Below are 55,785 nucleotides of genomic sequence, written 5' to 3'. Positions count from 1 at the left end.
CGACACGCTGGCGGCGATCATGGTCACCTACCCGTCGACCCACGGGGTCTACGAGGAGGACATCGCCGAGCTGTGCGAGATCGTCCACGAGCACGGCGGCCAGGTCTACATCGACGGCGCGAACTTCAACGCGCTGCTCGGGTACGCCAAGCCCGGCCAGTTCGGCGGCGACGTCTCCCACCTCAACCTGCACAAGACGTTCTGCATCCCGCACGGCGGCGGGGGCCCGGGCGTGGGACCGGTCGCGGTGCGCGCCCACCTCGCGCCGTACCTGCCCTCGCACCCGATGCACCCGGAGGAGGCGAAGCGCGACGGCGTGGGGGCGATCAGCGCGGCGCCGTACGGCTCCAGCGGCATCCTGCCCATCTCGTGGGCCTACGTGCGGCTGATGGGTGGCGAGGGCCTGACCCGTGCCACGGCGGTCGCGGTGCTGTCGGCCAACTACGTCGCGGCGCGGCTGGGGGAGCACTTCCCGGTCCTCTACCGCGGCGAGACCGGCCTGGTCGCCCACGAGTGCATCCTCGACCTGCGCGAGATCACCAAGCAGACGGGGGTCACCGTCGACGACGTCGCCAAGCGGCTCATCGACTACGGCTTCCACGCGCCGACGATGTCGTTCCCCGTGGCCGGGACGCTGATGGTCGAGCCGACGGAGTCCGAGGACCTCACCGAGATCGACCGGTTCTGCGACGCGATGGCCGCCATCAGGGGCGAGATCGACAGGGTCGCGTCGGGGGAGTGGGCCGTCGAGGACAGCCCGCTGCGCCAGGCGCCGCACACCGCCCGCCACCTGGTGGGGGTGTGGGACCGCGTCTACAGCCGGGAGGAGGCGGTGTTCCCGGCCGGCATCACCGGGTCGAACGACGCAGGTGACAAGTACTGGCCGCCGGTGGCGCGCATCGACCAGGCCTACGGCGACCGCAACCTGGTCTGCTCCTGCCCGCCGGTGGAGGCCTACGCCGACTGACGAGTGGATGGGCCGCCGGGGGCGGGGTATCTGCCGGGGGACAGCGCAGGAGATCGCGTACCTCGACGGAAAGCGGGTCCATCCATGAAGGCAGTGACGTGGCAGGGAGTCCACGACATGAGGGTCGAGGAGGTCCCGGACCCACGGATCGAGCAGCCGACGGACGCGATCATCAAGGTGACCTCGACCGGGCTGTGCGGGTCCGACCTGCACCTCTACGAGACGTTGGCGCCGTTCATGGAATCCGGCGACGTGGTCGGGCACGAACCCATGGGTATCGTCGAGGAGGTCGGCGCCGATGTCACCGACCTCGCCGTCGGTGACCGGGTCGTAGTGCCTTTCAACGTGTGCTGCGGCTCCTGCTGGATGTGCGAGCAGAACCTCTACAGCCAGTGCGAGACGACCCAGAACCACGAGCACGGCACCGGGGCCAGCTTCTTCGGCTACAGCAAGCTCTACGGCCAGGTCCCCGGCGGTCAGGCCGAGTACCTGCGGGTGCCCTATGCCGACTTCCTCCCGGTCAAGGTGCCGCACGAGCACGACGACGACCGGTTCCTGTTCCTCTCCGACGTTCTGCCCACCGCCTGGCAGGCGGTGAAGTATGCGGCCGTCCCCGACGGCGGGACGTTGCTCGTGCTCGGAGCCGGCCCGATCGGCGACATGGCCGCACGGATGGGGGTCGAGGCCGGCTACCGCGTGATCTCGGTCGACCGCATCCCCGAGCGACTCGCCAGGGTCGCAGCCTTCGGAGCAGAGCCGCTCGACCTCGACGAGGCGGAGCAGGTCGGCGGTGTCGCCGACGTCGTCCGGGAGTCCACCGACGGACGGGGCCCGGACTCGGTGATCGACGCGGTCGGCATGGAGGCGCACGGGTCGCCCGCTGCCGGCCTGGTCCAGAAGTTCGCCGGCATGCTCCCCGACGCCGTCGCCGAGCCGCTGATGAAGAACGCCGGCCTGGACCGGCTCGCGGCCCTCTACACCGCGATCGACGCCGTCCGCCGCGGCGGCACCATCTCGATCTCGGGTGTCTACGGCGGCGCCGCCGACCCGATGCCGATGATGCAGCTCTTCGACAAGCAGGTCCAGCTCCGGATGGGGCAGGCGAACGTCCGCGCGTGGACCGACGAGCTGCTCGCGAAGCTCGTCGACGACGACCCGTTCGGTGTCGACGGCTTCGCGACCCACCACCTCCCGCTGGAGGAGGCACCGAGCGCCTACAGCCACTTCCAGAAGAAGGAGGAGGGCATGGTCAAGGTGGTCTTCCGGCCGTGACGGAGGGGCGTCAGCCCGAGGCTGCTGCCTGCCTCACGTCGCTTGCGACACGCTCGACATGTTGAAGTCGGGGATCCGTAGGGCTGGGGTCACGGTCCGGGGGAAGTAGTCGCTCCACTCGCGGCTCAGGCTGCGGGTGGAGGCGGACGCGTGCGAGAACCGGCCGAGCAGGTCGACCGGGCTCTCGTTCCAGCGGAAGTTGTTGACCGCGCCGGTGATCTCGCCGTTCTCCACGAGGTAGACGCCGTCACGGGTCAGTCCGGTGAGCAGCAGGCTCTGGGCGTCGACCAGCCGGATGTACCAGAGGGACGTCACCAGCAGTCCGCGCTCGGTGCCGGCGACGAGGTCGTCGATGGTGCCGGTCGCGCCGTCGATCTCGAGCACCAGGTTGTCGACGTACGGCGTGGCCGGCTGGCCGGTCATCGCTGCGGTGTGGCGCGTCTGCACGAGGGCGGCGAGCTCGCCGTCGCGGATCCAGTCGGTGCGCTCCAACGGCAGCCCGTTGTCGAAGACGGAGTGGTCGGAGCTCGACGCGCCGACGGCGACGAACGGGGCGGACTCGGCGCCGGCGAGCATCGGGTCGGAGGCGAGGTTCACCCCGGCTGCGGCGATCCGCTCACCGATCCGGGTGCCGGTCGGGCGCTGGCTGTAGACGGACTGGCCTTCCCAGGCGTCGCGGGCGCCGGCGTACCAGTAGGTGTCGACCATGAGGTCGGCGAGCGAGGTGGGCGGCAGGATCGTGTCGTAGCGCCCGGCCGGGAGGTCGAGCCGCCGCTGGGCCCAACCGAGCCGACGGGCGAGCTCGTCGTCGAGCGCGAGCGGGTCGATGTCGGTGAAGTCGCTGGTGGCGGCGCCGACCCACGCGCTGGAGGTGAGGGCGGCGTCCTTGGCGGTGCAGGTGAACGTCCCGGTCGGCTGCACGTGCCGGAGACGGAGCCCGGTGCTGGACCCGAGGTAGGTCGTGGTCACGTCGTGGTCGACGAAGCCGTAGAGGATCCGCCCGGCGTCGGCGGCCCGCCCGAACGCCTCGCCCAGCGCCGGGGCGACGGTGTCGTAGACGGTGATGTCGGTGGGCACGGCCGGCTCGTCCCAGTCGGGCGAGGTGCGGTCGCGGACCAGGGGGTTGTCGTCCTCGGCCGGTGCGGCCGCTCGCGCGGCGGCGTCGGCGGCTGCGACGATGGCGTCGATCTCGTCGGTCGTGGTCGCGCTGCCGCTCGTCGAACCCGCGGCGATCCCGCCGTCCTTCGCGACGAACGAGACCACCGTGGCGCTGCGGCCCGTCATCTGGCCGTTGGTCGTGAGCGTGTTGCCGGCCCAGCGCAGGTTGGCGCTCGTGCTGTCGCGCACGATCACCAGGCAGTCGTCGGTCGTCGATGCGGCGAGCGCGCGCTCGACCAGCTCCTGCGGGGTCACTGGCCGCCCTCCTCGGTGGTGTTGAGGATCCTCACGTCGCGGAACAACGCGGTCGGGCAGCCGTGGCTCACCGCAGCCACCTGGCCGGGCTGGGCCTTCCCGCAGTTGAACGCGCCGCCGAGCATCCACGTGTCCGGGCCGCCGACGGCCTCCATCGATCCCCAGAAGTCGGTGGTCGTCGCCTGGTAGGCGACGTCGCGCACCTGGCCGGCCAGCCGGCCGTCGACGATCCGGAAGAACCGCTGCCCGGTGAACTGGAAGTTGAACCGCTGCATGTCGATCGACCACGACTTGTCGCCGACGACGTAGATCCCGCGCTCGACCCGGGCGATCAGGTCCTCGGTGGTGGGGCCGTCCGGGTCCGGTTGCAGCGACACGTTGGCCATCCGCTGGATCGGGATGTGACCGGGGGAGTCGGCGAAGGCGCAGCCGTTGGAGCGTCCGGCGTTCAGCTCGGGCATCAGCGCCGCCATCGACCGGTCCAGCTGGAACCCGACGAGGGTCCCGTCGCGCACGATGTCCCACTGCTGGGTCGCCACGCCCTCGTCGTCGTAGCCGATGGTCGCCAGGCCGTGCTCGACGGTGCGGTCCCCGGTGACGTGCATGACCGGGCTGCCGTAGCGCAGGGTGCCGATCTGGTCGGGGGTGGCGAAGCTGGTGCCGGCGTAGTTGGCCTCGTAGCCGAGCGCCCGGTCGAGCTCGGTGGCGTGGCCGATCGACTCGTGGATGGTCAGCCACAAGTTGGAGGGGTGGATCACCAGGTCGTAGCGGCCGGCCTCGACGCTCGGCGCCTTGAGCTTGTCGGCCAGCAGCCCAGGCACCTCGTCCAGCTCGGCGTCCCAGTCCCAGGCACCGTCGGACGGCCCACCCACGACGTACTCCCAGCCGCGGCCGACCGGGGGAGCGATGCTCGCCATCGAGTCGAAGACCTCCGAGGTGCCGCCCATGGCCTCGAAGCCGGGCTGCAGCCGGACCCGCTGCTGGGTGGTGCGGGTGCCGGAGACATCGGCGTAGTACTTGTTCTCCTGGACGGCGTAGAACGACGCGGTCGCGTGGTCGACCGCAGCGCCCCGGCACAGCCGCGCCGTCCAGTCGGCCAGCACAGCGGTCTTGTCGGCCGTGGGCACGCCGAACGGGTCGACGGCGTACGACGACACCCAGGTCACGTCGTCGTGGACCGGCTCGGGCGCCAGCTCGACCGGCGTGGTGGTCATCGTGGCCGCGACCTTCGCGACGGCCACCGCGGTGTCGGCGACCCGGGCCGCCTCGTCCTCGGTGAGGACGACACCGGACGCGAAGCCCCAGGCACCGCCGTGGACCACACGCACCGCGAAACCGATCGTGTCGACATCGGCCGCGCCTTGCAGCGCTCCGTCACGCACCAGGATCCGCTGCGAGCGGATCCGCTCGAACCGGAAGTCCGCGTGACCGGCGCCCAGCTCCGACGCGCGGGCCAGGGCGACGTCACCGAGCCTGCGGTAGGGGAGGGCGAGGAAGGAGGGGTCGACCTCGGGCATGAGGAGAACCTAGCCCGCGTCGTGCTCCGGATGCTCGACGACGTCGGTCTCGGGGATGTCGAAGTCGAAGGTCAGCTCTTCCCGCTCGATGTCGGCGATCGCCTCGAAGTCGCCGCTGGTGAGGGCGCGGGGTGCCTCCTCGATCACCGCCGGCGCGGTGATCTGCGCGGCCAGCGGCTCGGCTGCGTTGAGCTTGCGCGCCGCCGGGAGCACCGACCGCTCGAGCGACCCGGTGAAGGCGTTGTAGTCCTTGACGCTGCGCTGGATGGACCGGCCCAGCTTGTCGACGTGGTCGGCGAGCTTGACGATGCGCCGGTAGAGGACCTGGCCGAGCTCGAACAGCTGCTGGGCGTCCTCGGTGAGCGCCTCCTGCTTCCACGTGAACGCGACCGTCTTGAGCATGCTCCAGAGGTTGGTCGGCGTGGCCAGCACGATGCCCTGCTGGAACGCGTGCTCCATCAGCGAGGGGTCGACGTCGAGAGCCGCGTTGAGCAGCTGCTCGTTGGGGATGAACGCCACCGTGAACTCGGGGCTGACGGGCAGGCCGGTCCAGTAGCCCTTCTTGGCGAGGCTGTCGACGTGGCTGCGCACGCGCTTGGCGTGGTCGAGCAGCAGCCGCTGCCGGGCCTCGGGCTCGATGCCCTCGCGCTGGGCGTCCATGAACGAGTTGTAGGGCGCCTTGGCGTCGATCGCCATCTGCTTGCCGCCGGGCAGGTTGATGACCATGTCCGGACGCCGTTCGCCGGAGTCGGCGTCGACGGAGTGCTGGAGCTCGAAGTCGACCCGGTTGAGGAGGCCGGCCGTCTCCACCAAGGTGCGCAGCTGGGTCTCGCCCCAGGCGCCGCGGACCGAGTTGTTCTTGAGCACCGAGGCCAGCGTGTCGGCGGCCTTGCGGGACTCCTCGACGGACTGCTGGGTGTGCCGGATCTGGGTGGCGAGCTCCGCGTGCTGGGCGACCCGGGACTTCTCGAGGTCGTCGACCTTGCGCTGCATCGAGCGGAGGTGCTCCACCACCGGCGTGAGGGTCTTGAGGACCTGGGTCTGGCTCGTCTCGGAGCGCTCGCGCTCCTGCTGCTGGGCCCGGTGGTGGGCCATCAGCTCCTCCTGCTGCGCCCGGTGCTGGGAGACCGCCTCCCGGTGCTGCTCACGCGCCGCGGCGAGCGCGTCGCGCAGCTCGTCGAGGCTGGCCTGGGCGCCGGCGAGGTCGGACTGGACCTGCGCCCTCGCCTCGGCCGCCTCCCGGCGCACCTGCTCGAGCTCGGCCTCGTGTCGTGCCGCGAGCACGTCCAGGGACGGGCCGGCAGAGGCCGAGGAGGGAACCGCCCGAGCGCGGAGCACCCAGCCGCCGACGACGCCGAGCGCGCCGCCGACGAGGAGCCCGAGGAGCAAGAGACCGATCGTTTCCATGATGGGACCAGTCAATCAGCCGGGTCCGTCGAAACCGGGGACCTCGACTCCCTAGTCTTGGGCCATGCGCCCGTGGACCGCCGTGCCGCCCCAGCCCGGTCGCAGGTTCGTCGTCACGGGCGCCAACGGCGGCATCGGCTTCCAGGTCGCCCGGATCCTCGGGTCCCGCGGCGCCGAGGTGGTGCTGGCGTGCCGCAACCTCGAGAAGGGCGAGGCCGCGGCGCGCCAGGTGCCGGGGTACGACGCGGGGCGGGTCAGCGTCCGTGAGCTCGACGTGTCCGACCTCGGCTCCGTGCGCGCGTTCGTCGACGCGTTCCTGGACGAGCACGACGGGCTCGACGTGCTCGTGAACAACGCGGGCGTGCTGGGCGCGCCGTACGGCCTGACGGCGGACGGGGTGGAGACCCACTTCGCGACCAACCACCTCGGCCACTTCGCGCTCGCCAACCTGCTGCTGCCGCGGATCCGCGACCGGGTGGTGGTGACCAGCTCGCGGGAGCACCGCAGCGGGAGCGGCCTCGACGTCGACGACGTCAACTGGGAGCGGCGCCCCTACCGGGTCTTCGCCGCCTACGCGCAGTCCAAGCTGGCCGACCTGCTCTTCATGTCCGAGCTGCAGCGCCGGCTCACCGGCGCGGGATCGGAGGTCAGGGCGGTCGGCGCGCACCCGGGCGCGTCGTCGACGAACATCACCAGCGGCACCGGCAACCCGGTCATCACCTGGATCGGTTACCACGGGCAGAAGCTGGTCAGCATGCCCGCCTGGCGCGGCGCGCTCTGCACCGTCTACGCGGCCACGATGGACGTCCCGGGCGACACCTACATCGGGCCGCACGGCCGGCTCGAGCTGCACGGGTGGCCGGCGCCGGCGCGCCGCAGCAAGGCGGCCTCCGACCCGGTGCTGGCCCGCCGGTTGTGGGAGGTCTCGGAGAAGCTCAGCGGCGTGACGTTCCCGCTCTGAGCCCGCTGAGCTCGTCCAGAACCGTCAGTCGAGGGTGGCGGTCTCGAACGTGATCTCGGTGTTGGGCGTGCCGTCCTCGGGACCCATCACGGGCGTGACTCCGGCCTCCGCCGCCTCGGCGATCGCGTCGACGGTCTCCTGGTCGGCCGTGCCGAACACGGTGTACTCCGGGCCGAGCGCGGTGTCGCCGAAGCAGATGAAGAACTGCGAGCCACCACTGTCGGGGTCCTGCGCCCGGGCCATGGCCAAGGTTCCCGCGGGATAGGTCTCGGTGCCGTCGTACTCGGCGGGGATCGTGTAGCCCGGGCCGCCGGAGCCGGTGCCGGTCGGGTCGCCGCACTGCAGCACCTGGAAGCCCTGGCTGACCGTCATCCGGTGGCAGGTGGTGCCGTCGTAGAAGCCCTGCTCGACCAGCGACACCATCGAGTTCGTGGTGCACGGCGTCCGGTCGCCGTCCAGGGTCAGGTCGAACTGGCCGATCGTGGTCTCGATCGACACCTCCACCTCACCGGACGTCGTCGGCGTCGCGGGCGGGAGCTCGACGTCGCTGGCCGTGCCGTCAGAGACGTACTCGCACTCGGTGGCGCCGCCGGCGTCGGACTCGCTCTCGGTCCCGGTCGCCGTCGGGTCCTCGGTCGTCTCGCTCGCAGTCGAGGAGTTGTCGCTGGCCTCGTCCTCGGGGTCGTCGTCACCGCAGGCGGCGAGCCCGAGGGCGAGGACGAGGGCGGTGGCGGCGAGGGCCGGACGGGTGAAGGTGCGAGCACGCATGCGGGGCAGCGTAGACGCTGGCCGGTTGGGGCCCTGACTACGGTGTCCGTGTGGAGCTCGGAGTGCACTACGCGAACTTCTCCCATCCTGGTTGGGAGGAGCACCTCACCGACAAGCTGGTCGCGACGGCCCAGGCCGCCGAGGCCGGGGGAGCGGAGCTGTTCACCGTCATGGACCACTGGTTCCAGATGGAGAACATGGGCGGGCCGGCGGAGCCGATGCTTGAGGCCTACCTCAGCCTCGCGCACGTGGCCGCCGTCACCGACCGGATCCGGCTGAGCGCCCTGGTCACCGGAGCGACCTACCGGCACCCGGGGCTGCTGGCGAAGACCGTCACGACGCTCGACCGGCTCTCGGGCGGCCGGGCGTTGCTGGGCATCGGCGCGGGCTGGTACGAGCGGGAGCACGTCGGCCTCGGCGTACCCTTCCCCTCGACGTCCGAGCGGTTCGAGCGCCTCGAGGAGACCCTCCAGATCTGTCGGCAGCTGTGGAGCGACGACGACGGTCCGTACGACGGCGCGCACTTCCAGCTCGCCGAGACGATCTGCGTGCCGCCGCCGCTGGCGCAGCCGCACCCGCCGATCATGATCGGGGGAGCGGGGGAGAAGAAGACGCTCCGGTTCGTCGCGCAGTACGCCCAGTGGTGCAACATCTTCGGCTCCTCGCCGGAGGTGATGGAGCACAAGCTCGGCGTGCTCCGCGGTCACTGCGAGGCGGTCGGCACCGACTACGACGCGATCCGCAAGACGATGATCTTCGAGGCCACCGACCCGCTGGCCGACGTCGACGGTTTCGTCGCGACGATGGGGGAGTACGCCGCGCTCGGGATCGAGTTGGTCACGCTGATGCCGCAGGGCGAGGACCCGGTGGCGTGGACCGAGCGGATGTGCGCAGAGGTGCTTCCGCGGCTCCGAGCCCTGTGACTCGTTCCTGAGAACGATTCGGGCCCGAACCGCGGTTGGGCGGGGCCGACGGGTGGCAGCATCCGGAGGTCTCGATCCTTTACCTGGAGGTCTCCCGTGAAGAACGTCCCTGCCCGCCGCACTTTTGCGACGGCCGGCACCCTCGCCCTGGTCTCGCTGTTCGCCGTCGGCTGCGGTGACGACGGCGGCGACGCCGAGGCGACCGAGACCGAGACGGTCGTCGTCGATGCCGACGGCAACGTGATCGACGGGCCCACCGACGGTCAGGACGGTCAGGACGGGCAGGACGGGCAGGGCGACACCCCGGTCGACGACTCCGGTCCCGCGCTGACCCAGGAGCAGCTCGAGTCCGTCGTGCTGGCGCCCGAGAACCTCGGCGAGAACTGGACCGGCGGCCAGGTCGAGTCCGACGTCGAGAGCGGCTCGCCCGGCTGCTTCGGCGACATCGAGGTGATCAGCGACAGCCTCGACCCGATCGAGGTCGGCGAGCACGACGTCGAGTACACCTACTCCGAGGGCGACCCGTCGATCGCGAGCGGCGCCTCGTCGTACGAGGACGGCAACGCGGTCGCGGAGGCGTTCGACGGCCTGCACGAGGTGCTGGGGTCCTGCACCGAGGTGGTCGGCACCGACACCGAGGGCTTCGAGTGGGACCTCGACGTCACCTACGACGGCACCCTCTCCACCGACACCATCGACGACCAGGTCAACGTGACGGCGTCCGGCACCGTCGTCGACCCGGACGGCTCGGAGCTCGACATCACGCTCCGGCAGTCCTACATCCGGATCGGCAAGAACGTGATCACCGTCGGCGTGAACAGCCTCGGTGGCGACTACTCCGACCTGCAGACCGGCTACACCGAGATCGCGATCTACCGGTTCACCTCGGTGATCATCGACTCCGAGCCGACGACACAGCTGGGCCCGCAGCCGGCCTGAGCCGAGGTGCGTTCAAGCGACTGATTCGCCCAGCGTGGCGTTATGTCAGTCGCGCGGAGCCTGCTGGAACAGCTCGACCAGGTTGCCCGAGGGATCGGCGAGCAGGATCTGTTGACCGCCCGGTCCTGAGACGAGGTCGCTGACGAAGGTCAGGCCGGCTTCCCCGAGGCGTTCGATCTCGGACACGAGGTCGTCGTACTGCAGGTGGATGCGGTTGCGCCCGGCCACGGCGGCGACGTCAGGGGGAGTTGCGCGGGCGCCGGAGCTGGCGGCTCCCGACACGAGGAGTCGCAGCGCACCGCGCCGTACGTCGGCGAAGGCGGCGCCGGCGCTCATCTCGAGCGTGAACCCCAGGTGGGTCGTGTAGAACTCGACCGCCGCCTCGACGTCGTCGACGAGGTAGCGGACGCTGGCGAGCTCGCTGTCAGCCATGGCCATCACCGTACGCCGCGGGAGAGGGCCCTATCCGTTCTAACTGACATAATGTCACTTATCGGCGATTCGCCTACGCCTGCTGGAACTCGATCCGGTTCCCGAACGGGTCGAACGTGTGGAACCGGACGACACCGGGGATCTCGCCGTCCGCTCTCGTGCACTCGTGGCCGGCGTCGGCGAGCTGCGTCTGCAGCGCGTCGAGGTCCTCGACGAGGAACGCTGGGTGCGCCTTGCGGGCCGGTGCGAACGGCTCCTCGACGCCGAGGTGGATGACGGCCGACCCGGACTGGAACCAGCAGCCGCCGCGAGCCGCCAGCGCCGGCGGCTTCGGGATCTCCGCCATCGCCAGCAGCTCTCCGTAGAACGTGCGGGCGACGTCCTCCCCGTCCCGCGGGATGGTGACCTGCACGTGGTCGTAGCCGGTGATCATCAGAACGCCTCCTGGAGAATTATCTTGATGTCAAGATATCATTGGTCGATGCCGAGGAAGCGGCGAACGCGGTCGGCGCCCTCGATCGAGACCGGGTCGCCCGGACGGACGTAGCTCTCGGGCGTGACGACGACGCGTTGCTCGTCGACGCCGACCTTGCCGTCCTGGGTGAGCTGCGCCAGGCGGCGCCGGCCGTTCTCGCGGTACCCCACCTTGCGGCTGACGCCCGCGGATGCGGCGTTGCCCACGATGTAGCCGGACTCGCACCGCTCCGCGCCGAGCTCGTCGAACGCGAAGCCGACGACGAGCTGGCGCATCAACGTGCCGGTGCCGCTCCCCTGGTGCGCCCGACCCAGCCACGAGCCCGTCTGCACCTGGCGGGTCTGCGGGTAGTCCACGGCATGCATGTCCTGCATGCCGGCCAGCACACCGTCGCGCCTGACGACGAGAGCGAGACGCCACTCCTCGGGGGCGAACGTCGCCCGCTGCGTCCACCACCACCGCAGCGAGCTCGTGGGGAACCCCTGCGGAGAGCCGACCGCGAACGGCTCCTCGTGCCAGCCCCGGAGGAAGGGCATCGGTAGACCAGGGACCTGGATCCCGTCGCAGACGAGCTCGACCACCTCCGGTATGTCGTCGTCGCGCAGGACGCGCAGGGTCACGGGACCGCACGAGATCCGGAGGGCGAACGGCGGGAAGATCTCCTCCATCGAGAGCATGAGGGATTGTGGCTGATGCGCCAGCGAATCCTCCTGCCGTTTTCAACTTATAGCGCAGAGGGGGTCTTGCCGCAAGGCCCTGGTCGGCAGGCAGAATCCGCGGCTCCATGACTGCTTTCGCCCTTCCCCCGCACCTTTCCGCCAAGGCCGACCCGGCCCTGATTTCCACCGACGAGCAGCACTTCGCAGCCATCGCGGAGAGCCTCCAGCAATCCGTCACCACCCTCACCGACCGCCTCGACGCCGTACGACGCGCGCCGGGCGGTGCCGGCCAGCAGGCCCTGGACCGGGACCAGGAGGTGCACCGGCTGACCGCACGGTTGCGCACCCTGCGCCGCTTCAGCCTCGACCTCTGCCTCGGACGGATGGTCGCCGAGGACGACGCCGAGCCGGTCTACATCGGCCGGGTCGGGCTCACCGACGCCGCCGGGGACCGCGTGCTCGTCGACTGGCGCTCCCCTGCGGCCGCGCCGTTCTTCGGCGCGACCCATGCGAACCCGATGGGGCTGCGGAGCCGGCGGCGCTACCGCTGGGCCCGCGGCCGGATCACCGACTACTGGGACGAGGTCTTCGATCCCGACGCACTCACCGGGCACGTCGCGCTCGACGACCAGTCCGCGTTCATCGCCAGCCTCGGCGGCAGCCGGTCCGGGCAGATGCAGGACGTGCTGGCGACCATCCAGGCGGATCAGGACGCCATCGTCCGGGCCGGCTCGCGCGGCGCGCTCGTCGTCGACGGCGGCCCGGGCACCGGCAAGACGGTGGTGGCGCTGCACCGCTCGGCGTACCTCCTCTATGCCGACCCGCGGCTCGGCGAGGGCCGCGGCGGCATCCTGTTCGTGGGACCGCACCGTCCCTACCTGGCCTACGTCGCCGACGTGCTGCCGAGCCTCGGCGAGGAGGGCGTCCGCACCTGCACGTTGGCCGACCTGGTGCCGGAGGGTGCGGCCGCGGACGCCGAGACCGATCCCGAGGTGGCGCGCCTGAAGGCCGACGCCCGCATGGTGCGGGCGATCGAGCCCGCCGTGCGGCTCTACGAGGAAGCGCCGACCGAGGGCATCCTCGTGGAGACCGACTGGTCGGAGGTCTGGCTGAGTGCCGAGGACTGGGCGGAGGCGTTCGCGGCCCCTGACCCCGGCACGCCGCACAACGAGGCGCGCGACGAGGTGTGGGAGGCGTTGGTCGCCATCCTCGTGGACAAGCACGAGCTCGAGGAGGAGAGCGACCTCTCCCCCGCCCTCCTCAAGCGCTCCTTCGCGCGCAACCAGGTGCTCACCGACGCCTTCCACCGCGCTTGGCCGATCATCGATCCCGCGGACCTGGTGGGCGACCTGTGGACGGTTCCGGCCTACCTGCGGATGTGCGCGCCGTGGCTCTCCCCCGACGAGGTGGCCGCGCTCCGGCGTGCAGACGGACAGGCGTGGACCGCCTCCGACCTGCCGATCCTGGACGCGGCCCGCCGACGACTCGGCGACCCGGACGCACCCGCCCGGAAGCGGCGGCAGGAGGCGGCGCTCGCCGCGCGGCGGAAGGAGATGGCCGTGGTCGTCGACCACCTCGTCGCGTCCGACGACACCGAGATGAAGGTGATGTCGATGCTGCGGCGGCCGGACGCCCAGAACGACCTCGACGACGAGTCCTCCGTGCCCACCGCCGATCCGGACCTGCTGGCCGGGCCGTTCGGCCACGTCGTCGTGGACGAGGCCCAGGAGCTGACCGACGCCGAGTGGCAGATGCTGCTCCAGCGTTGCCCCTCGCGGAGCTTCACGATCGTGGGCGACCGCGCCCAGGCCCGGCACGGGTTCACGGAGTCGTGGGAGGAACGGTTGGCCCGGGTGGGGCTCGACCGCGTGCAGCTGGCGTCGCTGACCGTCAACTACCGCACGCCGGAGGAGGTCATGGCCGAGGCCGCACCGGTGATCCGTGAGGCGCTGCCGGACGCGAACGTCCCGACCTCGATCCGTCGTACCGGCGTTCCGGTGGCGCACGGTCCGGTCACCGACCTCCGGCAGGTGCTCGATGAGTGGCTCGAGGTCCACCCCGAGGGAGTCGCCTGCGTCATCGGCGACCCCACGTTCGAGCCGACCCGTCGGGTGCGTTCGCTCTCCCCCGAGCTCGTGAAGGGCCTGGAGTTCGACTTGGTCGTCCTGGTCGGACCGGCCGCGTTCGGGACCGGGATCGAGGGTGCGGTGGATCGCTACGTCGCGATGACCCGGGCGACCCAGCAGCTGGTGGTCCTGACGTGATCGTGCAGGTCAGACGGGGGTTCGGGGCGGATAGCCGGTGCGACGCGGGGTACCGGGGAGGCATGCGTCGACACCCCACGTCGACCGGACAAGGAGAAAGAAACATGGTGATCCTCGGAGTGATCCTCCTGGTGATCGGCCTGCTGGCCAGCATCTCGGTCCTCACCACGATCGGTGCGATCCTGATCGTGGTCGGCCTGATCCTCAACCTGGTGCCGATCCGCGGCGAGCGGCGCTTGTACTACTAGCGTCTGCTGATCAGTCGAGACAGAACTCGTTGCCCTCGGGGTCGCTCATCACGATGTGACCGTTGCCCATCGGGGGCGCCGGATCGAACCGGCGCACCCGGTGGGCGCCGAGGGCAACGAGTCGTTCACACTCCGCCTCCAGCACCGCCATCCGCTCCTCCCCCGTCAGCCCCGGTGCTGCCCGGACGTCGAGGTGGACCCGGTTCTTCGCGACCTTGTCCTCGGGGACCTGCTGGAAGAACACGCGTGGGCCGTCGCCGTCGGGGTCCTCGATCGCTGACGCGCTGTTGCGCCGGTCCTCGGGCACCCCGGAGCGCTCCAGGAAGTCGTCCCACGCGGTTAGCGGGTCCGCTCCCGCCGCCAGCTCCACCCCCGGTGGGGCGGGATGGACGTAGCCGAGCACGTCGCGCCAGAACGTCGACAGGGCGCGCGGGTCGTGGGCGTCGAAGGTGACCTGGATCGTGCGGCTCATGACACCAGCGTCGCCTCAGCCACCGACATAGTCCGCCAGGTGCTGCCCGGTGAGCGTCGAGCGGGACTTCACCAGCTCTGCCGGGGTGCCCTCGAAGACGACCGTCCCGCCGTCGTGGCCGGCACCGGGCCCCAGGTCGATGATCCAGTCGGCGTGCGCCATCACGGCCTGGTGGTGCTCGATCACGATGACCGACTTGCCCGAGTCGACCAGCCGGTCCAGCAGGCCCAGCAGGTTGTCGACATCGGCGAGGTGCAGGCCGGTGGTGGGCTCGTCGAGCACGAACGTGCCACCCTTGTCGGACAGGTGGGTCGCCAGCTTGAGGCGTTGCCGCTCTCCCCCGGACAGGGTGTTGAGCGGCTGGCCGAGCTTGACGTAACCGAGCCCCACGTCCTCCATCCGCGCCAGCAGCGTCGCCGCCGCGGGCGTCTTGGCCTCGCCCTCGGCGAAGAAGGCGTGCGCCTCGGCGACGGGCAGGTCGAGGACCTCGGCGATGTTGAGGCCGCCGAACCGCAGCTCGAGGACCTCGGCCTGGAACCGCTTGCCGCCGCAGTCCTCGCACACGGTCGCCACCGTCTCCATGAAGCCCAGCTCGGTGTAGATCATCCCGTTGCCGTTGCATGTCGGGCAGGCACCCTCGGAGTTGGACGAGAACAGGGCCGGCTTGACCCCGTTGGCCTTGGCGAAGGCCTTGCGGATCGGCTCGAGCAGACCGGTGTACGTCGCCGGGTTGCTGCGCCGTGACCCCTTGATCGCCGACTGGTCGACCAGGACCACGCCCGCGTCCGCGCCGGCCCTGCCGTCCACCAGCGACCCGTGGATCAGCGAGCTCTTCCCGGACCCGGCGACACCGGTGACGACGCAGAGCACGCCGAGCGGCACGTCGACGTCGACGTCCTGCAGGTTGTGGGTGTCGGCGCCCCGGATCTCGAGCTTGCCGGACGGCGTCCGCACCGACTCCTTGAGGCGGGCCTTGTAGTGCAGGTGCAGGCCGGTCAGGGTGCCGCTGTCGCGCAGGCCGTCGACCGTGCCCTCGAAGCAGACCGCGCCGCCCGCCGTACCGGCGCCCGGACCGAGGTCGACCACGTGGTCGGCGATCGCGATCGTCTCCGGCTTGTGCTCGACGACGAGCACCGTGTTGCCCTTGTCGCGCAGCTCGAGCAGCAGCTTGTTCATCCGCTCGATGTCGTGCGGGTGCAGGCCGACGGTCGGCTCGTCGAAGACGTAGGTCACGTCGGTCAGCGCGGAGCCGAGGTGCCGGATCATCTTGGTGCGCTGCGCCTCACCACCCGACAGGCTGCCGGAAGGCCGGTCGAGGGACAGGTAGCCGAGGCCGATCGCGACGAAGGAGTCGAGCAGGTGCAGCAAGTTGGCCACCAGCGGCGCGACCCCGGGGTCGTCGACGGCCCGCAGCCACTCAGCGGCGTCGGTGATCTGCATCGCGCAGACGTCGGCGATGTTCTTGCCCTCGATGGTCGAGGACCGTGCGGATTCGTTGAGCCGGGTGCCGTCGCAACCCGGGCACGGCCCGAACACCGCCGCCCGCTCGACGAATGCCCGGATGTGTGGCTGAAGCGAGTCGACGTCCTTGCTGAACATCGACTTCCGGATCTTCGGGATCAGGCCCTCGTAGGTGATGTTGATCTTCTCGACCTTGACCTTGCGGGGCTCGGCGTAGAGCAGGTCGTCGCGCTGCTTCTTGGTGAGCTTGGCGATCGGCTTGTCGGCCGGCACGACCTCCTTGTACGGCGCCACCATCCACCCGTCCGCGGTGTAGCCCGGCACCAGGATCGCGCCCTCGACCAGCGACTTCGACTCGTCGATGATCTGGGTCAGGTCGAGGTCGGACACGGTGCCGCGGCCCTCGCACTGGGCACACATGCCGCCGAGGTAGATGGCCTGCTTGACGACGTTCTTCTCGACCCGACCGCCTGACTTCTGAGTCTCCATCACGCCGCTGGCCTTGCGAGTCGGCACGTTGAAGGAGAACGCCGTCGGCGGACCGATGTACGGCGTGCCGAGGCGGCTGAACAGCACGCGCAGCATCGCGTTCGCGTCGGTCACGGTGCCGACCGTCGAGCGCGCGTTGGCGCCCATCCGCTCCTGGTCGACGACGATCGCGGGCGTGATGCCCTCGAGCACGTCGTAGTCAGCCCGGTTGAGAGTGGGCATGAAGCCCTGGACGAACGTGGAGTAGGTCTCGTTGATGAGCCGCTGCGACTCGGCGGCGATCGTGCTGAAGACCAGCGAGCTCTTGCCCGATCCGGACACGCCGGTGAAGACGGTGAGCCGGCGCTTCGGGATCTCGACGTCGACGTCCTTGAGGTTGTTCTCGCGGGCGCCCTGGACGCGGATCAGGTCGTGGCTGTCGGCCGTGGGGGTCGTGGGGCTGGTGGGGGTGGCCATGGACGTCAGTCTGCCTGCTGGACCTGCTGGATCCGGAGCTCGTTGCCGGCCGGGTCGCGGAAGGCGCAGTCGCGGGTGCCGTAGGGCTGGTCCATCGGCTCCTGGATCACCTCGGCGCCGCGCGCCTGGAGGGTGTCGAACGTGGCGTCCACGTCGTCCGTCGCCAGGTTGACCCCGAAGTAGATGCCCTTCGCCATCAGCTCGAGCAGCATGGTGCGCTCCTCGTCGGTCAGGCCCGGGGTGGCACCCGGCGGGTGCAGCACGATGCTGGTGTCCGGCTGGCCCGCCGGACCGACGGTGATCCAGCGCATCCCCTCGTAGCCGACGTCGTTGCGGACCTCGAAGCCCAGGACGTCACGGAAGAACGCGAGCGACTCGTCGGGGTTGCTGTGCGGCAGGAAGCTGGCGTTGATCTTGATCTCCATGGGCGCAACGCTATTGCGGCTCGCCGACGACGGCTTCTCGATTCCTGACCAGTTGCATGCCTCGTCGTACGGCATCATGCGCGGCATGGCCAACTTCGCCGACTTCCAGCTGGGCATCTACCTCGACGGGCTGACCGGGGCGAAGCCCGAGCTCCCCCTGACCTACTCCGACCTCGAGGCACGCGCCGGCGAGGTCATGGACCCCGAGCTGCTCGACTACGTCGCCGGTGGTGCTGGCGACGAGCACACCCAGCGCGCCAACGTCACGGCGTTCCACCGCTGGGGCATCGTCCCGCGGATGCTGGCGGGCGCGGCGGAACGGGACCTCTCGATCGAGCTGTTCGGGCGCCGCTACCCCACTCCCCTGTTCATGGCGCCGATCGGCGTCATCGGCGTGATGCACGAGAGCCAGCACGGCGACCTCGAGGTGGCCCGCGCGGCGGCCGCGTCCGGCGTCCCGGCGGTGATCTCGACCCTGGTGCAGGACCCGATGGAGACAGTCGCCGCGGAGCTCGGCGACACCCCGGGCTTCTACCAGCTCTACACGCCGAACGACCGCGAGCTGGCCGAGAGCTTCGTGCGCCGTGCCGAAGCGGCGGGGTACGCCGGCATCGTGGTCACGCTCGACACCTGGTCCCTCGGCTGGCGGCCGCGCGACCTGCGACACGCCACCTTCCCGCAGCTGCGCGGGCTGTGCCTCGCCAACTACTTCAGCGACCCGGTGTTCCGCAGCCGGCTCGAGAAGACGCCCGAGGAGGACCTGGGCGCCGCGGCGATCGCGTGGGCGATGACGTTCGGCAACCCCGGGCTCTCCTGGGACGACATCGAGTGGCTGCGCGGGCTCACGGCGCTGCCGGTGCTGCTCAAGGGGATCTGCCACCCCGACGACGTCCGGCGCGCCCGGGACGGCGGGATCGACGGGATCTACTGCTCCAACCACGGCGGCCGGCAGGCGGCGAGCGCACCGGCGATCGACTTCCTGCCCGCTGTCGTCGAGGCGGCCGAGGGGATGCCGGTGCTCTTCGACTCGGGCGTCCGTTCGGGGGTCGACGTCGTCAAGGCGCTCGCCCTCGGGGCGACCGCGGTCGGCATCGGCCGTCCCTACGGCTGGGGCATCAGCCTGGCCGGCGCAGCCGGCGCCCACCACGTCCTGCAGTGCCTGCTGGCCGAGGCGGACCTCACGATGGGCCTCAACGGCTACCGCTCGATCGCCGACCTCACCCCCGAGGTGCTGGTCCGGACCGTCTGACTCCCGCCGCGGCCGGGTTCCGCACCGGTCGGGTCACCTTCTTGGCGACGCAGGCGATCATGCCCTCCGTCGAGCGCTCGGGGTCGTCGCGGTAGACGCTCGGCGGGACCCCGACGAGCTCGGTGAACCGGGTGCTGAACGTGCCCAGCGACGAGCAGCCGACCGCGAAGCAGACCTCGGTGACGCTCAAGTCGCCGCGTCGGAGCAGGGTCATCGCCCGCTCGATGCGGCGCGTCATCAAGTAGGAGTAGGGCGGCTCGCCGTAGGCCTCGCGGAACTGGCGGCTGAGGTGGCCGGCGGACATGCCGACCCCGCGCGCGAGGGCGGCGACGTCGAGGGGCTGGTCGTACTCGCGGTCCATCCGGTCCTTGACCCTCCGCAGCAGAGCGAGGTCGCGGAGGCGCTGGTCGCCGGCCGGGCTGGTCACGGCGGGGAGCCTAGTCGACGAGGTACTGGTCGGCCCATGCCGAGATGATGCGTCCCGCCCGCTGCGCCTGGCCCGGCTTCGTCAGCAGGTGGTCGGAGCCTTCGAGCGAGACGAAGCTGCGGGGGTGACGGGCGGTGCGGAAGATCTCGCTCGCGTTGGCGATCCCGACGGTGTTGTCGGTCGGCGAGTGCATCACCAGAAGAGGCATGTGCAGGTCACGGATCGACTCGCGCAGGTCGGCGTTGCGCATGTCCTCGACGAACGAGCGACGCAGTGTCAGCGCGCGACCGCCGACGAGCCACTCCGCCTGCCCCTCGCTCAGCACCCGGTCGACGAGCGCGTCGTACTGGTTCTCGGCGTGGCCGGGGTCGATCGGCGCGCCGATGCTCACGACGGCGCGCACCTGTGCGGGGACCGCCGCCGCCAGCGCAGCAGCACCGCCCAGCGAGTGCCCGACCAGCACGTCGACCGACGTGCCGCGGTCCGCCATGAACCGGGCGGCCGCGATCGTGTCGGCCACCTTCTGGGTGAACGAGCCGTCCCCCCAGTCGCCCTCGGAGTCGGCCAGGCCGAGGTTGTCGTAGCGCAGCATCCCGATGCCGTCGCGCGCCAGCTGCTTGCAGATGCGCGCGGCCGCAGGGCAGTCCTTGCCGAGGGTCAGCCCGTGGACGAACAGGCCCCAGCCGCGGGCCGGCCCGTCGGGCTCGTCGACCAGCCCGGCGAGGAGCGGACCGGTGCTGCTCGGGAACCGGACGCGGGTCGCCATGTCCGGAGGCTACTGCGCTGCCGGGTCCCGGCGTCGGGATCGGTCAGCCCGCCTCGAGCCACGAACCGGTGCGCGAGACCGCCACCCGCTGGTGCACCTCGCACATGCCGCGCTCGGTGACCGGGTCGCCCTCGCACGCCGGGAACCCGCACCCGGCGACGGCGCCCTCACTGCCGCGGGCGGGTCCTGCGTCGACTGTCGGTCCTGCTCCCATGACGGCCCCCTCGTGTCGGTACTCTCATGCTCACCCAGCGCCCGACGAAACCTCGACGGGCCTTCGTCCACACCGTCCTGGTCACAACGGACCAGCCGATGGTCCGCGCGGGCATCAGGCGGCGTCGACCGCCTCCACCAGGCTGACGGTCGAGCGGTCCCTCCCGTCGCGCTTGGCGCGGTAGAGCGCCCGGTCCGCGGTGGTCAGCACCGAGACGAGCTCCGGCGCCGCGCCCGGCGGCACCGCGGCCCCGCCGATGCTGATCGTGACGGGATCTCCGGTCGGCACCGGTGCCGACGCGACCCGGGCGCGGATCCGCTCCGCGACCGCCGCCGCCTCGACGACCGAGACGCCGGGAAGGAAGACGCAGAACTCCTCCCCGCCGAACCGGCCCAGCAGGTCGCCGTCGCGCAGCTCCGTGGCGATGGCGTCGGCGACGGCCACGAGCGCGGCGTCGCCGACGAGGTGGCCCCACGTCTCGTTGTAGTCCCGGAAGTGGTCGATGTCGCCGAACAGCACGCTCCACGGCTGGTCCTGCCGGACGCACCGCTCGGCCCGGGCCGTGGCGAGCCGGCGCCAGGACTCGAACCGCAGGGCGCCGGTCTTGTCGTCGTGCTCGGCACGCTCGCGCAGCGGCTCGTGGAGGGCCGCGCGCTGGGTCAGCAGGTAGACCGGCGCCAGCAGTGCCACGAACCAGCCGCCGCCGGTCCAGATCGCGGCCGACAGACCGCCGACGAGCAGCACCCCGGTCTCGGTCAGGTAGAACGACGGGCTGGCCAGCGTCCGACGCAGCCACACCTCGTCGGCACGGTGGTTGAGGTAGGCGCTGCCGTGGAACAGGACAGTGGTCGTCACCAGGAAGGCCGCCACGGCAGCCAGCACGGCCACGACGCCGAGCCGGCCGTCGCCGACCATCAGGTTCGGCTCGGCGCCGAGGACGGCGCGCGCCGTGATCGCGGCCACCAGACCCGCGATCACGACGTACGCCGCCGAGCCGATCCACTTCCACGGCGTCACCCGCATCCCGCGCCACCAGCCGTGGGCGTAGGTGACGGCGACGACCGGGAGCAGCCACCAGGTCGGGAGGAGCAGTGCACTCGCGAGCGCCCAGGCCGTCAGCCCCTTGTGCGGGCGCTGCCCGCGGCTGACGCCACCCTCGAGCATCCGGCCGATCTCGACGTTCAGGACCGACAGCCCGATCAGGACCAGCCCGGTGAGCGCCTCGGGCATCGCCGTGCGCTCGCGCCCGAGGTCCGCGAGGACGACCGGACCGACCAGCGCCAGGCCGAGAGCGCCACCGATCCAGACCCGGCACGCCCACGGCGTGCGCAGGAAGGCCCAGTTCCCCACGCGCCTTCGTGGACGCGCGCCGACGCGGTCGACGACCACCATGGAGCTTCTCCCCGTCCCCGGAGCACGGCCCCCGATCCGTGCTCATCCTCTCCCGGCTCCGACCGTAGAGGGCGCCGCTCGCCGCCGTCCCCCGAACGCCCCAATCGCTATCAGATCCGGTCCTGGATCACCGACTCCACCCTCTCGACCAGGGGCGCTGGTCATTTCGGACCAGGCCCCCTGGGACGTGAGGACGGTTTCCCCGCATTCGGCCCACGGTGGCCGTATCACGTGCCTACCGTCGTTGCTCAGTCAGTAAAGGGAGACGCAGGAGAGGAGGTGCCGATCATGTGGGACACCCTGACGACGGGGCGCGTCGACCACCTGTCGCACGACCTGCCCTGCCAGTCGTGCGGACACGGGGTGCACACCTACCTGCCGTGCAGCGACAGCTGCAACTGCCCGCCGGTCCTGATGCCCGGCCAGGTCGCCTGACGTCGGTCGTCCCGTGTGGGAACCTGACGGCGTGACCCGACGTCCCATCGGCGTGAAGACGATCCTGACAGCGCTGGCCGCCGTGCTCGCCCTCTCGTTGCAGGCCTGCGGCGACGAGGAACCGACGCCGACGGCCACCGACGACGAGGCCGGCCTGTCGCTGGACGACCTGGACGGACGGGTCTTCGCCTCGGTCCGGGTCGAGGGTCGCCAGCTCGTCGACGGCACCCGGGTCCGCCTCGCCTTCGAGGGCACCGACGTGTCCGCCGACGCCGGCTGCAACCACCTGTTCGGCACCGCCGCGGCGGACGGGGACACGCTGTCGGTCACCGACATGGGCAGCACCGAGATGGGCTGCCCGGACGGGCGCAACGACCAGGACGCGTGGTTGACGACCTTCCTCGGCGCGGGCACGACCGCAGCGCTGAGCGAGGGCATGCTCACCCTCACCGGCGGGGGCGTCACCCTCGAGCTCGAGGAGCAGGACGGCCCGGAGGAGGACCGCCCGGACCAGGACGGCGAGGACCCCGACCAGCCGACGTCCGACGACGGCGCCGTCGTCGGGAACTAGGGCTGCAGCAGCACCTTGATCGCCCGGCGCTCGTCCATGGCGCGGTAGGCCTCGGGCGCCTCCTCGAGCGGCAGGGTCAGGTCGAAGACCCGGCCCGGGTCGATCCGGCCGCTGACGACGAGGTCGAGCAGCTCCGGGAGGTAGCGCCGGACCGGCGCCATGCCGCCGCGAAGGCCGACGTTCTTCTGGAACATCCGCCCCACCGGCAGCTCGACGCCGTGGGGCACGCCGACGAAGCCGACCATGGAGCCGGGGCGGGCGACGGCGAACGCGGTGCCCATCGAGTCGTCGGTGCCGACGCACTCGAGCACGGCGTCGGCGCCCACTCCCCCGGTGATCTCCTTGACCGCGGCCGCGCCCTCGCGGCCGCGCTCGGCCACGACGTGGGTGGCGCCGAAGGCCGTGGCCAGCTCCTGGCGGCTCTGGTGGCGCGACATCGCGATGATGGTCTCGGCACCCATGACCGACGCGGCCAGCACTCCACAGAGCCCGACGGCCCCGTCGCCGACCACGACCACCGAGCCCCCCTCGGTCACGCCTGCCGACACCGCGGCGTGCCAACCGGTCGGCATCACGTCGGTGAGCGCGAGCAGCGACGGGATCAGCGCCGGGTCGGGTGTGCCGTCGGTCGCGACCAGGCTGCCGTCGGCCTGGACCACCCGGGCGTACTCCGCCTGGCCGCTGTTGGTCATGCCGAGGTTGACGCACGCCGACTGGGCCCCGGCCTGGCAGTGGGCGCAGGTGTTGTCGCAGTGGCAGAACGGCACGACGACGAAGTCCCCGGGCCGGAACGCCTCGACGTCCGCGCCGACCTCCTCGACGACGCCGACGCACTCGTGGCCGATCGTCGATCCCTCCTGGATCGGGTTCTCCCCCCGGTACGGCCACAGGTCGGACCCGCACACGCACCCTGCGACCACCTTGACGATGGCGTCCGTCGGGCGCTGGATCTGCGGGTCGGGGAACTCCTCGACACGGATGTCGCGAGGGGCGTGGATGGTCGTGGCGCGCATGGCGGTCATCCTGCCGTACCGGACCTGACGGGCTCCCCCGGCCGCGTCGGTTTGCGATATCTCATATGTGAGTTACCGTCGTGAGCATGACGGTTTCTCCTTTCGTCGAGAACGAGACGGGTGAGCAGGGCTACAAGGGCCGCATCGGCAACTTGATCCGCGACGCCCGCAAGCACCGCGGACTCACCCAGAGCTCCCTCGCCGAGCTGCTCGGCACCAGCCAGAGCGCGATCAACCGGATCGAGAAGGGCCACCAGAACCTCTCGTTGGAGATGCTGGCCCGGATCGGCGCCGCGCTCGACTCCGAGATCGTCGCACTCGGCGCCGGCCCGACCCACCTGCGGGTCAAGGGCCCCACCACGCTCTCCGGCACGATCGACGTGAAGACGTCGAAGAACGCCGGCGTCGCGCTGCTGTGCGCCTCCCTCCTCAACCGCGGCCGCACCACGCTGCGCAAGGTGGCGCGGATCGAGGAGGTCAACCGGCTGCTCGAGGTGCTCGGCAGCCTGGGCGTGCAGACGCGCTGGATCAACGAGGAGAACGACCTCGAGATCGTCCCGCCGAAGGAGCTCGACCTCAGCCGCATCGACGAGATCGCCGCGCGCCGTACCCGGTCGGTGCTGATGTTCCTCGGCCCGCTCCTCCACCGTGCCGACACCTTCGAGCTCCCCTACGCCGGCGGCTGCAACCTCGGCACCCGCACGGTGGAGCCGCACATGTCGGCGCTGCGGCCGTTCGGGCTGGAGGTCAAGGCCACCGACGGCTGGTACCACGGTCAGGTCGACCGGGCGATCGTCCCGGGACGCCCGATCGTGCTCACCGAGCGGGGCGACACGGTCACCGAGAACGCGCTGATGGCGGCTGCGCTGCACCCCGGGACGACGGTGATCCGCAACGCGTCGTCCAACTACATGGTCCAGGACCTCTGCTTCTACCTGCAGGCGCTCGGCGTCGAGGTGGACGGCATCGGCACGACGACGCTGAAGGTGACCGGCAAGGAGGTCATCGACGTCGACGTCGACTACGCACCCAGCGAGGACCCGATCGAGGCGATGTCCCTGCTCGCGGCAGCGATCGTCACCAAGTCTGAGATCACCGTGCGACGGGCGCCGATCGAGTTCCTCGAGATCGAGCTCGCGGTGCTGGAGGAGATGGGCTTCCGCTACGAGCTCTCCGAGGAGTACCTCGCCGCCAACGGGCGCACCCGGCTCGTCGACATCCGCACGCTCCCCTCGAGGCTGGTGGCGCCGCGGGACAAGATCCACCCGATGCCGTTCCCCGGCCTCAACATCGACAACCTGCCGTTCTTCGCGGTCATCGCGGCCGTGGCCGAGGGGCAGACCTACATCCACGACTGGGTCTACGACAACCGGGCCATCTACCTCACCGACCTCAACAAGCTCGGCGGCCGGGTGAGCCTGCTCGACCCGCACCGGGTGATGATCGAGGGCCCGACCTCGTGGACCGGTGCCGAGCTGATGTGCCCGCCGGCGCTCCGGCCGGCGGTCGTCGTGCTGCTGGCGATGCTGGCCAGCAAGGGCACCTCGGTGCTGCGCGGCACCTACGTCATCCACCGTGGCTACGAGGACCTTGCCGAGCGGCTCGGCTCCCTCGGCGCCGAGATCGAGACCTTCAGGGACATCTAGGTCGGCCCTTGTACCTGGAGGAAGGCCGGGTCCTCGCCTTCGCGCACCGCGGCGGCGCCTACCACCCGGAGATCGAGGGGCTGGAGAACACCCTGGCCGCATTCCGGCACGCCGCCGCGCTCGGCTACACCTATCTCGAGACCGACGTGCACGTCACCAAGGACGGCGCGTTGCTGGCCTTCCACGACGACGTCCTGGACCGGGTGACCGACCGGGTCGGAGCGATCGCCGACCTGACCCTGGACGAGATCCGCGAGGCGCGGATCGGTGGGCGGGAGCAGGTGCCGACCTTCGAGCAGCTGCTGGACGCCTTCCCGGACGCCCGCTTCAACATCGACATCAAGTCCGCCGGGGCGGCGGAGGCGCTGGCGGCGCTGGTCGCGGAGCGGGACCTGTGGGACCGGGTCCTGGTGGGGTCCTTCTCCCCCGGCCGGATCCGGGAGTTCCGCCGCCTCACCGGCGGCCGGGTCGCCACGGCGGCCCACCCGTGGGAGATCGTCGCGTTCCGCTTCCTGCCGAGCGCCCGCCTCGCCGACCGGCTGGCGGGCCGCGACTTCGTCGCCTTCCAGGTGCCGCACCGCCGTCACGGCGTGCGCATCGTGAGCGCAGGCCTGGTGCGACGCGCGCACGCCGCCGGCAAGCAGGTGCACGTGTGGACCGTCGACGACCCCGCCGAGATGCGCGAGCTCCTCGACCGCGGCGTCGACGGCCTCTTCACCGACCGCACCGACCTGCTCAAGGATGTCCTCGTCGCCCGGGGTGTGTGGCAGTAGTCTCCCCGGCGGGAGGGAGCCCGCATGGACAGCAAGATCGCCGACCTCGGCCCGCTGAACCGGGCCCGCGAGCAGAAGGCCTGGTTCTTCTACGACTGGGCCAACTCCGCCTTCGCCACGACGATCGCCGGCGTCCTGTTCGCGCCCTACCTGATCACGATCGCCGAGCGCGCCGCCTGCGGGTTCGTGGGCGACGACGACCGCAAGTGCCGCGAGACCCTCGACGTGCTCGGGCTCGCGATCTCGCCGGGCTCGCTCCCGTCGTACGTCATCACGCTGTCGACGGTGCTGGGCGCCCTGCTCTACCCACTCATCGGTGCGATGGCCGACCGCACCGCCCGCAAGACGGACCTGCTCGCCGGCTTCGCATGGGTCGGCGCCGCCGCAGCCGGGCTGCTGTTCTTCCTCACCGATGACAAGTGGCTGTTCGGCAGCCTGGTCTTCATCGTCGCCAACCTGTGCTTCGGCGCCTCGATCGTGGTCAGCGACTCGCTGCTCAACCTGATCTCCGAGGAGCACGAGCGCGACCGGGTGTCGTCGGTCGGCTGGGCCTACGGGTACGCCGGCGGCGGGCTCCTGCTCGCCGCCAACTTCCTGGTCGTCACCTTCCACGACGGGCTGGGCCTCAGCACCGAGATGGCCGTGCGGATCAGCCTGCTGTCGGGAGCGATCTGGTGGGCCGGGTTCACCCTGATCCCGTGGCGGGGCATCAGGGACAAGCCACCCGTCGCCGTCGCGGAGGCGACCGGGGGCCTGGTCGCGCAGTCGTTCGGGCAGCTGTGGGCGACGCTGAAGGAGATGCGGCGCTACCCGGTCGCCGTCACCTTCCTCCTGGCCTACCTCTTCTTCAACGACGGCATCCAGACCGTCATCGCGTCCGCGGCGATCTTCGGCGAGAAGGAGCTCGGGTTCGACACCGGTGTCGTGCTCGGCGCCTACCTGCTGGTGCAGTTCGTGGCGGTCGGCGGGGCGATCGGGTTCGGGAGGGCGGCGAGGCGGGCCGGCGCGAAGAAGGTCATCCTCGCCGGGCTCGTCGTCTGGATGCTGATCGTCACCGTGGCGCTGGTGGTCCCGGAGGACAACCTGGTCGCCTTCCTGCTCCTGGCCACCGCGATCGGCATCGTCCTGGGCGGCACGCAGGCGCTGGCGCGGTCGTACTTCTCGCTGCTCATCCCGCGGGGCAAGGAGGCGGAGTTCTTCAGCCTCTACCACGCGATGGACCGCGGCACCTCGTGGCTGGGGACGCTCACGTTCGGCCTGGTCTACCAGTTCAGCGGGTCGTACCGGCCGGCGGTCTTCGCGCTCATCGTCTTCTTCACCATCGGCGGACTGCTGCTGCTGAAGGTCGACACCGAACGTGGCATCCGGGACGCGGGCAACGACAAGCCCGCCGTTGTGTGAATGGAACCTTTGCCGCCCGGGTAGCGTTGAACAGTAACGGTGGCGGTCACCTGTGCCCGGGGAGATCCCCCGGCGACCACGCCGCCGGACCCCGCCAGGAGCAGGGTCAGGACTTGGGAGGACAGAATCATGGCGGAGCGCACCCTGCGAGGCGCCCGACTGGGTGGCCAGTCGTTCGAGGACGAGCGCGGGATCGAGTTCGCGGCCCGGCAGCAGGTGGGCTACCTCTGCGCCCACGGCCACTCGTTCGAGATCACGATGTCCATCGAGGCCGACGTCCCCGCCGTCTGGGAGTGCCCGCGCTGCGGGGCCGAGGCCGAGAGCACGGCCGGCATCGAGCGCGTCGAGAAGGTCGAGAAGCCGCAGCGCACCCACTGGGACATGCTGCTGGAGCGGCGCTCCGAGAAGGAGCTCGAGGACATCCTCACCGAGCGGCTGGAGCTGCTCCGCGGCGGCGAGATCGGCCCGGCGCACCTGCACCGCAACAGCGGCCGGAAGCGCAAGACCGCGAACGCCTGAGGTTCAGTCCTCCACGACCTCGCCCCGGACGACGTCATCCCCTGGCGTCGGGCCGGGGCCTCGTGCTGTCCGGCCCGGCCTCCCGGCCGCGCCCCGCGTCATCGCGACCGTCACCCGGGAGCCGAGGTAGGCGGTGAGCAGCCGCCGGAACAGCGGGCGGGTCACCGGGAACACCAGCAGCAACCCGAGCGCGTCGAGGACGAACCCGGGCGTGAGCAGCAGGGTGCCGCCGACGAGGACCAGCGCGCCGTCGGCCAGCTCCTTGGCGGGCGGCCGGCGGCTCTCCAGGGCGGTCCGGAGCGCCTGCCAGGCGCGCCGACCCTCCCGCTTGACCAGCCAGGCGCCGACGAGGCCGTCCAGCAGCAGCAGGAGGATCGTCCACCACGGCCCGATGGCCTGGCCGACCTGGATGATGACGTAGATCTCGAGCAACGGCACCGCGACGAACGCGACGAACAGCAGCAGCGGCAACCACCGGCGCCGGCGGCCCGCGCTCATCGGGCCCACCGGTCCCAGCGCTCGCGAAGCCCCCACTGCGTGATCCGCTTGAGGGACTCCACCGCGACCTGGCCGCTCATCTTCGAGTCCCCGTGCACGCGCTCGATGAACTCGATCGGCACCTCTCGGACGACCAGCCCGGCGCGCAGGCACCGGGTGACCAGGTCGGTCTGGAACACGTAGCCGGTCGACCGCACCGAGGCCAGGTCGATCTTCTCCAGGGCCTCGCGGCGGAAGACGCGGAAGCCGGCCGTCGCGTCGCGGACGTCGATCCCGAGCAGCAGCCGCACGTAGAGGTTGCCGCCGCGCGACAGCGCCTCCCGACGGCGCGGCCAGTTCACGACGCTGCCGCCCGGCACCCAGCGGGAGCCGATCACCAGGTCCGCGGTCCCGAGCGCCTCGAGCAGCCGGTGCAGCTGCTCGGGCTGGTGCGACCCGTCGGCGTCCATCTCGCCGATCACGTCGTAGCCGGCCCGCAGCGCCCAGCCGAAGCCCGCGACGTACGCCGCACCGAGCCCACCCTTCGCGGTGCGGTGCAGCACGTGCACCTGCGAGTCGGCGGCGGCCAGCTCGTCGGCGACAGTGCCGGTGCCGTCGGGCGAGTTGTCGTCGACGACGAGCACGTCCACGCCGGGCTGCGCGCGGCGTGTCCGGCCGACGATCCAGGCCAGGTTGGCGGCCTCGTTGTACGTCGGGACGACGATGACGACGCGACCGAGCCCGGCGACGGGCCCGTCGCCGTTCGTCGTCTGCTCGTCAGCCAACGCCGGCCTCGCTCGGAGTGGGGGTGGTCTCGGGCTCCGGTGCGTCGGTGGCCCGGGTGGACCGGGTCTGATCCTGCCCTCGACGGTACGCGATCGCGCCCAGCAGGACGCCCACGAGCGCCAGACCGGTGATCACCCGCAACGGCCACGCCGCCAGCCTCATCGCCGGTGTGAGCTCGGTGCTCAGGCCCACCCGTTCCACGACGACCGCGGTGGTGCGGGGGTCGGCGGAGGCGACCACGGTGCCGTCGGGCGCGACGACACCGGTGATGCCGTTGGTGGCGGCCACCACCAGCCACCGTCCGGACTCGACCGCGCGCAGCCGCGTGATCGCGAACTGCTGCTCGATCTGGTCGGTGAAGATGAAGCTGGCGTTGCTCGTCTGGACCGTGAGCAGCTCGGCGCCGTCGCGGACCTGGTCCCGCAGCACGTCGTCGTAGGCCACGTCGAAGCAGATCGAGTCCGCCACCGGGATGCCCGCGACCTGGAGCGGCGTGGTCCGGGTGCCGCTCTTCATGTCGCGGCTGATCCGGTTGAGCGCACCGAAGTTGGGGTCCCAGTAGCGGCGGTAGGGGATGTACTCGCCGTAGGCGACGGGATGGTGCTTGGTGTAACGGTCCCCCGGCCCGGTCTCGGGGTCCCAGACGATCCCCTGGTTGAGCACGTGCTCGTCGCCGTCGTCGACCAGGCCGCCGACCACCACGGGCACCCCGATCGCGGCCACGGCCTCGCGGATGCCGGCGTTGACGTCGCCGTCGGTGAACGGGTCGACCGCGGTGGAGTTCTCGGGCCACAGCACGAAGTCCGGGCGCACGCCCTCGGAGGCGAGCCGGATCGTCGCGTCCACATGGTTGCGGGTCACCTGGCGGTGGTCGTAGAGGATGTCGTTGCCCGGCCCGGGCACGTCGCCCTGCACGGCCGCCACCACGGCGGAGCCGCTCTCCTCGGTCTCGTACGGCGCCACGGCGGGCACGACGAGCAGCGCCACCAGCGCGACGGCGCACCCGAGCGGGACCAGCCGCGGACGTCGTACGCCCTGGTCGGAGCCGGGCAGCAGCGTCTCGACCCCGGCGGCGAGGAGGAAGCCCACCAGCGCCAGCAGGAACGAGAGCCCGGTCAGGCCGACGTAGGCGACCGTGGGTGCGACCGGCGTGTCGATGACGGCGAACGAGAGCCGGCCCCAGGGCATCCCGCTGAACGGCCAGCCCGTGCGCAGCGCCTCGACCGCGCACCAGGTCGCGGCCAGCCAGAGCGGCCAGGCCGGCAGCCGCCGCACCAAGGGGACGGCGAGCCCGACGAGACCGTAGAACAGCGCCTCGACCGACGACAGCGCGAACCAGGCGTCGGGCCCGATCGACGTGCGCATCCAGTCGATGTGGGTGAAGTAGAAGGCGACCCCGAAGACCAGGCCGACCAGGCCGGACCGCCAGAAGGTGAGTCCCCGCGTCGCCAGTGCGAAGAGCGCGACGCCGATCGGGACGAGGTAGGCGACGGCGATCGGCTCGAACGAGGCCGTGAGGGCCAGGCCGCCTGCGACGGCGAGCAGGAGGCGGGCGAGCACGTGATCAGCCTAGTGATCGCTGGTCAGGATGAACGGAAGGGTCGGTGTCGCCTTCGGACCACCCCGACCACCGACCGGCTGCCGGCACCGGGATGTTGTCTAGGGAGACAGCGACCCTTCCGCGTCGCTCTCGTGGAGCGAACCGACCTCCGCGAACCGTGATCAGAGGTGTTGGCGCTACACCCCCGTCTTCGGCCACTCGGACGTCGGTCCGCCTGTCACGACCTGCACGAGCAACGGTCGGTACTTTGGCGAGCGAGTGGCGGGGTGTCAACCGGCTCCTGACCTGCGCGGATACGCGAAGGTGCAGGTCAGAGCGGGGTCCTGGGACCCGGAAAATTCTGGAAAAACCCCGCACTTTCCGGCGTGTCGGCACCTGACGCGCCGCTCGAGCCCACTACGGGACGACGACGGTGCCGGTCGCGGTGGTGGCGACGATCGGTGGGTCGAGGACCGCGGCGGCGCCCGGGCGCTCGTCGGTCGCCGCCCCGCGCGCGACGACGGTCAGGGTGAAGGCCATGACCCGTGACCGGGTGCCGACCCGCACCAGCTCGGCAGTGGCCTCGACGACGTCGCCGGCGCGCACGGGCGCCTGGAATTGCACGTCGTCGTACGACGCGAACAGGCCCTCGTCGCCGTCGGTGAGGATGCAGAGCTCCGTGGCCACGTCGCCGAACAGGCCGAGCCCGTAGGCGCCGTCGACCAGGTTGCCGGCGTAATGGGCGTGCGAGTAGGGCACGTAGCGACGCTGGGTCGCCCTGGCCCCGACAGTGGCGGTCACGAAGCCACCTTATGGACCAGGTAGCTGGCGACCTCGCCAGGCGTCGTGCCGCGGCCGAAGATCCGGTCGACGCCGAGCTCTCCCGCCATCGCCTCGTCGAACCGCGGCCCGCCGACGACGAGGAGCGGCTTCCGCTCCGCGGGGAACGCCTCGCCGAACGCGGCCGACATCTCGCGGGTGTTGAGGAGGTGGGCGTCGCGCTGCGTGACCACCTGGGAGACGAGGACGGCATCGGCGCGCTCGTCGACCGCGCGGTCGACCAGCTGCGGCACGGAGACCTGGGCGCCGAGGTTCACCACCTTGATCTCGCGGTAGTACTCGAGCCCCTTCTCCCCCGCGAAACCCTTGATGTTGAGGATTGCGTCGATGCCGACGGTGTGGGCGTCGGTGCCGATGCACGCGCCGATGACGACGAGCCGCCGACGCAGGGCCCGCTTGATCGAGGCGTTGACCTCCTTGGGGGTCAGCAGCGGGTAGTCGCGCTCGACCACCTCGACCGCGTCGACGTCGACGAGGTGGTTCACCCGGCCGTAGACGACGAAGAACGTGAAGTCGGGCCCCATCGGCTTGGCGTGGACGACGAGCGCGGGGTCCATGCCCATCTTGGTGGCCAGCTGCTGGGCGGCCCCCTCGGCGCGCTTGGAGTGCGAGATCGGGAGGGTGAAGCTGAGCTGCACCATGCCGTCGCCGGTGGTGTCGCCGTACGGGCGGACGATCTGGCTCACGTCGCCTCCTCCAGGATCTCCGAGGCCGGGTTGTAGTAGTCGTCGGCCTTGCGGGCGACGCCTTCCAGGCCGCGGCCCCCGTCGGCAGGACGCCGCATCAGGCCGAAGGTGCCGTCGGCGATGGCGTCGAGCAGCCCCTCGTCGGCGATCTTGTCGAGCAGGTCGATCGTCTCCCCCAGCACCTGCCGGGCGCGGTTGGCGATGAGGCCGTCCGGGGCGGGGTGGAAGTCCTCGCGCAGGCCGCCGGCCGCGTCGAGGACGTAGCGGACGTTCTGCAGTGCCAGGTCGCGGTCGGAGAGCCACGGCGTGACCACCGCCTCGGTCATCATCCCGACCAGCAGGATGCCCTGCCCGGTCATGGCGCCGACCAGGTTGAAGAAGCCGTCGAGGAGGTAGCCCCGGAAGACGTCGCCGGTCATGTGGCGGGTCGGCGGCATCCACTTCAGCGGGGCCTTCGGGAACAGCTCGCGGGCGAGCAGCGCGTGCGCGAGCTCGAGGCGGAACGACTCGGGCACCGACGGGTCGATCTCGAACGCGTGGCCCAGGCCGAGCTGCCAGTCCTCGAGGCCGGCCTCCTTGGCGAAGTACTCGTTGAGGAGCTGGCTGGTGGTGACCGTGTGCGCGGCCTCGACGGCGTCGGCGGTGGTGAGGTAGTTGTCCTCGCCGGTGTTGATGATGATCCCGGCGCGGGCGTGGACCTGCCGGCTGAACCGCTGGTCGACGAAGGTGCGGACCGGGTTGATGTCGCGGAACAGGATCCCGTACATCGAGTCGTTGAGCATCATGTCGAGCCGCTCGAGCCCCGCCAGCGCGGCGATCTCGGGCATGCAGAGGCCGCTGGCGTAGTTGGTGAGGCGGACGTAGCGACCCAGCTCCTTGCTCGACTCGTCGAGCGCGGCCCGCATCAGGCGGAAGTTCTCCTGGGTGGCGTAGGTGCCGGCGAACCCCTCCCGCGTCGCCCCCTCGGGGACGAAGTCGAGCAGGCTCTGGCCCGTGGACCGGATCACGGCGATGACGTCGGCGCCCTCACGCGCGGCCTGCTGGGCCTGCGGGATGTCCTCGTAGATGTCGCCGGTGGCGACGATCAGGTAGATCCACGGCTGGCGCGGGGCGTCCCCGTGCCGCTTGACGAGGCGGTCGCGCTCGGCGCGACGCCGGTCGACCTGCTTGATCCCTGCGCCGACCTGTCGCCGGCTGGCTGCCCGGGCCCGTCGGGCGCGGACGCCCTCGGGCACCTCGAACCGGACCGAGCCGGCGGACGCCTTCTGGGCGAGCGTCACCAGGTCCTCGGCCTCCCCGCGGGCAAGGGCGTCCCACACCGGCAGCGCCGCGCCGTGCTCGAGACCGACGTCGGCGCGTACGGCGTCGAGCAGCCGGTTCGCCCACGGCGTGCCCTCGCCGTCCGCACCGCTCAGCCCGGCCAGCCGCAACGTGGCCCGCTCCACGGAGACCGTGGTGTGCTGCTGCGCCAGCCGCACGATCGGGCGGCCCGCCTTGCGGGCCAGCGACCGGGCCTTCCGGACGGTGACCGGGTCCAGGTCCAGCTTCGCGTGGGTCCGGCTCATGAGAGCCGCTCCTCGAACAGCGACCGGACGCCATGGTCGGACCGCAGCAGGTCGAGCGCGAGGTCGGCGTGGCCGGGCACGTAGCCGTTGCCGACGAGCATCGTGATGTCGGCGGCCACGCCCTCGGCTCCCAGCGCCGCAGCGGAGAACGAGGTGGCCATCGAGAAGAAGATGACGGTGCCGCCCTGCGCGGTCGCGAGGATCGCCCCGCCCTCACAGCCCGGCACGTCGACACAGACCACGGTCACGTCGGCCGGGCCGCCGGTCGCGGTCACCGCGTCACGGAGCCCGATCGGGTCGCGGGCATCGGTGACGACCACGGTGTCCGCGAGCCCCGACCGCTCCAGGGCGGCGGCCTCGCGCTCGGTGGGCACCACGCCGACGAGGCGGCCGGCGCCGGCGGCGCGGGCGGCGGCGAGCGCGAGCGACCCGGACTTCCCGCCTCCGCCGATGACGGCGACGGTCGGGGTCGAGCCGCCCTCGACGTACTGCGCGACGACGCGGGAGGTCAACGCGGGTGCACCACACACGTCCATGACCGCGAGGCTGAGAGCCGTCGGCAGGTCGTCGGGCAGCACCGCAGCGATCGACCGGCCGAAGAGGATGGCGTGGCCCTCGGCCGGAACCTGCTCGGAGCGACCGTCCCAGCCGGCGAGGCCGTCGGTGATCACCAGCGGCGTGAGGGTGAGCGAGACCAGCGTGGCGACGCGCTGCCCGACCTGCAGGCCGAGCGGCGACTCCGGGCCGACCTCCTCGACCGTCCCGATGAGCATTCCACCGGAGCCGGTGACCGGGTTCTGCATCTTGCCGCGGTCGGCGACGATCGCCAGGACGGCGTCGCGCACCGCTCCCCCGTCGCCCCCGTGCTCGTGCTCGAGCTGGCGGAACGACGCGGCGTCGAGGTTGAGCCGCTCGACCCGGATCCGCACCTCGTCGGGCCACAGCTCCCGGCGGGTGTCCAGCCTGCGCGCAGCCTGCGGCAGGACCCGGGCCTCGTCCCGGACCCGGTGCAGACCGGTCGGGTCGCTCTGCTGCGTCACCGTCGACAATGTCCCTCCAAGATGGTTGCGCCGTAAATCATCCGGTGTGGCGATGTTGCGACCGGAGGATCTTCACGTAGTCTGGCACACATGAGCATCGAGACGTCGATCGCCGCAGGCATCTCCGAGCCCGCCGGCCAGCCCTACCCCTATGCCCGGGTGGACCTGGTGGAGCCGGACTGGACGCGCTTCCCCGGGTGGAAGGACGTCACCGCGGAGGACTGGGCCTCGGTGCAGTGGCAGCGCGCCCACTGCGTCAAGAACATCAAGCAGCTCCGCGAGCTGCTCGGCGACTTGGTCGACGAGCGGTTCTACGCCGATCTCGAGCGCGACCAGACCGAGCGCGCCACGATGTCGATGCTGGTGCCGCCGCAGATGCTCAACACGATGGTGCCGCACGTGGTGCCCTCCGGTCCAGGGTCGCTGACCGACGCGTTCTACGCCGACCCGATCCGCCACTACATGCTGCCCGTGTTCTCCGACCGGCGCACGGACTGGCCGTCGCACCCGCACGCCACCCGCGACTCGCTGCACGAGCACGACATGTGGGTCGCCGAGGGCCTCACCCACCGCTACCCGACGAAGGTGCTCGCCGAGCTGCTCCCGACCTGCCCGCAGTACTGCGGTCACTGCACCCGGATGGACCTGGTCGGCAACTCCACGCCGACCGTGGAGAAGCTGAAGTTCGTCGCCAAGCCGAACGACCGGCTCTCCGACATGCTCGACTACCTCCGGCGCACGCCCTCGGTGCGCGACGTCGTGGTCTCCGGCGGCGACGTGGCCAACATGCCGTGGCCCCGTCTGGAGGCGTTCCTGGACTCGCTGCTCGAGATCGACAACATCCGCGACATCCGGCTCGCGACCAAGGCCCTCATCGGCCTGCCGCAGCACTGGTCGCAGCCCGACGTGGTCGAGGGCGTCGGCCGCGTCGCCCGGACGGCACGGAGCCGCGGCGTCTCGATCGCGATCCACACCCACGCCAACCACGCCCAGTCGGTGACACCCGCCGTCGCCGAGGCCACGGGCCTGCTGCTCGAGGCCGGCGTCCGCGACGTCCGCAACCAGGGCGTCATCCTCAACGGGGTCAACGCCGACCCGCACGCACTGCTCGACCTGTGCTTCGCGCTGCTCGACGGCGCGCGGATCATGCCCTACTACTTCTACATGTGCGACCTGATCCCCTACAGCGAGCACTGGCGGATCTCGGTCGCGCAGGCCCAGCACCTGCAGCACCAGATCATGGGCTACCTGCCGGGCTTCGCGACGCCGCGCATCGTGTGCGACGTGCCGTTCGTCGGCAAGCGCTGGGTGCACCAGCTCGCCGACTACGACACCGAGCGCGGCATCAGCCACTGGACGAAGAACTACCTCACCTCGATCGAGGCCGGGCAGGCCGACGCGCTCCAGCGCACCTACGAGTACTACGACCCGATCCACACCCTGCCGTCGACCGGTCAGTCGTGGTGGGCCTCCCACGCCGACCTCGACGAGACCGCGCTGCGAGCCGCCGAGGTCGCCGAGGCGTCGCGTCGTACGGCGGCGCTCCAGGCCTACTGAGCTCTCGACCGGCTCGACCCGCTGTCAGCCGGTCACCGGCCGGTTCTCGTAGTACGTCGACAGCACGATCGTCGTGCGCGTCGAGACGCTCGCGACCGCGCGGATCCGGGCCAGGAGGTCCTCCAGCTCCGCGGGCGAGTGCGAGCGCACCTTGATGACGTAGGACTCCTCGCCGGCGACCGACCAGCAGGACTCGATCTCGGGCAGGCCCTCGAGCCGCTCGGGGGTGTCGTCGGGCTGGGAGGGGTCGAACGGCTTGATCGCGATGAAGGCGGTGAGCGGGAGGCCGATCTCGGCGTGGTTGACCGTGGCGCCGTACCCGAGGATCAAGCCGCGCTGCTCGAGCCGCTTCACGCGCTGGTGGACCGCGGAGGTTGAGAGCCCGGTCGCCTTGCCCAGGTCGGTGTAGGACATCCGGCCGTCCTTGGCGAGCAGCTCGAGGATCTGACGGTCGATCGCCTCGACGGCGGACGAGCTGCTGCTCTGGCTCACGGCGGCCACACTAGGGCATCCGGGCGGACCGGGGCTCTACGATCGGGGCGATGGACACGTCACCGGGCGCCGGCCGCCTCCTCCTGCTGGACTCCGCATCGATGTACTTCCGGGCCTTCTTCGGTTCCCCGGAGATCCTGTCCCCCGACGGCACCAACGTGAACGCGGTGCGCGGGATGCTCGGCTACGTCTCCTACCTCGTCGAGCAGTACCGGCCGACCCACCTGGCCTGCTGCTGGGACGAGGACTGGAGGCCGCAGTGGCGGGTCGACCTGATCCCCACCTACAAGGCGCACCGCGTGGTCGAGCCGGTCGCCGGGGCGCCCGACGTCGAGGAGGTCCCCGACCCGCTCGAGGTCCAGGTGCCGATCATCCGTGAGGCGCTCGACGCCTTCGGCATCGCGGTCGTCGGCGCACCGGGCTACGAGGCCGACGACGTGATCGGCACCCTCGCCACCGGCGCCGGCATGCCGGTCGACGTGGTCACCGGCGATCGCGACCTGTTCCAGCTCGTCGACGACGCCGCCGGTGTGCGGGTGCTCTACATCGGCAAGGGCGTGGGCAAGCACGAGCGGGTGGACGAGGCGTGGATCCTCGACAAGTACGCGGTGAAGGCGAGCCAGTACGCCGACTTCGCGACCCTCCGCGGCGACGCCTCCGACGGCCTCCCGGGGGTCAAGGGCGTCGGCGAGAAGACCGCCGCGACCCTGCTCCAGCGGTTCGGCGACATGGACGGCCTGCTCGCTGCGGCTGCCGACCCCGACAGCGACCTGGCTCCCGGGCCGCGGCTCAAGATCAAGGACGCCGCCGACTACCTCGCCGTCGCGCCCCAGGTGGTCGCGGTGGCCCGCGACCTCCACCTGCCCCGGGGCGACGCGCTCGCGCTGCCGCGGACACCGGCGGATCCCGACGCCGTCGTGGAGCTGGCCGAGCGCTGGGGCCTCACCAGCGCTGCGGAGCGGCTGGTCACGACCCTCACCGGCTGAGTCAGCCGGACCCGGCGTCGAGCAGCTCCTTCAGCCGTACGGCGAACGCGGCCGGGTCGTTCTGGGGCGACCACTCGTTGGCCACGAACCCACCGTGGTCGCCGGGCATCTCGACCGGGTCGACGTCGAGCAGGCGGGCCAGGGCCTCCCCGCCGCGGCGCGGCATGCCGGCGCCGCTCGTCGCCCCGACCGCCGGCACGATGCGCACGCCGGAGGCGCGGAGCGCGGCGGCATCAGGGACGTACGGCTCGATCCGCATGTTGTGGCCGAGCAGCGCATCGTCGCGGCTGCCGTCGTCCTCGCTGGAGAAGCCGAACTGCTCGGGTGGCGGAGCAGGCTGCTCGAGGAACTCCTCGGTGAACACGCCCTGATGCATCACCAGCTGGATGAACTTGGCCATCGCCGGGCCCTGACCGAGGCGGTCGTAGGTGTCGACGATGTCCTTGTTGATCCGCGCGAGCACGTCGCGGTCCTCGAGGATCGCGCTCAGCGGCGGCTCGTGGAGCACGGCGGAGCCGATCTCGTCGTGGTGGGCGAGGATCCAGACCAGGGCCACCACGGCGCCCCCGCTCGACGCGAACACGTCGACCGGGCCCAGACCCGTCGCCGCCACCACCCGGTGCACGTCGTCGGCGTGGCTCTCGTACGACACCTCACCGTCGTCGTCGAGCGTGCTCCGCTCGGTCATCCGCGGGTCGTAGGTGATGACGGTGCGGTCGGCGAGGTGCGGGAGCAGCTGCTCGAACCCGGAGGCTCCCATCGGCGACCCGAAGACCATCAACGGACGGTGGTTTCCAGGCGTGTCCGGCGCGTGCACGTCGTAGGTGAGGACGGCCCCGGGGACGGCGAGCTCGTGGGTGGTGGTCGTCGGCAACGTTGCTCCCTTACTCGGTCGAGACGATCCCGCGCCGCAGCAGGTCGACGGCGGCTCGGGCGGTCTTGCGGACGGGTGAGTCGCCCGCCGCGTCGGCGATCTGGCCGGCGAAGTCGACGAGCTGCTTCATCTGCCGGACGAAGTCGCCGGCGGTGAGGTCGGCGCGGGTGAGGACCTCGTCGAGGGTGTCGCCCTCGGCCCAGCGGTAGGCCGTCCAGGCGAACCCGGCGTCGGGCGGGCGGAGGAACGCCAGCCGGTGGTCCTTCTCCAGCCGCTCGAGCTCGCCCCACAACCGGACCATGGCCTCGATCGTGACGGTGATGGGTCCGCCGGGGACGCGGGGTGGCGACTCGTCGGGTCGCCGGGCCTCGAACACGAGGACCGACAGGACCGCGGCGAGCTGGGAGGGCGAGAGGTCGTCCCACATCCCCTCGCGCAGCGCTTCGGCGGCGACGAGGTCGAGGTCGGAGTAGATCCGCATCAGGCCGCGGCCACGGTCGGTGACCCGGTCGCCGTCGAGGTAGCGCAGCGCGTCGAGCACCTGGCAGACCCGGTCGAACTCCCGCGCGACGGTGTTCGTACGACGCTCCACCCGCCGGGCGAGGGTCTCGGTGTCGCGCTGCAGCTTGAAGTAGCGCTCGGTCCAGCGCGCGTGGTCCTCCCGGTCCGCGCAGCCGTGGCACGGGTGCGCCTTCATCTGCTGACGCAGGTCGCGGACCGCCTCGGCGACGGCCGGGTCGGCCGAGCCCTTCTCCAGCCGTGGCCGGGTGACCGAGAGCGGGAGGTCGTCGACGGCCTTCCGGACCGAGTCCGCGACCTGCTTGCGCAGGTGCGGGTTGCGGCCGTCGAAGCCCTTGGGCAGCCGGATCCGGCCGACCGGCTCGACGGGCACCGGGAAGTCGGGCATCGCGAGCCGTTTCGACTGCCGCGAGGCGGTCACGACCAGCGGGCGGTGCCCGTTCTCGGACAGCCCGGGGTCGAGGACCACCGCCGGGCCGGCGAACTTGCCGGCGGGCACGACGATCACGTCGCCCTTCTTGAGCCGCTCGAGGGAGACCGAGGCCTCGTCGCGACGCTCGGCGCGGCGGGCCTTGCTCGCCTCCTTCTCGACCTCGCTGACCCGGCGGCGCAGCTCGGCGTACTCCATGAAGTCGCCGAGGTGGCACTTGGCAGCCTCGGCGTAGCCGGCCAGGGCGTCCTCGGCCTTCCGCAGCTGGCGCGCGAGCCCGACCACGGCCCGGTCCGCCTGGAACTGGGCGAAGGACTGCTCCAGCAGCTCCCGAGCGCGGTGCCGGCCGTACTGGTGCACCAGGTTCACCGCCATGTTGTAGGACGGGCGGAACGACGAACGCAGCGGATAGGTGCGGGTCGACGCCAGACCCGCGAGCTCGCGCGGGTTCATGCCCGGCTGCCAGAGGACGACCGCGTTGCCCTCGATGTCGAGGCCACGCCGGCCGGCGCGGCCGGTCAGCTGGGTGTACTCCCCCGGCGTGATGTCGGCGTGGTTCTCGCCGTTCCACTTGGTCAGCTTCTCGAGCACGACGGTGCGCGCGGGCATGTTGATGCCGAGCGCGAGGGTCTCAGTCGCGAAGACGACCTTCACCAGGCCGCGCAGGTAGAGCGACTCGACGCACTCCTTGAACGCCGGCAGCATCCCGGCGTGGTGGGCGGCGACGCCGCGGCTCGCGGCGTCGCGAAACTCGTGGAAGCCGAGCACCTCGAGGTCGGCAGCCGGGAGCTGGCCGAGCGTCCGCTCGACGTAGTCGATGACCTCGTCGCGCTCGGCGGGCGTGTTCAGCCGGAGGTTGGCGTCGAGGCACTGCCGGACGGCCGCGTCGCACGCAGCGCGGCTGAAGATGAAGACGATCGCCGGGAGCATGTGGTCGCGCTCGAGCCGCTCGATCACCTCGGTGCGACCGGGGATCCACACCCGGCGGCCGTTGCCGACACTGCGCGGGTTCTTCGACGACCCCGGCTTCCCCTTGCGCGGCGACCGCCGGTCGCGCATCAGCCGGGTGCTGGCCCAGTCGTCGCGGGCGATCCGCATCAGCTCGTCGTTGACGGGTGCACCCTCGCGCACGAATCCAGCAGAGGCGTCGACGTCGGAGGACGCGAACAGGTCGAGCAGCCGCCGGCCGACCATCACGTGCTGGTAGAGCGGGACCGGCCGGCGCTCGGCGACGATGGTCGCGGTCTCGCCGCGCACGGTCTCGAGCCACTCACCGAACTCCTCGGCGTTCGAGACCGTCGCCGACAGCGACACCACGGTCACCGACTCCGGGAGGTGGATGATGACCTCCTCCCACACCGCGCCGCGGGACCGGTCGGCGAGGTAGTGGACCTCGTCCATCACGACGAAACCGAGGCCGATGAGCGTCCGCGAGCCCGCGTAGAGCATGTTGCGCAGCACCTCGGTCGTCATCACGACCACCGGCGCCTCGCCGTTGATGGTGATGTCACCGGTGAGCAGGCCGACCCGCTCGGGGCCGTAGCGGGCGACCAGGTCGTGGTACTTCTGGTTGGACAGCGCCTTGATCGGGGTCGTGTAGAAGCACTTCCGACCGGTCTCGATCGCGAGGTGGACGGCGAACTCCCCCACCAGCGTCTTCCCCGCGCCGGTCGGCGCCGCGACCAGCACGCCCTTGCCCGCCTCCAGCGCCCGGCAGCCCTCGACCTGGAAGTCGTCGAGGTCGAAGGCGTACGACGCCGCGAACTCGTCGAACACGCTCATGTGAGGACCCCCAGGGCCTGCGGGACCGCCTCGACCGTGAGCGGGAGCGCGCCGTACCGCTCCCCATCCGCGTAGCCGACGATGCCGGGGCAGGCGACGGTGACCCGGCGGACCCGGTGCCGACTGAACCGTGGGTGGTCGGTGTGGGTGCCGTTGAAGAGCTTCGGATAGGTGCGGACCAGCGCCGGCTTGGTCATCGGCCCGATCACGATGACGTCGAGGAGCCCGTCGTCGAGCGACGCGCCCTCGGCGATCCGGAGCCCACCCCCGAACGAGGGGCCGTTGCCGACTGCCACGAGCATCGCCTCGAGCTGGCGCTGCTCGCCGTCGAGGTCGAGCTCGTAGCGCAACGGCTCGAACGTGCGCAGCTCGGCGATCGTCGCCAGGTTGTAGCGCATCTGGCCGCGCGGCCAGGTCATCCGGTTCGCGCGCTCGTTGACCACGGCGTCGAAGCCGGCGGCGAGGACGGTCACGAACCAGCGGTCTCCGGACCGCGCCAGGTCGATCGTCCGGGGCTGCCACGCGAGCAGCCGGGCGGCGGCCGCCGCCGGGTCCTTGCGCGGGATGTCGAAGTAGCGCGCGACGTCGTTGCCGGTGCCGGCCGGCAGGACGCCCAGCGGCACGTCGGAGCCGGCGAGCGCCTGCACGGCCAGGTGCACCAGCCCGTCGCCGCCACACACGACCAGCGCCTCGACGCCGTCGGCGACGGCCTTGCGGGCCAGGTCGGACGCCTCCTCGGCGTCGCGCCCCGCGAGCGAACGCACCCGCCAGCCCGCGCCGTGCAGCAGCGGGAGGGCGACGTCGCGGACCCGCGCGGCACGGCCCTTGCCCGCCGCGGGGTTCGTGAGGAGGGCGATGTCGCGGGTCACGTGCCCAACCTATCGACCGACCCGGTGACGTCAGCCTCCGCCGCGGTCCCAGCCCGATCCGTCGCGCGCCACCCGGAGCCGGACGGCGAAGTGGTCGGGCGGGGCCCCGACGGCCTTGGCGAGCCGGCCGACCGCGTCGAGCACCCGCGGGGCCGGGAAGTCCGTGCCCGGAGCCCCGAGCGTGAGCCGGTCCTCGCGTCGTACGACGTGGACCTGGCCGTGCCGCCACGCCTGGTGGATCTGCACCCGCGTCGCCTCGTCCACCACGGCGACCGGGTAGGCCACGTCGCCGGCCAGCAGGTCGCAGGGCAGCTCGGCGTCGGTGACGTCGCTGTGCAGCAGGCCGGGCACGATGCCGTTGCGGAGCGGCCCGACCGCCGACCAGGTGACCGGGTCGGTGCCCAGCCAGTCGGGGAGGTCGAACGCGTCGACCTCGTGGCACCGGGTGTCGGTCACAGGGGCGAGGCCTCGTCCGGGCTCAGGCCGGCGTTGATGCCGCGCTTGTCCCGTCGCCGGTCGTTGAGACGCGCGATCACCTCGGAGATCAGGAAGAGGACGATCATCGGGACGGCCATGAACGACATCGTGAACGGGTCGCCCGACGGCGTGATGACGGCCGCGAAGACGAAGGTGCCGACGATGATCCACGGCCGGTGCGCGCCGAGGGTCTTGCCCTTGAGGACGCCGGCCAGGTTCAGCATCACCACGAAGACCGGGATCTCGAAGGCGATCCCGAAGCCCAGCATCGTGCGGATGAAGAAGGTCAGGTAGTCGTTGAACTCCACCAGGTTGGTGAGGTCGGCGGGTGTGAAACCGATGAGGACCTCGAGCCCCTTCGGCAGGGTCAGGTAGCCCAGGATGATCCCGACGAAGAACAGTGGACCAGCGACGGCGCCGAAGATCGCGGTCCACTTCTTCTCGTTGCGGTGCAGGCCGGGCAGGATGAATGCCCAGATCTGGTAGAGCCAGATCGGGCTGGAGCCGATGACCGCGGCCAGGCCGCAGAGCTTGAGGTAGAGCAGGAAGCCACCGGCCGCGCCCGCGGTCGTCGCTTCGGTCTGTCCGTCGGGCAGCTGATCCTGGGCCTTCAAGTACGGCTCGAGGACGAGGTCGAGCAAGGGGTCGAAGAAGAACAGGGCAACCACGAACGCGGCGATGATCGCCGTGGACCCCTTGAGTATTCGAGCGCGCAGCTCGCGCAGGTGGTCGGACAACGCCATCCGACCGTCGTCCCCGACGGGGTGGACCGGCTTGCCGACGAAGAGCTGGACGACTCCCGTGAGCGACAAGTGGGGTCCGGATCAGATGTTGTGCTTGCGCTGCTCGTCGACGATCTCGCCCTCGGCGATCCCATCGTCGGCGGGCGCGAGCTGCTGGGGTGCCGTCGGCGCGGTGTCCTTGTCGTCGTCGTCGTCGCGCAGGCCCTTGGTCTCGGACTTGAAGATCCGCAGCGCCTGGCCCGTGCCGCGGGCGAGCTCCGGCAGCTTGGCCGCACCGAACACGAGGATCACGATCGCCAGGATGATCAGCCACTCCGCGCCTTGGGGCATCGCGATCAGGGGAAGCATCAGGGACCAACTCTCGCATCGGGAACGACGTTCGCCCTCATACTACGCCGCACTCAGCGATAGAGGGCCAGCGTCTCCTGTGCAGTCGCTGAGAACGACTCCGCGAACTCCGCGGGGGCCTTCACCGAGGCGTACGGCGCCAGGCGCAGCAGCAGGCGCATCAGCCACCGGGGATCGGCGACCGGGAGGTCCGCTTCGAGCACCCCGTCCGCGCCCTCCCGCACCTCCTGCATCGGGTAGTAGTGCGGCACCCAGTCGGCCTGCGGCTGGAGCACCAGCGTGGCCACCGTTCCGCCCGGCGGCGCCTCACCCGACAACAGTCCCTCGGTGACCTCGCGCGGCGGCGTCTGGGGCGTCGTGGTGGGCGTGTCGAGGACGAGCGCGTCGGTGATCCGGTCGAGCCGGAACAGCCGCTCGCTGCCTGCGGTGTGGCACCAGGCGTCGAGGTAGCGGAACCGGCCGTGCGGTACGACGCCGCGCGGGTCGACGACACGCTCCGACAGCTCGTCGCGGGCCGGCACGTGGTAGGTGAGTCGCACCTGGCGCTGCTCGTCGGCCGCGCGCTGGAGCGTGTCGGACAGGGCGAGCTCGGCCACGTCGGACGACCGGGCGTCCACCGCGATCCGCCGCGCCGCTGCGGCGCTGGCCGCGGCCGCGTCGAGCTTCGCCAGCACCGCGTCGATGATCGCCTGCGTGTCGGCGGTCGACACGTCCCGCAGCGCGAGGAGGGCCACCTGGACCGCCGACGCCTCGGTCGGGCTGAGGCGCAGCGGGCGGGCCAGGTAGTCGGCGTTCTCGATGCGGATGACACCGTCGCTGACCGGTCCGCCCTCCTCGGACTCGATGGCGTCGAGGTCGACGTCGATCAGGTCGTCGGGCAGCCCGCCCGGCAGCCCGCACATGAAGAGCACCTTGAGGTCCCGCAGCACCTGCTCGGGCGTCGTGCCCAGCAGCTCCGCGGCGTCGGCCAGCCGGACCTGGTCGCGGTGGTGCAGGAACGGCACCAGCGTCAGCAGCCGCGCCACCTGGTCGCGCGCACCCGGCGCCGCGGCGCCCGACGTCGCCGTCACCTGGTCACCGCCTCGAGCCGGCTCACGACGACCGACCGGAGCGCGGCGGGCTCGACGAGCACGACGTCGGGCCCGTGGTAGAGCACCTCGTCGACGAAGCCGCGGGCCGGCCGGTCGAGCTCGACCCGGTCCCACGTCGTACCGGCGTCCGGACCCTCGACGCCCTCGTCGATGCGCGCCGCCCGCCGGCGGAAGCTGTGGCCGGTGCCCTTCCGGACCAGGAGCACCGCCCGCTCGGCGGCAGGCGTCGGCGCCAGCCGCTGGATCGTCTCGCGCAGGTCGGTGTCGGGCGGCACCTCGTAGGCGCGGGGCGGCCCGACCTTGCGGACGGCGCCGACGACGCGGTCGAGCCGGAACACCCGCTCGGCGCCGCGGTCGGTGTCGAAGCCGACCAGGTACCACCGGCCCGACGTGCGCACCATCCCCCACGGCTGGAGGTGGCGCCGCCGGCTCGCCTCGTCGTCGGGACGCTGGTAGTCGAACTCGATGCAGGTGCGGTCACAGACGGCCTCCCAGCAGGTCGCGAACGCGGGCTCGTCCGCGGTCAGCCGGGGCTGCGCGATCTCGAGCGCCGTCAGGTCCACGTCGATCCCGGCCGCGCTCAGCTTGCGGACCGCGTCGGTGGTCGCCTGCGCCATCGTCGCCTGCTGCCAGACCCGCGAGGCGAGGCCGACGACCGCGGCCTCCTCCGGGGTCAGCGAGACGTCCGGCAGCGCGAACTCGTCGGGCGGGATCCGGTAGCCCACCTCGTCGTCGAAGAGCGGGTCGAGCTGGGCGACCTCGACCGGCACGCCGAGGCTCCGCAGCTCCTCCTTGTCGCGCTCGAACATCTTCTCGAAGGCGTCCGGGCGGGAGTCCGGGTACAGCAGCTCCCGGATCCGGTCCTTGGCGATCGGACGCCGCTGCACGAGCAGCATGATGAGGAGGTTGAGCAGGCGCTCGCTCTTCGGCGCGGGCATGGCCCCTATCTTGCCTTGCGGCGCCCGGTTTGTCGGACCCGATGAACGCGGGGAGTCAGGCGGCGGCCAGGACGTCGATGACGAAGTAGAGGATGTCGTCCTTCTTGATGTCCTCGCCCGAGCCGGCCTTGCCGTAGCCCTTCGCGGGCGGGATCTCGACGATGATCCGGCTGCCGACCGGCACGCCCACGAGCGCGTCGGACCAGCCCTCGATCACCGAGGTGCCGGGGCCCTGGGCGCCGTCGATGTTGACCTTCAGCGGCTCGCGCTTCTTGGTGTAGCTGCCGTCGAACGGCTTCTCGCCGCCCCAGGTCTGGCCGAGGTAGTTGACGACCGCGAGGTCGCCCTTCTCGATCGCCGGGCCCTCGCCCTCGAGCAGGACCGCGGTGCGGACCTCCTTGGCCTTCACGTCGGGCTTCTCCACGCCGGAGGAGTCGATCGCGGTCGGGATGCCGTCCTCGACCTCGACGGTCGGCGCCCAGGCCGGGGCCGCCTTCCTGGCGCCCTTCGGGCCCTCGAGCGCGACGGAGTCCAGGTCGGCGACCACCACGAAGCCGTCCTCGTTGCCGATGCCGATCTGGGCGAGGTTCAGCGCGAGCTCCCCGAACTCCTCCTCGGCGTCGACGGTCAGCGCGATCCGGGTGCCGAGAGTCGTGCCCGCCTCGACCTGCTCGGCGACCAGCGCGGTGACCAGGTCGATGACCTGCTGCGGCTCGGGCTGCTCCTCGCCGACCGTCAGCGCCACCGCGGTGCGCTCCTCCCCGTAGGTCTCGAGCGCGATCTCCTGGGTGAAGTCGTCGGAGATGGCCAGGTTGACCAGCACCTCGTCACCGTCCTCGAGCGCGGCGCCGTCGCCCTCCTCGAGGACCTCGGACTGGGTCTCGCCCGGCTCCAGGCCCGCCTTCCAGTCGACCTCGGGCAGCTCGCCGACCGGACCGGAGATCTCGACGGCGTCGAAGCCGGCCGCCGTGTCCTCCTCAGGGGTGTCGTCACCACACGCGGTCAGGGCAGCAAGGGCGCACACCGCCACGGCGGAGAGCGCGGCGGGGCGGGTCAGTCGGCTGAGCACCCGCAAACCCTACAAGCCCCGCGCAGAGGCCGAAGAACTACATCCCGTCGATCAGACGCTGCACCCGCTCGTCGTACGCACGGAACGGGTCCTTGCACAGCACGGTGCGCTGGGCCTGGTCGTTGAGCTTGAGGTGCACCCAGTCGACGGTGAAGTCCCGCCGTCGTTCCTGGGCCTTGCGGATGAACTCCCCGCGCAGCCGGGCGCGGGTGTTCTGCGGCGGCACCGACTTGGCCTCGAAGATCCGCAGGTCGGTGGTCACCCGGGCGACCGCGCCCCGCTTCTCGAGCAGGTAGTAGAGCCCGCGGTTGCGGTGGATGTCGTGGTAGGCGAGGTCGAGCTGCGCGATCCGCGGGTGGCTGAGTGGTAGGCCGTGCTTGGCGCGGTAGCGGTCGATCAGCTTCCACTTGATGACCCAGTCGATCTCGCGGTCGACCAGCCCCAGGTCGTCGGACTCGACCGCTTTGAGCCCGCGCTCCCACAGGTCGAGGGTGCGCTCGATGATCGGGGTGCTGATGCCGCGCCGGTCGACGAAGTCGCGGGCCTTGGCGAGGTACTCGCCCTGGATGTCGAGGGCGCTGGCCTCGCGGCCGTTGGCGAGCCGCACCTTCCGGCGCCCGGTGACGTCGTGGGAGATCTCGCGGATCGCCCGGATCGGGTTCTCCATCGTGAGGTCGCGCATCACCACGCCCTCCTCGATCATCCGCAGCACCAGGTCGCAGGACGCCACCTTGAGCATGGTGGTGGTCTCGCTCATGTTGCTGTCGCCGACGATCACGTGCAGCCGGCGGTACTTCTCCGCGTCGGCGTGCGGCTCGTCGCGGGTGTTGATGATGGGACGGCTGCGGGTGGTCGCGCTCGAGACGCCCTCCCAGATGTGCTCGGCCCGCTGGCTCACCGAGTACGACGTGCCTCTCGGCGTCTGGGTGACCTTGCCCGCGCCCACGATGATCTGCCGGGTGACCAGGAACGGGATCAGCACGTCGGCGAGCCGGCTGAACTCCCCCGCCCTGCTGACGAGGTAGTTCTCGTGACAGCCGTAGGAGTTGCCGGCGGAGTCGGTGTTGTTCTTGAAGAGGTAGATCTCGCCGGCGATGCCCTCGTCGTGCAGCCGCTGCTCGGCGTCCAGCAGCAGGCCCTCGAGGACCCGCTCCCCCGCCTTGTCGTGGGTGACCAGCTCGGTGACGTCGTCGCACTCGGGCGTGGCGTACTCCGGGTGGCTGCCGACGTCGAGGTAGAGCCGGGCTCCGTTGCGGAGGAAGACGTTGCTGGACCGGCCCCACGACACCACCTTGCGGAACAGGTAGCGGGCCACCTCGTCGGGGCTCAGCCGGCGCTGGCCCTTGAACGTGCAGGTGACGCCGTACTCGTTCTCGATCCCGAAGATCCGGCGGTCCATGACCAGAGCCTACGGTGCGCGACCAGTGTGTGGGGGATGTCGGTGGTGGCGCTGCGCCCGGTTCCGGGCTAGTTTCGTCGCACGGCTGCGTAACAGACCGACGGCCGGGTCCTCCGGGAACCGTGAGGTGATCCGTCTTGTTGCACGCTCCGATCGTCACCAGCTTCGTGACGAGCGATCCCGACGTCGGAAGTGCCCGGGTCGCCGAGGTGTACGCCGACAACCGGCTCCGGGTCACCGAGGACAGCGAGAGCTTCCACCTCGAGCAGCGCCGCGCCGACCTGGGCGCCGTCCGCCTCGACACGTTCAGCAACTCGCTGACGACCGAGTACACGATGCAGCCCCTCGGTCAGGTGATCATCGCCCGGATGCTCCACAGCGAGCTGGACGTGTGGACCGAGCAGACCCACCGCAGGCTCGGTCCCGGCGACGTCGCCCTGCTCGCCCAGGCCGACCGCGAGTACGCGACCACCGTCCACGGCGCACGGATGCAGCTGGTCGGCATCGACCTGGACCTGCTCGACGAGGTCGACGGCGGACCGGAGGACGCCGGCCGGCGTCTCCGCTACGAGCCGCTCGACCCGGCCCGCGCCGCGGCCTGGCAGCGCACCGTGCGGTACGTCGCCGACACCCTGCTCGACGACGCGGACACCAGCCCGCTGGTGCTCGGCAGCACCGCCCGGCTACTGGCGGCCAGTCTGCTGTCGGCGTTCGCGCCGGACGACGCCACGGAGCCGGTCGTCCGCGCCGACGCGCTCCCCGGACTGGTCCGCCGCGCCGTGGCCTACTGCGACGCGAGTCCCGACCTCGACATCGGCGTCGCCGACATCGCCCGCGCGTGCCACGTGTCGGTGCGCACGCTCCAGGTCGCCTTCCGGCGGCACCTCGGGACCACGCCGATGACCTACCTCCGGCGGGTGCGCCTGGACCGCGCCCGGGCCGACCTGGTGGCCACGGACCCCGACGAGGCGACGGTCACCAGGATCGCCGCCCGCTGGGGCTTCGCCGACGCCGGGCGGTTCAGCGCCCACTACCGCGAGGCGTACGGCGAGCTCCCCCGCGACACGCTCCGCCGTCGCTGATCAGCCGACTCCTCAGAGCGGCGGCGCGACCGGAGGCTCGCCCGAGCCCGGTTCGTCCGCCGTGGGTGCCGGAGGAGCGTCGGTCTCCGGTGCCGCGTGCTCCTCCGGACCGCGGTCGCCGAGCAGCTCCTCGAGCCGGGCGGGCCGGATCCGGGCGAACTTGCGCGGCTGGGTGCGGGTGCGGTCGAGCACGGCGACCTCGAGGTCGCCGACCGGGATCACCCGGTCGGTGGTCTGGCCCCCGTCGGTCGAGTGCCCGAGCGCCGCCACCGCGACGGCGAGCGCGTCGGCGAGGCCGGCACCCTCGACGTAGTGCTCGGCGAGGTACGAGGACACCGTCTCGGCGTCGCCGCCCATGACGGCGTAGCCGTGCTCGTCGGCGACCCGGCCCTCGTAGGTGAGCCGGTAGACCTGGTCCTCCTCGGGGAGGCTGCCGACCTCGGCGACGAAGATCTCGACCTCGTAGGGCTTCTCGCCGCCGCTGGAGAAGATCGTGCCCAGCGTCTGCGCGTAGGCGTTGGCGAGGCCCCGGCCGGTCACGTCGCGGCGGTCGTAGGAGTAGCCGCGCATGTCGGCCAGCCGGACGCCGGCGATGCGCAGGTTCTCGAACTCGTTGTAGCGCCCGACGGCCGCGAACGCGATCCGGTCGTAGATCTCGGAGATCTTGTGCAGCGCCTGGGACGGGTTCTCGGTCACGAGCAGCACGCCGTCGGCGTACTGCACCGCCGCCAGCGAGCGGCCCCGGGCGATGCCCTTGCGCGCGAAGTCCGCCCGGTCCTTCATCAGCTGCTCGGGCGAGACGTAGAACGGCATGCTCATCGCGCGTCCTCCGTCCCGAGCAGGGGTGCGTTGGGTCCGTCCGGCCGCTGCATGCGGCCGGCGACGACCTCGTCGGCGAGGGCGGCGATCTCGTCCTCGGGGAGCTTGCGCCCGCCGTCGGCGGTCACCACGTGGATGACCGGGAAGATCCGCCGGGTCAGGTCGGGCCCGCCCGTCGCGGAGTCGTCGTCGGCTGCGTCGTACAGCGCCTGGAGCGCCAGCGTCACGCAATCGCGCTCGGTCAGGTCCTCACGGTAGAGCTTCTTCATCGCGCCACGCGCGAACAGCGAGCCGGAGCCGACGGTGAAGAAGTGGGTCTCCTCGTGGCGGCCGCCGGTCACGTCGTAGCCGAAGATCCGGCCGTGGCCGCGGTCGAGGTCGAACCCGGCGAACATGGGGACGACGGCCAGGCCCTGCATCGCCATGCCGAGGTTGGCCCGGATCAGGGCGCTGAGCCGGTTGGCCTTGCCGTCGAGGGACAGGATGCTGCCCTCGATCTTCTCGTAGTGCTCGAGCTCGACCTGGAACAGGCGGACCATCTCCACCGCGAGGCCCGCAGTGCCGGCGATGCCGACCACGGAGAACTCGTCGGCCGGGAAGACCTTGTCGATGTCGCGCTGGGCGATGACGTTGCCCATCGTCGCGCGACGGTCACCCGCCATCACCAGGCCGCCCTGGAAGGTGGCGGCGACGATCGTGGTGCCGTGCGGCGCCAGGTCCGCGGCGCTGCCGGCGGGCAGCGACTTGCGTGCGGGGAGCAGGTCGGGGGCGTTCTCGCTCAGGAAGTCGCTGAACGACGAGGTGCCCGGCTGCATGAACGCAGCCGGGATGCGGGCGTCGGTCATTCCCCGCCCTTCTGGATGAACGACTTCACGAAGTCCTCGGCGTTGGTCTCGAGCACGTCGTCGATCTCGTCGAGGATCGCGTCGACGTCGTCGTCGAGGGCTTCCTTGCGCTCGGCGACGTCGGTCTCGGGGGCGACCTCGGTCGTCTCCTGCTCCTCGCCGGACTTGCGCGGCTGCTTCTGCTCCTGGGCCATGTTCGAAAGCCTAGCGAGTGAGCGCAGCGACGAGGGCCTCTGCCGTGTCGCAGCGGTCGATCAGGTCGCCGACGTGCGCCCTGCTGCCGCGCAGCGGGTCCATCGTGGGCACCCGTTGCAGCGACTCCCGCCCGGGCAGGTCGAAGATGACGGAGTCCCAGGACGCGGCGGCGACGTGCGCCGCGTACTTCTCCAGGCAGCGGCCACGGAAGTAGGCCCGGGTCTGCTCCGGCGGCTCGGTCATCGCCCGTTCGACGTCGGCGTCGTCGAGGAGCCGCTGGATCCGGCCGGCCTTCACGAGCCGATGGTAGAGACCCTTCTCGGGCCGCACGTCGGAGTACTGGTAGTCGATGAGCTGCAGCTTCGCGTCGTCCCAGTCCAGGCCGTCGCGGGAGCGGTACTGCTCGAGCAGCTTGAGCTTCGCGACCCAGTCGAGCTGGTCGGCCAGCGACATCGGGTCGCGCTCGAGCCGGTCGAGCACGTCCTCCCAGCGGGCGAGCACGTCGAGGGTCTGCTCGTCGGCGTCGGCGCCGAGCCGGTCCTCGACGTACTTCTTGGCCAGGTCGAGGTACTCCATCTGCAGCTGCACGCCCGTCAGCCGGCGACCGTCGGAGAGCGTGATGGTCTGCTGGAGGGTCGGGTCGTGGGAGACCGCGCGCAGCGAAGCGACGGGCGTGTCGACGGCGAGGTCGCGGCTGATGAACCGCTCCTCGATCATCGCCAGCACCAGCGCGGTCGTGCCGACCTTGAGGTAGGTCGAGATCTCCGAGAGGTTGGCGTCGCCGATGATCACGTGGAGCCGGCGGTACTTCTCGGGATCGGCGTGCGGCTCGTCGCGGGTGTTGATGATCGGCCGCTTGAGCGTGGTCTCGAGGCCGACCTCGACCTCGAAGAAGTCCGCGCGCTGGCTGATCTGGTAGCCCTGCTCGCGCCCGTCCTGGCCGCGGCCGACCCGACCGGCGCCGCAGAACACCTGTCGGCTGACGAAGAACGGTGTCAGGTGGCGCACGATGTCGGCGAACGGCGTCGACCGGCGCATCAGGTAGTTCTCGTGGGCGCCGTACGACGCGCCCTTGTTGTCGGTGTTGTTCTTGTAGAGCACGATCGAGGGGTTGCCAGGCAGCTGCTGGGCCAGTCGGGCGGCGTCGAGCATCACCTGCTCCCCCGCCTTGTCCCAGCGCACGACGTCGAGCGGCGAGACCACCTCGGGTGTGGAGTACTCCGGGTGCGCGTGGTCGACGTAGAGCCGGGCGCCGTTGGTGAGGATGACGTTGGCCAGCCCGAGGTCCTCGTCGGTGAGCTGGGTCGGGTCGGCGACCTGCCGGGACATGTCGAACCCGCGGGCGTCGCGCAGCGGCGACTCCTCCTCGAAGTCCCACCGGGCCCGACGGGCGCGCACCGTGGCCGACGCATAGGCGTTGACCACCTGCGACGACGCCACCATCGGGTTGGCCGTGGGCACGCCCTGGACCGAGATCCCGTACTCGACCTCGGTGCCCATCACGCGCCGCACGCTCATGTGTTCAGCCTACGCGGGCGGCCCGCGCCCACCTCCCCAGTCCGCTGCGTTTCGCGATTCGTCGACCCTCTCGGTCATCCTGCTGCGCATGCAGCCTCCCGACCAGGACCCCGGCGCAGCCGCTCCCCCTCCGCCTCCGGTGCTCCCGCCGCCGCCGAACGGACCGACCCGGACCGTCGTCGCCACCGTCCCGACGGCGCGGGCCGCGCTCCGCGCCGCGGTCGAGCCGCTGCTCGCCTACGCCTTCGCGCTCGCCGCGGCCGTCGGGCTGATGGTGCTCGTGGTGCTCGCGATCGCCGTGGGCTCCGACGGCGGCGACGCCGCCGCCGCGGCGGACGACATCGACATCGAGGCGATCGGCGTCCTCGTCGGGATGCCGTTCCAGCTCGCCGGCATGGCGCTCGGCGGATCGCTGACGCTCGGTGACGGCGCCTTCAGGGTCTCGCTGTTCGCTCCGCCGCTGCTCGTCACCGCAGTGTTCACCATCGCGGCCTTCCTGCTGTCGCGTCGGGCCGAGACGGCGAGGCCGTCGGCGAGCGGGCCGGAGCGGGTGCTCCTCGCGGCTTCCGGCGGCGTCGTCACGGCCGTGCTGGTCGTGGTCGCCACCCGGTCGCTGGCGATGCGGGACGAAGGCCTCTCGCTGCACGCCGCGTCGGTCGGTCTGTTCTTCGGCGTTCTCGCCCTCGCCTTCGCGAGCGGCCTGCTCGGTCGACTGGCCGCCCATGGCTCGCTCTGGCCGCACTGGCTACCCGCGGACGGACGGCGAGCGGCGCACCTGGTGAGCCAGTACGTTCTTGTGTTCGTCGCCGCCGGCATCCCGGTCGCCGTCCTCTGGCTGCTGGTCGACGCCGGTCCCGAGGCTGCGTTGTTCGCCGTCGTCTGGGGTCCGACCGTCGCCCTCGTCGCCTTCGGGATGGGCCACCTCGGCGCACTGAGCGTGCCCGGGTCGCACGAGTTCGCCTGGGACCTGGGCTGGTTCCCCGGCGTCGTCCTGCCGCTGCTCGCGTTGCTCCTCACCGTGACCGCCGCGACGGCGTGGCACCTGCGCCGCGGTGAGGACCGCGAGCTTCTGGCGCAGCCTGCCTCGTGGACGTCGCTGGCCTGTGCGTTCGGTGCTGCCGCCCTGCCGATCTGCCTGCTTTCCACCGTCGGCATCTCCGGCGGGCTCTTCGAGCTGACCGGAGGCGTCACGTTCGGGGTCGCCTACTGGCTGATCCCGGTTCTCGCGGTCTGGGGCGCCGTGATCGAGGTGCTGTCGCGCTTCGTCGCGCCCTCCCTCGCGTCGGCGGTGCCAGGTCCGATCGCTCGTCGGCTGGCGGTCGGCCCCTCCCACCTTCGGCCCCCGGCACCAGTGCCCGTGCAGCGGATCCCGATGTCGCCGTCCGACCGCGCCCGCGCCAAGAAGGCGCTCATTGGCGCCGCCGTCGTCGGCGGTCTCGGATTGGGTGTCTGGATCGTGGTGAGCGTCGTCGGGAGCTCGGCGTACTCCCCCGAGTCGTACGCGGAGGATTACCTGGACGCGCTCGTGGAGGGTGACGCCGAGCGCGCGGCCGAGCTATCGCCGGTGGACGACGACGAAGCCGCGGACGCTCTGCTGACCAACGAGGTCTACGAGGCGGCCGGGGATCGGATCACCGGCTACGAGATCACCGACCTCCAGGAGTTCGGCGACACGGTGACGGTCACCGTGGACCTCGAAGGAGTGGAGAACGGCGACGGCGTCGAGTTGAGCCTCGAGGAGGACGGCAGCCGGGCGCTGTTCTTCAGCGCCTGGAAGGTGACCGATGGCGGTCTGGCGAGCGAGCTCACCGTTTCGGTCCCCGAGTCGAGCTCGTCGGTCGAGGTCAACGGCGTCGAGGTGCCGGCTGGGGCCGGCTCCGACGTCGACCTCTGGGCGCTCCCCGGCAGCTACGTGGTCAACCCGTACGGCGACAGCGAGTGGCTCGAGCCAGTGGAGACCGAGACGGTGGTCTCCCCCGGCTCGTGGGGCACTTACGCCGAGACCCCCGAGCCGGAACCGTCCGAGGCGCTGACGACCTTTGTCCAGACGGAGATCGAAGGCTGGGTCGAGGGTTGCATGACAGCCACCGAGCCGGACCCCGCCGACTGCCCGCAGGAGATCTACCCCTACGGCGACGAGCAGCGAAACCTCGAGTGGCGCCTGGACCAGATGCCGACGGTCTCATGGGACGGCTTTTACGGCAGCTTTCCTGCGAACCTCTCCTCCGACGCGCCCGGCGAGGCGTCCGCGACCTACGAATACGACGACAGCTACGGCTTCGGGAAGCCGAGCTGGGTGGAGGAGACCGAGACGTCGACGTTCTACGTGTCCGTCGAAGTCGATCTCGACGGTGACGAGCCGCGGGTGACCTTCGACAGCTACTGACCCGTGCGTTGGACCCGCCCGCGCGGGGTACCACCCTCGCGGCCGGAGGGAGTTCGCAGATGTCGGTAAAGGAACAAGCGCGCGAGGCACAGGACACCGCGGCCCTGTCGTGGATGGCGCGGCTGGGCTTCGTCATGTACGGCGTCGTGTACTTCGTGGTCGGCGTGCTCGCCGTCCAGCTCGCACTCGGCGACAGCGAGGGCAAGGCGTCGGGCGACGGCGCGCTCCGCGAGCTCGCCCGGCAGCCGTTCGGGGAGGTCGTCCTCGTCGTCGCCGCGATCGGGCTGGCTGCCCTGGCGGTCTGGGAGGTCTGCGAGGCCGTCGGCGGCCACACCGACCGGGACGGCGGCAAGCGGGTCGCGGCCCGCGCCGGCTCGGGAGCGCGGGCGGTAGTCTTCGCCGTGCTGGCGTTCCTGGCCGCCCAGATCGTGTTCGGCAGCTCGTCGGGCGGCGGAGGCGGGGGCACCGACACCTACAC

At 71.2% G+C, this 55,785-nt stretch carries 56 protein-coding genes (2 of these 56 running past the window's edge); 19 read left to right on the top strand and 37 right to left on the bottom strand.

Annotated elements, in window-relative coordinates:
- Both gcvP and DJ010_RS07815 read left to right on the top strand, forming a co-directional pair.
- Positions 1-967, top strand: the end of a protein-coding gene (gcvP, locus tag DJ010_RS07820) for an aminomethyl-transferring glycine dehydrogenase (protein WP_109693037.1). It extends 1,919 nt beyond the left edge of the window; 967 of the gene's 2,886 nt are visible here — the last part of the coding sequence; its start codon lies beyond the left edge, outside the window; its stop codon occupies positions 965-967.
- A gap of 117 nt (positions 968-1,084) precedes the next feature.
- Positions 1,085-2,239, top strand: a complete 1,155-nt coding sequence (locus DJ010_RS07815; protein ID WP_245927330.1) for an alcohol dehydrogenase catalytic domain-containing protein — start codon at positions 1,085-1,087, stop codon at positions 2,237-2,239.
- Positions 2,240-2,272: 33 nt separating this feature from the next.
- Here the strand turns inward: DJ010_RS07815 and DJ010_RS07810 are convergent, their stop codons facing one another.
- From DJ010_RS07810 to DJ010_RS07800, 3 genes are read right to left on the bottom strand one after another with little or no spacing between them, the layout of a single operon-like run.
- Positions 2,273-3,652 (bottom strand): metallopeptidase TldD-related protein, encoded by a 1,380-nt coding sequence (locus DJ010_RS07810; RefSeq protein WP_109693035.1) that lies wholly within the window; start codon positions 3,650-3,652, stop codon positions 2,273-2,275.
- Entirely contained in the window at positions 3,649-5,169 is a 1,521-nt protein-coding gene (locus DJ010_RS07805) for a TldD/PmbA family protein (protein WP_109693034.1), read from the bottom strand. The genes DJ010_RS07810 and DJ010_RS07805 overlap by 4 nt, the downstream gene beginning before the upstream one ends.
- Positions 5,170-5,178: 9 nt before the next feature.
- Entirely contained in the window at positions 5,179-6,558 is a 1,380-nt protein-coding gene (locus DJ010_RS07800; protein ID WP_211318693.1) for a DNA recombination protein RmuC, read from the bottom strand.
- 82 nt (positions 6,559-6,640) lie between these two features.
- Between DJ010_RS07800 and DJ010_RS07795 the strand changes: the two genes are divergently transcribed.
- Positions 6,641-7,537 carry an oxidoreductase gene (locus DJ010_RS07795; RefSeq protein ID WP_109693032.1) on the top strand — a complete coding sequence of 299 codons (897 nt, stop codon included), beginning with the start codon at positions 6,641-6,643 and terminating at the stop codon, positions 7,535-7,537.
- A gap of 24 nt (positions 7,538-7,561) precedes the next feature.
- Here DJ010_RS07795 and DJ010_RS07790 read toward each other — a convergent pair whose 3' ends face one another.
- A complete protein-coding gene (locus tag DJ010_RS07790; RefSeq protein WP_109693031.1) occupies positions 7,562-8,305 on the bottom strand; it encodes a peptidylprolyl isomerase in 744 nt (247 codons plus the stop codon).
- A 50-nt stretch (positions 8,306-8,355) separates the two neighbouring features.
- On the opposite strand from DJ010_RS07790, the gene DJ010_RS07785 reads away from it, so the two are divergent.
- Both DJ010_RS07785 and DJ010_RS07780 read left to right on the top strand, forming a co-directional pair.
- The gene (locus tag DJ010_RS07785) at positions 8,356-9,228 is read left to right on the top strand and encodes an LLM class F420-dependent oxidoreductase (protein ID WP_109693030.1); all 873 of its coding nucleotides are present in this window, start codon (positions 8,356-8,358) and stop codon (positions 9,226-9,228) included.
- A gap of 96 nt (positions 9,229-9,324) precedes the next feature.
- A complete protein-coding gene (locus DJ010_RS07780) occupies positions 9,325-10,167 on the top strand; it encodes a hypothetical protein (RefSeq protein ID WP_109693029.1) in 843 nt (280 codons plus the stop codon).
- Between the two features lie 45 nt (positions 10,168-10,212).
- Here DJ010_RS07780 and DJ010_RS07775 read toward each other — a convergent pair whose 3' ends face one another.
- The 3 genes from DJ010_RS07775 to DJ010_RS07765 all read right to left on the bottom strand — a co-directional run bounded on the left by DJ010_RS07775 (position 10,213) and on the right by DJ010_RS07765 (position 11,751).
- Positions 10,213-10,599, bottom strand: coding sequence for a VOC family protein (locus DJ010_RS07775; protein ID WP_109693174.1), 387 nt, complete (start codon positions 10,597-10,599; stop codon positions 10,213-10,215).
- 73 nt (positions 10,600-10,672) lie between these two features.
- On the bottom strand, positions 10,673-11,032 hold the full coding sequence (locus DJ010_RS07770; RefSeq protein ID WP_109693028.1) for a VOC family protein: 360 nt from the start codon (positions 11,030-11,032) through the stop codon (positions 10,673-10,675).
- A gap of 38 nt (positions 11,033-11,070) precedes the next feature.
- Positions 11,071-11,751, bottom strand: a complete 681-nt coding sequence (locus DJ010_RS07765; RefSeq protein ID WP_109693027.1) for a GNAT family N-acetyltransferase — start codon at positions 11,749-11,751, stop codon at positions 11,071-11,073.
- Between the two features lie 107 nt (positions 11,752-11,858).
- Here DJ010_RS07765 and helR point away from each other — a divergent pair, with 107 nt between their 5' ends.
- A complete protein-coding gene (helR, locus tag DJ010_RS07760; RefSeq protein ID WP_109693026.1) occupies positions 11,859-13,997 on the top strand; it encodes an RNA polymerase recycling motor ATPase HelR in 2,139 nt (712 codons plus the stop codon).
- 104 nt (positions 13,998-14,101) lie between these two features.
- A complete protein-coding gene (locus tag DJ010_RS22260; protein ID WP_170124623.1) occupies positions 14,102-14,245 on the top strand; it encodes a hypothetical protein in 144 nt (47 codons plus the stop codon).
- 10 nt (positions 14,246-14,255) lie between these two features.
- Here the strand turns inward: DJ010_RS22260 and DJ010_RS07755 are convergent, their stop codons facing one another.
- Genes DJ010_RS07755 through DJ010_RS07745 form a run of 3 tightly spaced genes read right to left on the bottom strand, consistent with a single transcriptional unit; the run spans position 14,256 to position 17,548 of the window.
- Positions 14,256-14,717: a VOC family protein gene (locus DJ010_RS07755; protein ID WP_109693025.1), complete on the bottom strand. Its 462-nt coding sequence runs from the start codon at positions 14,715-14,717 to the stop codon at positions 14,256-14,258.
- Positions 14,718-14,732: 15 nt separating this feature from the next.
- On the bottom strand, positions 14,733-17,123 hold the full coding sequence (locus DJ010_RS07750; protein WP_109693024.1) for an ATP-binding cassette domain-containing protein: 2,391 nt from the start codon (positions 17,121-17,123) through the stop codon (positions 14,733-14,735).
- A 5-nt stretch (positions 17,124-17,128) separates the two neighbouring features.
- Positions 17,129-17,548, bottom strand: a complete 420-nt coding sequence (locus DJ010_RS07745) for a VOC family protein (protein WP_109693023.1) — start codon at positions 17,546-17,548, stop codon at positions 17,129-17,131.
- Here DJ010_RS07745 and DJ010_RS07740 point away from each other — a divergent pair.
- Complete coding sequence (locus tag DJ010_RS07740; RefSeq protein WP_245927328.1) at positions 17,547-18,797, top strand: alpha-hydroxy-acid oxidizing protein; 1,251 nt, start codon at positions 17,547-17,549, stop codon at positions 18,795-18,797. The two genes, DJ010_RS07745 and DJ010_RS07740, sit on opposite strands and share 2 nt — an antisense overlap.
- On the opposite strand, the gene DJ010_RS07735 is transcribed toward DJ010_RS07740, so the two are convergent.
- From DJ010_RS07735 to DJ010_RS07725, 4 genes are all read right to left on the bottom strand, one after another.
- Positions 18,766-19,158, bottom strand: a complete 393-nt coding sequence (locus tag DJ010_RS07735) for a helix-turn-helix transcriptional regulator (protein WP_109693172.1) — start codon at positions 19,156-19,158, stop codon at positions 18,766-18,768. The two genes, DJ010_RS07740 and DJ010_RS07735, sit on opposite strands and share 32 nt — an antisense overlap.
- A gap of 76 nt (positions 19,159-19,234) precedes the next feature.
- Positions 19,235-19,990: an alpha/beta hydrolase family protein gene (locus DJ010_RS07730; protein WP_109693022.1), complete on the bottom strand. Its 756-nt coding sequence runs from the start codon at positions 19,988-19,990 to the stop codon at positions 19,235-19,237.
- A 43-nt stretch (positions 19,991-20,033) separates the two neighbouring features.
- Positions 20,034-20,204, bottom strand: coding sequence for a hypothetical protein (locus tag DJ010_RS22025; protein ID WP_158282967.1), 171 nt, complete (start codon positions 20,202-20,204; stop codon positions 20,034-20,036).
- Positions 20,205-20,318: 114 nt separating this feature from the next.
- On the bottom strand, positions 20,319-21,554 hold the full coding sequence (locus DJ010_RS07725; protein WP_146207283.1) for a sensor domain-containing diguanylate cyclase: 1,236 nt from the start codon (positions 21,552-21,554) through the stop codon (positions 20,319-20,321).
- A gap of 330 nt (positions 21,555-21,884) precedes the next feature.
- Between DJ010_RS07725 and DJ010_RS22255 the strand changes: the two genes are divergently transcribed.
- Together DJ010_RS22255 and DJ010_RS07720 are read left to right on the top strand one after the other, a co-directional pair.
- Positions 21,885-22,031, top strand: coding sequence for a hypothetical protein (locus DJ010_RS22255; RefSeq protein WP_170124622.1), 147 nt, complete (start codon positions 21,885-21,887; stop codon positions 22,029-22,031).
- Between the two features lie 31 nt (positions 22,032-22,062).
- Positions 22,063-22,602: an META domain-containing protein gene (locus DJ010_RS07720; protein WP_158282966.1), complete on the top strand. Its 540-nt coding sequence runs from the start codon at positions 22,063-22,065 to the stop codon at positions 22,600-22,602.
- Here DJ010_RS07720 and DJ010_RS07715 read toward each other — a convergent pair.
- Positions 22,599-23,615: a zinc-dependent alcohol dehydrogenase family protein gene (locus DJ010_RS07715; RefSeq protein WP_109693019.1), complete on the bottom strand. Its 1,017-nt coding sequence runs from the start codon at positions 23,613-23,615 to the stop codon at positions 22,599-22,601. The genes DJ010_RS07720 and DJ010_RS07715 overlap by 4 nt on opposite strands.
- 86 nt (positions 23,616-23,701) lie before the next feature.
- Between DJ010_RS07715 and DJ010_RS07710 the strand changes: the two genes are divergently transcribed.
- The 4 genes from DJ010_RS07710 (at position 23,702) to DJ010_RS07695 (ending at position 27,954) form a co-directional block, all read left to right on the top strand.
- Entirely contained in the window at positions 23,702-25,261 is a 1,560-nt protein-coding gene (locus DJ010_RS07710) for a helix-turn-helix domain-containing protein (protein WP_109693018.1), read from the top strand.
- Between the two features lie 8 nt (positions 25,262-25,269).
- Positions 25,270-26,034, top strand: coding sequence for a glycerophosphodiester phosphodiesterase family protein (locus tag DJ010_RS07705; RefSeq protein WP_109693017.1), 765 nt, complete (start codon positions 25,270-25,272; stop codon positions 26,032-26,034).
- Between the two features lie 24 nt (positions 26,035-26,058).
- Positions 26,059-27,435 (top strand): MFS transporter, encoded by a 1,377-nt coding sequence (locus DJ010_RS07700; RefSeq protein WP_109693016.1) that lies wholly within the window; start codon positions 26,059-26,061, stop codon positions 27,433-27,435.
- A 129-nt stretch (positions 27,436-27,564) separates the two neighbouring features.
- On the top strand, positions 27,565-27,954 hold the full coding sequence (locus tag DJ010_RS07695; RefSeq protein ID WP_109693015.1) for an RNA polymerase-binding protein RbpA: 390 nt from the start codon (positions 27,565-27,567) through the stop codon (positions 27,952-27,954).
- Between the two features lie 3 nt (positions 27,955-27,957).
- Here the strand turns inward: DJ010_RS07695 and DJ010_RS07690 are convergent, their stop codons facing one another.
- From DJ010_RS07690 to kdd, 7 genes are all read right to left on the bottom strand, one after another.
- Positions 27,958-28,452: an FxsA family protein gene (locus tag DJ010_RS07690; RefSeq protein ID WP_109693171.1), complete on the bottom strand. Its 495-nt coding sequence runs from the start codon at positions 28,450-28,452 to the stop codon at positions 27,958-27,960.
- Complete coding sequence (locus DJ010_RS07685; protein WP_109693014.1) at positions 28,449-29,216, bottom strand: polyprenol monophosphomannose synthase; 768 nt, start codon at positions 29,214-29,216, stop codon at positions 28,449-28,451. Before DJ010_RS07685 ends, DJ010_RS07690 begins: the two co-directional genes overlap by 4 nt.
- On the bottom strand, positions 29,209-30,777 hold the full coding sequence (gene lnt / locus DJ010_RS07680; protein ID WP_109693013.1) for an apolipoprotein N-acyltransferase: 1,569 nt from the start codon (positions 30,775-30,777) through the stop codon (positions 29,209-29,211). The genes DJ010_RS07685 and lnt overlap by 8 nt, the downstream gene beginning before the upstream one ends.
- Before the next feature lie 397 nt (positions 30,778-31,174).
- A complete protein-coding gene (kal, locus tag DJ010_RS07675) occupies positions 31,175-31,558 on the bottom strand; it encodes a 3-aminobutyryl-CoA ammonia lyase (protein ID WP_109693012.1) in 384 nt (127 codons plus the stop codon).
- Positions 31,555-32,283, bottom strand: coding sequence for a lysine 5,6-aminomutase subunit beta (gene kamE, locus DJ010_RS07670; protein WP_109693011.1), 729 nt, complete (start codon positions 32,281-32,283; stop codon positions 31,555-31,557). Before kamE ends, kal begins: the two co-directional genes overlap by 4 nt.
- Positions 32,280-33,848, bottom strand: coding sequence for a lysine 5,6-aminomutase subunit alpha (gene kamD, locus DJ010_RS07665; RefSeq protein ID WP_109693010.1), 1,569 nt, complete (start codon positions 33,846-33,848; stop codon positions 32,280-32,282). The genes kamE and kamD overlap by 4 nt, the downstream gene beginning before the upstream one ends.
- Complete coding sequence (gene kdd / locus DJ010_RS07660) at positions 33,845-34,888, bottom strand: L-erythro-3,5-diaminohexanoate dehydrogenase (protein ID WP_109693170.1); 1,044 nt, start codon at positions 34,886-34,888, stop codon at positions 33,845-33,847. Before kdd ends, kamD begins: the two co-directional genes overlap by 4 nt.
- Before the next feature lie 90 nt (positions 34,889-34,978).
- On the opposite strand from kdd, the gene DJ010_RS07655 reads away from it, so the two are divergent.
- Complete coding sequence (locus DJ010_RS07655; RefSeq protein ID WP_109693009.1) at positions 34,979-36,445, top strand: KamA family radical SAM protein; 1,467 nt, start codon at positions 34,979-34,981, stop codon at positions 36,443-36,445.
- Positions 36,446-36,469: 24 nt separating this feature from the next.
- Here DJ010_RS07655 and DJ010_RS07650 read toward each other — a convergent pair whose 3' ends face one another.
- On the bottom strand, positions 36,470-36,937 hold the full coding sequence (locus tag DJ010_RS07650) for an Lrp/AsnC family transcriptional regulator (protein ID WP_245927324.1): 468 nt from the start codon (positions 36,935-36,937) through the stop codon (positions 36,470-36,472).
- Between the two features lie 50 nt (positions 36,938-36,987).
- Here DJ010_RS07650 and DJ010_RS07645 point away from each other — a divergent pair, with 50 nt between their 5' ends.
- Positions 36,988-37,923, top strand: a complete 936-nt coding sequence (locus tag DJ010_RS07645; RefSeq protein ID WP_109693008.1) for a 5'-3' exonuclease — start codon at positions 36,988-36,990, stop codon at positions 37,921-37,923.
- Between the two features lies 1 nt (position 37,924).
- Here DJ010_RS07645 and DJ010_RS07640 read toward each other — a convergent pair whose 3' ends face one another.
- Genes DJ010_RS07640 through pafA form a run of 10 tightly spaced genes read right to left on the bottom strand, consistent with a single transcriptional unit; the run spans position 37,925 to position 48,462 of the window.
- Positions 37,925-38,797: an alpha/beta fold hydrolase gene (locus DJ010_RS07640; protein WP_211318692.1), complete on the bottom strand. Its 873-nt coding sequence runs from the start codon at positions 38,795-38,797 to the stop codon at positions 37,925-37,927.
- Between the two features lie 10 nt (positions 38,798-38,807).
- Positions 38,808-41,528 (bottom strand): DEAD/DEAH box helicase, encoded by a 2,721-nt coding sequence (locus DJ010_RS07635; RefSeq protein WP_109693007.1) that lies wholly within the window; start codon positions 41,526-41,528, stop codon positions 38,808-38,810.
- Complete coding sequence (locus DJ010_RS07630) at positions 41,525-42,397, bottom strand: diacylglycerol kinase (RefSeq protein WP_109693006.1); 873 nt, start codon at positions 42,395-42,397, stop codon at positions 41,525-41,527. Before DJ010_RS07630 ends, DJ010_RS07635 begins: the two co-directional genes overlap by 4 nt.
- A gap of 30 nt (positions 42,398-42,427) precedes the next feature.
- Positions 42,428-42,853, bottom strand: a complete 426-nt coding sequence (locus DJ010_RS07625; RefSeq protein ID WP_109693005.1) for a hypothetical protein — start codon at positions 42,851-42,853, stop codon at positions 42,428-42,430.
- Positions 42,850-43,686: a twin-arginine translocase subunit TatC gene (gene tatC, locus DJ010_RS07620; protein ID WP_109693004.1), complete on the bottom strand. Its 837-nt coding sequence runs from the start codon at positions 43,684-43,686 to the stop codon at positions 42,850-42,852. The genes DJ010_RS07625 and tatC overlap by 4 nt, the downstream gene beginning before the upstream one ends.
- 12 nt (positions 43,687-43,698) lie before the next feature.
- Positions 43,699-43,965 (bottom strand): twin-arginine translocase TatA/TatE family subunit, encoded by a 267-nt coding sequence (gene tatA / locus DJ010_RS07615; protein ID WP_109693003.1) that lies wholly within the window; start codon positions 43,963-43,965, stop codon positions 43,699-43,701.
- A gap of 53 nt (positions 43,966-44,018) precedes the next feature.
- Positions 44,019-45,035 (bottom strand): helix-turn-helix transcriptional regulator, encoded by a 1,017-nt coding sequence (locus DJ010_RS07610; protein WP_109693002.1) that lies wholly within the window; start codon positions 45,033-45,035, stop codon positions 44,019-44,021.
- Positions 45,032-45,994: a helix-turn-helix transcriptional regulator gene (locus DJ010_RS07605; RefSeq protein ID WP_109693001.1), complete on the bottom strand. Its 963-nt coding sequence runs from the start codon at positions 45,992-45,994 to the stop codon at positions 45,032-45,034. The genes DJ010_RS07610 and DJ010_RS07605 overlap by 4 nt, the downstream gene beginning before the upstream one ends.
- Positions 45,995-46,049: 55 nt before the next feature.
- Complete coding sequence (locus DJ010_RS07600) at positions 46,050-47,063, bottom strand: FKBP-type peptidyl-prolyl cis-trans isomerase (protein WP_109693000.1); 1,014 nt, start codon at positions 47,061-47,063, stop codon at positions 46,050-46,052.
- Positions 47,064-47,100: 37 nt separating this feature from the next.
- Complete coding sequence (gene pafA / locus DJ010_RS07595; protein WP_109692999.1) at positions 47,101-48,462, bottom strand: Pup--protein ligase; 1,362 nt, start codon at positions 48,460-48,462, stop codon at positions 47,101-47,103.
- 137 nt (positions 48,463-48,599) lie between these two features.
- Between pafA and DJ010_RS07590 the strand changes: the two genes are divergently transcribed.
- Positions 48,600-49,544 (top strand): helix-turn-helix transcriptional regulator, encoded by a 945-nt coding sequence (locus DJ010_RS07590; protein WP_211318691.1) that lies wholly within the window; start codon positions 48,600-48,602, stop codon positions 49,542-49,544.
- 12 nt (positions 49,545-49,556) lie between these two features.
- Here the strand turns inward: DJ010_RS07590 and prcA are convergent, their stop codons facing one another.
- From prcA to dop, 4 genes are read right to left on the bottom strand one after another with little or no spacing between them, the layout of a single operon-like run.
- The gene (prcA, locus tag DJ010_RS07585) at positions 49,557-50,363 is read right to left on the bottom strand and encodes a proteasome subunit alpha (protein ID WP_109692997.1); all 807 of its coding nucleotides are present in this window, start codon (positions 50,361-50,363) and stop codon (positions 49,557-49,559) included.
- Positions 50,360-51,208: a proteasome subunit beta gene (gene prcB / locus DJ010_RS07580; RefSeq protein WP_109692996.1), complete on the bottom strand. Its 849-nt coding sequence runs from the start codon at positions 51,206-51,208 to the stop codon at positions 50,360-50,362. Before prcB ends, prcA begins: the two co-directional genes overlap by 4 nt.
- Complete coding sequence (locus tag DJ010_RS07575) at positions 51,205-51,402, bottom strand: ubiquitin-like protein Pup (protein WP_109692995.1); 198 nt, start codon at positions 51,400-51,402, stop codon at positions 51,205-51,207. The genes prcB and DJ010_RS07575 overlap by 4 nt, the downstream gene beginning before the upstream one ends.
- A gap of 10 nt (positions 51,403-51,412) precedes the next feature.
- Positions 51,413-52,921 carry a depupylase/deamidase Dop gene (gene dop, locus DJ010_RS07570; RefSeq protein ID WP_109692994.1) on the bottom strand — a complete coding sequence of 503 codons (1,509 nt, stop codon included), beginning with the start codon at positions 52,919-52,921 and terminating at the stop codon, positions 51,413-51,415.
- Positions 52,922-53,009: 88 nt separating this feature from the next.
- Between dop and DJ010_RS07565 the strand changes: the two genes are divergently transcribed.
- Together DJ010_RS07565 and DJ010_RS07560 are read left to right on the top strand one after the other, a co-directional pair.
- Entirely contained in the window at positions 53,010-55,307 is a 2,298-nt protein-coding gene (locus tag DJ010_RS07565) for a zinc ribbon domain-containing protein (RefSeq protein WP_146207282.1), read from the top strand.
- A 59-nt stretch (positions 55,308-55,366) separates the two neighbouring features.
- Positions 55,367-55,785: the 5' portion of a DUF1206 domain-containing protein gene (locus DJ010_RS07560; protein WP_109692992.1), read on the top strand. The gene runs 394 nt beyond the window's last position; 419 of the gene's 813 nt are visible here — the first part of the coding sequence; it begins with the start codon at positions 55,367-55,369; the stop codon falls past the right edge of the window.

The organism is Nocardioides silvaticus (assembly GCF_003160695.1).
In the GTDB taxonomy this organism is placed as follows: Bacteria; Actinomycetota; Actinomycetes; order Propionibacteriales; family Nocardioidaceae; genus Nocardioides; species Nocardioides silvaticus.
This window is presented reverse-complemented; position numbering and strand designations above follow the sequence as displayed.

Excerpts from the sequence above, each read along its gene's own strand:
- DJ010_RS07690 (WP_109693171.1), bottom strand. The coding sequence starts at position 28,452 with ATGAGCGCGGGCCGCCGGCGCCGGTGGTTGCCGCTGCTGCTGTTCGTC.
- dop (WP_109692994.1), bottom strand. The coding sequence starts at position 52,921 with ATGAGCGTGCGGCGCGTGATGGGCACCGAGGTCGAGTACGGGATCTCG.
- DJ010_RS07735 (WP_109693172.1), bottom strand. The coding sequence starts at position 19,158 with ATGGACCGCGAGTACGACCAGCCCCTCGACGTCGCCGCCCTCGCGCGC.
- helR (WP_109693026.1), top strand. The coding sequence starts at position 11,859 with ATGACTGCTTTCGCCCTTCCCCCGCACCTTTCCGCCAAGGCCGACCCG.
- DJ010_RS07645 (WP_109693008.1), top strand. The coding sequence starts at position 36,988 with ATGGACACGTCACCGGGCGCCGGCCGCCTCCTCCTGCTGGACTCCGCA.
- prcB (WP_109692996.1), bottom strand. The coding sequence starts at position 51,208 with ATGACCGACGCCCGCATCCCGGCTGCGTTCATGCAGCCGGGCACCTCG.
- DJ010_RS07730 (WP_109693022.1), bottom strand. The coding sequence starts at position 19,990 with ATGGCGACCCGCGTCCGGTTCCCGAGCAGCACCGGTCCGCTCCTCGCC.
- DJ010_RS07710 (WP_109693018.1), top strand. The coding sequence starts at position 23,702 with ATGACGGTTTCTCCTTTCGTCGAGAACGAGACGGGTGAGCAGGGCTAC.
- DJ010_RS07700 (WP_109693016.1), top strand. The coding sequence starts at position 26,059 with ATGGACAGCAAGATCGCCGACCTCGGCCCGCTGAACCGGGCCCGCGAG.
- DJ010_RS07815 (WP_245927330.1), top strand. The coding sequence starts at position 1,085 with ATGAGGGTCGAGGAGGTCCCGGACCCACGGATCGAGCAGCCGACGGAC.
- DJ010_RS07750 (WP_109693024.1), bottom strand. The coding sequence starts at position 17,123 with ATGGCCACCCCCACCAGCCCCACGACCCCCACGGCCGACAGCCACGAC.
- DJ010_RS07775 (WP_109693174.1), bottom strand. The coding sequence starts at position 10,599 with ATGGCTGACAGCGAGCTCGCCAGCGTCCGCTACCTCGTCGACGACGTC.
- DJ010_RS07605 (WP_109693001.1), bottom strand. The coding sequence starts at position 45,994 with ATGCCCGCGCCGAAGAGCGAGCGCCTGCTCAACCTCCTCATCATGCTG.
- DJ010_RS07715 (WP_109693019.1), bottom strand. The coding sequence starts at position 23,615 with ATGCGCGCCACGACCATCCACGCCCCTCGCGACATCCGTGTCGAGGAG.
- DJ010_RS22255 (WP_170124622.1), top strand. The coding sequence starts at position 21,885 with ATGTGGGACACCCTGACGACGGGGCGCGTCGACCACCTGTCGCACGAC.
- DJ010_RS07635 (WP_109693007.1), bottom strand. The coding sequence starts at position 41,528 with ATGAGCGTGTTCGACGAGTTCGCGGCGTCGTACGCCTTCGACCTCGAC.
- DJ010_RS22025 (WP_158282967.1), bottom strand. The coding sequence starts at position 20,204 with ATGGGAGCAGGACCGACAGTCGACGCAGGACCCGCCCGCGGCAGTGAG.
- prcA (WP_109692997.1), bottom strand. The coding sequence starts at position 50,363 with ATGAGCATGCCGTTCTACGTCTCGCCCGAGCAGCTGATGAAGGACCGG.
- DJ010_RS07745 (WP_109693023.1), bottom strand. The coding sequence starts at position 17,548 with ATGGAGATCAAGATCAACGCCAGCTTCCTGCCGCACAGCAACCCCGAC.
- DJ010_RS07655 (WP_109693009.1), top strand. The coding sequence starts at position 34,979 with ATGAGCATCGAGACGTCGATCGCCGCAGGCATCTCCGAGCCCGCCGGC.
- DJ010_RS07805 (WP_109693034.1), bottom strand. The coding sequence starts at position 5,169 with ATGCCCGAGGTCGACCCCTCCTTCCTCGCCCTCCCCTACCGCAGGCTC.
- kamD (WP_109693010.1), bottom strand. The coding sequence starts at position 33,848 with ATGAGCCGGACCCACGCGAAGCTGGACCTGGACCCGGTCACCGTCCGG.
- DJ010_RS07770 (WP_109693028.1), bottom strand. The coding sequence starts at position 11,032 with ATGATCACCGGCTACGACCACGTGCAGGTCACCATCCCGCGGGACGGG.
- pafA (WP_109692999.1), bottom strand. The coding sequence starts at position 48,462 with ATGGACCGCCGGATCTTCGGGATCGAGAACGAGTACGGCGTCACCTGC.
- tatA (WP_109693003.1), bottom strand. The coding sequence starts at position 43,965 with ATGCTTCCCCTGATCGCGATGCCCCAAGGCGCGGAGTGGCTGATCATC.
- DJ010_RS07790 (WP_109693031.1), bottom strand. The coding sequence starts at position 8,305 with ATGCGTGCTCGCACCTTCACCCGTCCGGCCCTCGCCGCCACCGCCCTC.
- DJ010_RS22260 (WP_170124623.1), top strand. The coding sequence starts at position 14,102 with ATGGTGATCCTCGGAGTGATCCTCCTGGTGATCGGCCTGCTGGCCAGC.
- DJ010_RS07740 (WP_245927328.1), top strand. The coding sequence starts at position 17,547 with ATGGGCGCAACGCTATTGCGGCTCGCCGACGACGGCTTCTCGATTCCT.
- DJ010_RS07575 (WP_109692995.1), bottom strand. The coding sequence starts at position 51,402 with ATGGCCCAGGAGCAGAAGCAGCCGCGCAAGTCCGGCGAGGAGCAGGAG.
- DJ010_RS07795 (WP_109693032.1), top strand. The coding sequence starts at position 6,641 with ATGCGCCCGTGGACCGCCGTGCCGCCCCAGCCCGGTCGCAGGTTCGTC.
- DJ010_RS07755 (WP_109693025.1), bottom strand. The coding sequence starts at position 14,717 with ATGAGCCGCACGATCCAGGTCACCTTCGACGCCCACGACCCGCGCGCC.
- DJ010_RS07695 (WP_109693015.1), top strand. The coding sequence starts at position 27,565 with ATGGCGGAGCGCACCCTGCGAGGCGCCCGACTGGGTGGCCAGTCGTTC.
- DJ010_RS07565 (WP_146207282.1), top strand. The coding sequence starts at position 53,010 with ATGCAGCCTCCCGACCAGGACCCCGGCGCAGCCGCTCCCCCTCCGCCT.
- DJ010_RS07765 (WP_109693027.1), bottom strand. The coding sequence starts at position 11,751 with ATGCTCTCGATGGAGGAGATCTTCCCGCCGTTCGCCCTCCGGATCTCG.